Annotated in this window: 55 protein-coding genes (2 of these 55 cut by a window edge); 19 read left to right on the forward strand and 36 right to left on the reverse strand. The window is 72.3% G+C overall.

Features of this window, described 5'->3' with window-relative positions:
* The 3 genes in view from BM236_RS01345 to BM236_RS01355 are tightly spaced (each overlapping or abutting the next) and all read left to right on the forward strand, a layout consistent with a single transcriptional unit that may run on beyond the window.
* Positions 1-273, forward strand: partial view of an oxamate carbamoyltransferase subunit AllH family protein gene (locus BM236_RS01345; protein WP_175507493.1) — the 3' portion only. The gene continues 411 nt to the left of window position 1, outside the view; the window shows 273 of its 684 coding nt (coding positions 412-684); its start codon lies beyond the left edge, outside the window; its stop codon occupies positions 271-273.
* Positions 270-1757 carry an AllF/FdrA family protein gene (locus BM236_RS01350; RefSeq protein ID WP_091119313.1) on the forward strand — a complete coding sequence of 496 codons (1488 nt, stop codon included), beginning with the start codon at positions 270-272 and terminating at the stop codon, positions 1755-1757. Before BM236_RS01345 ends, BM236_RS01350 begins: the two co-directional genes overlap by 4 nt.
* Positions 1757-3154 carry a YlbE family protein gene (locus BM236_RS01355; RefSeq protein WP_091119315.1) on the forward strand — a complete coding sequence of 466 codons (1398 nt, stop codon included), beginning with the start codon at positions 1757-1759 and terminating at the stop codon, positions 3152-3154. Before BM236_RS01350 ends, BM236_RS01355 begins: the two co-directional genes overlap by 1 nt.
* Here the strand turns inward: BM236_RS01355 and BM236_RS01360 are convergent.
* The 3 genes from BM236_RS01360 to moeZ all read right to left on the reverse strand — a co-directional run bounded on the left by BM236_RS01360 (position 3120) and on the right by moeZ (position 5697).
* Positions 3120-3446: an MGMT family protein gene (locus BM236_RS01360; RefSeq protein WP_217645178.1), complete on the reverse strand. Its 327-nt coding sequence runs from the start codon at positions 3444-3446 to the stop codon at positions 3120-3122. The two genes, BM236_RS01355 and BM236_RS01360, sit on opposite strands and share 35 nt — an antisense overlap.
* Positions 3447-3467: 21 nt before the next feature.
* Entirely contained in the window at positions 3468-4349 is an 882-nt protein-coding gene (locus BM236_RS01365) for a hypothetical protein (protein WP_091119317.1), read from the reverse strand.
* Between the two features lie 100 nt (positions 4350-4449).
* Positions 4450-5697, reverse strand: coding sequence for an adenylyltransferase/sulfurtransferase MoeZ (gene moeZ, locus BM236_RS01370; RefSeq protein ID WP_091119319.1), 1248 nt, complete (start codon positions 5695-5697; stop codon positions 4450-4452).
* A gap of 256 nt (positions 5698-5953) precedes the next feature.
* Here moeZ and BM236_RS01375 point away from each other — a divergent pair, with 256 nt between their 5' ends.
* From BM236_RS01375 to BM236_RS01385, 3 genes are all read left to right on the forward strand, one after another.
* Positions 5954-6541, forward strand: a complete 588-nt coding sequence (locus tag BM236_RS01375; RefSeq protein WP_091119321.1) for a TetR/AcrR family transcriptional regulator — start codon at positions 5954-5956, stop codon at positions 6539-6541.
* A gap of 27 nt (positions 6542-6568) precedes the next feature.
* A complete protein-coding gene (locus BM236_RS01380; protein WP_091119323.1) occupies positions 6569-6790 on the forward strand; it encodes a DUF3107 domain-containing protein in 222 nt (73 codons plus the stop codon).
* A gap of 98 nt (positions 6791-6888) precedes the next feature.
* Positions 6889-7194, forward strand: coding sequence for a GlsB/YeaQ/YmgE family stress response membrane protein (locus BM236_RS01385; protein WP_091119326.1), 306 nt, complete (start codon positions 6889-6891; stop codon positions 7192-7194).
* Positions 7195-7266: 72 nt separating this feature from the next.
* Here the strand turns inward: BM236_RS01385 and BM236_RS01390 are convergent, their stop codons facing one another.
* Positions 7267-7959: a ferritin-like fold-containing protein gene (locus tag BM236_RS01390; protein ID WP_091119328.1), complete on the reverse strand. Its 693-nt coding sequence runs from the start codon at positions 7957-7959 to the stop codon at positions 7267-7269.
* A gap of 190 nt (positions 7960-8149) precedes the next feature.
* Between BM236_RS01390 and BM236_RS01395 the strand changes: the two genes are divergently transcribed.
* The gene (locus BM236_RS01395) at positions 8150-9667 is read left to right on the forward strand and encodes a DEAD/DEAH box helicase (protein WP_091119330.1); all 1518 of its coding nucleotides are present in this window, start codon (positions 8150-8152) and stop codon (positions 9665-9667) included.
* An 87-nt stretch (positions 9668-9754) separates the two neighbouring features.
* On the opposite strand, the gene BM236_RS01400 is transcribed toward BM236_RS01395, so the two are convergent.
* Positions 9755-10459: a L,D-transpeptidase gene (locus BM236_RS01400; RefSeq protein ID WP_091119332.1), complete on the reverse strand. Its 705-nt coding sequence runs from the start codon at positions 10457-10459 to the stop codon at positions 9755-9757.
* Positions 10456-11265: a ParA family protein gene (locus BM236_RS01405; RefSeq protein ID WP_091119335.1), complete on the reverse strand. Its 810-nt coding sequence runs from the start codon at positions 11263-11265 to the stop codon at positions 10456-10458. The genes BM236_RS01400 and BM236_RS01405 overlap by 4 nt, the downstream gene beginning before the upstream one ends.
* Positions 11266-11314: 49 nt before the next feature.
* On the opposite strand from BM236_RS01405, the gene BM236_RS01410 reads away from it, so the two are divergent.
* On the forward strand, positions 11315-12085 hold the full coding sequence (locus BM236_RS01410; protein WP_091119936.1) for an SDR family NAD(P)-dependent oxidoreductase: 771 nt from the start codon (positions 11315-11317) through the stop codon (positions 12083-12085).
* 206 nt (positions 12086-12291) lie between these two features.
* On the opposite strand, the gene BM236_RS01415 is transcribed toward BM236_RS01410, so the two are convergent.
* The 4 genes from BM236_RS01415 to BM236_RS01430 all read right to left on the reverse strand — a co-directional run bounded on the left by BM236_RS01415 (position 12292) and on the right by BM236_RS01430 (position 15044).
* Positions 12292-12891, reverse strand: a complete 600-nt coding sequence (locus BM236_RS01415; protein ID WP_245750067.1) for a MarC family protein — start codon at positions 12889-12891, stop codon at positions 12292-12294.
* A complete protein-coding gene (locus tag BM236_RS01420; RefSeq protein WP_342714113.1) occupies positions 12888-13808 on the reverse strand; it encodes a PHP domain-containing protein in 921 nt (306 codons plus the stop codon). Before BM236_RS01420 ends, BM236_RS01415 begins: the two co-directional genes overlap by 4 nt.
* Positions 13789-14424, reverse strand: a complete 636-nt coding sequence (locus BM236_RS01425) for a DUF6758 family protein (RefSeq protein ID WP_245750068.1) — start codon at positions 14422-14424, stop codon at positions 13789-13791. The genes BM236_RS01420 and BM236_RS01425 overlap by 20 nt, the downstream gene beginning before the upstream one ends.
* 62 nt (positions 14425-14486) lie before the next feature.
* Positions 14487-15044: a histidine phosphatase family protein gene (locus BM236_RS01430; protein WP_091119340.1), complete on the reverse strand. Its 558-nt coding sequence runs from the start codon at positions 15042-15044 to the stop codon at positions 14487-14489.
* A 25-nt stretch (positions 15045-15069) separates the two neighbouring features.
* On the opposite strand from BM236_RS01430, the gene BM236_RS01435 reads away from it, so the two are divergent.
* Positions 15070-16248, forward strand: coding sequence for an MFS transporter (locus BM236_RS01435; protein WP_091119342.1), 1179 nt, complete (start codon positions 15070-15072; stop codon positions 16246-16248).
* Here BM236_RS01435 and BM236_RS01440 read toward each other — a convergent pair.
* The 5 genes from BM236_RS01440 to BM236_RS01460 form a co-directional block, all read right to left on the reverse strand.
* Positions 16223-17032: an SDR family oxidoreductase gene (locus tag BM236_RS01440; protein WP_091119343.1), complete on the reverse strand. Its 810-nt coding sequence runs from the start codon at positions 17030-17032 to the stop codon at positions 16223-16225. The genes BM236_RS01435 and BM236_RS01440 overlap by 26 nt on opposite strands.
* Positions 17029-18075: a MaoC family dehydratase gene (locus tag BM236_RS01445; RefSeq protein WP_091119345.1), complete on the reverse strand. Its 1047-nt coding sequence runs from the start codon at positions 18073-18075 to the stop codon at positions 17029-17031. Before BM236_RS01445 ends, BM236_RS01440 begins: the two co-directional genes overlap by 4 nt.
* Before the next feature lie 88 nt (positions 18076-18163).
* The gene (locus BM236_RS01450) at positions 18164-19303 is read right to left on the reverse strand and encodes a hypothetical protein (RefSeq protein ID WP_091119347.1); all 1140 of its coding nucleotides are present in this window, start codon (positions 19301-19303) and stop codon (positions 18164-18166) included.
* The gene (locus BM236_RS01455; RefSeq protein WP_091119349.1) at positions 19300-20340 is read right to left on the reverse strand and encodes a CoA transferase family protein; all 1041 of its coding nucleotides are present in this window, start codon (positions 20338-20340) and stop codon (positions 19300-19302) included. Before BM236_RS01455 ends, BM236_RS01450 begins: the two co-directional genes overlap by 4 nt.
* Positions 20341-20400: 60 nt before the next feature.
* Positions 20401-21594: an acyl-CoA dehydrogenase family protein gene (locus BM236_RS01460; RefSeq protein WP_091119352.1), complete on the reverse strand. Its 1194-nt coding sequence runs from the start codon at positions 21592-21594 to the stop codon at positions 20401-20403.
* A gap of 158 nt (positions 21595-21752) precedes the next feature.
* On the opposite strand from BM236_RS01460, the gene BM236_RS01465 reads away from it, so the two are divergent.
* Positions 21753-22865, forward strand: coding sequence for an endonuclease/exonuclease/phosphatase family protein (locus tag BM236_RS01465; RefSeq protein WP_091119354.1), 1113 nt, complete (start codon positions 21753-21755; stop codon positions 22863-22865).
* Positions 22866-22868: 3 nt separating this feature from the next.
* Here BM236_RS01465 and BM236_RS18605 read toward each other — a convergent pair whose 3' ends face one another.
* Positions 22869-23939, reverse strand: a complete 1071-nt coding sequence (locus BM236_RS18605) for an endonuclease/exonuclease/phosphatase family protein (protein ID WP_175507494.1) — start codon at positions 23937-23939, stop codon at positions 22869-22871.
* Between the two features lie 97 nt (positions 23940-24036).
* On the opposite strand from BM236_RS18605, the gene BM236_RS01475 reads away from it, so the two are divergent.
* The 5 genes from BM236_RS01475 to BM236_RS01495 are packed head-to-tail and all read left to right on the forward strand — an operon-like array spanning position 24037 to position 29312.
* The gene (locus tag BM236_RS01475) at positions 24037-25974 is read left to right on the forward strand and encodes an alkaline phosphatase family protein (protein ID WP_175507495.1); all 1938 of its coding nucleotides are present in this window, start codon (positions 24037-24039) and stop codon (positions 25972-25974) included.
* A gap of 35 nt (positions 25975-26009) precedes the next feature.
* Positions 26010-27269 (forward strand): magnesium transporter MgtE N-terminal domain-containing protein, encoded by a 1260-nt coding sequence (locus BM236_RS01480; RefSeq protein WP_091119360.1) that lies wholly within the window; start codon positions 26010-26012, stop codon positions 27267-27269.
* Entirely contained in the window at positions 27262-27801 is a 540-nt protein-coding gene (locus tag BM236_RS01485) for a DUF1003 domain-containing protein (RefSeq protein WP_091119363.1), read from the forward strand. The genes BM236_RS01480 and BM236_RS01485 overlap by 8 nt, the downstream gene beginning before the upstream one ends.
* A gap of 11 nt (positions 27802-27812) precedes the next feature.
* Entirely contained in the window at positions 27813-28967 is a 1155-nt protein-coding gene (locus tag BM236_RS01490; RefSeq protein ID WP_091119365.1) for an Mrp/NBP35 family ATP-binding protein, read from the forward strand.
* A gap of 3 nt (positions 28968-28970) precedes the next feature.
* On the forward strand, positions 28971-29312 hold the full coding sequence (locus BM236_RS01495) for a sec-independent translocase (RefSeq protein WP_091119367.1): 342 nt from the start codon (positions 28971-28973) through the stop codon (positions 29310-29312).
* A gap of 36 nt (positions 29313-29348) precedes the next feature.
* On the opposite strand, the gene BM236_RS01500 is transcribed toward BM236_RS01495, so the two are convergent.
* Positions 29349-29885: a hypothetical protein gene (locus BM236_RS01500; protein WP_091119370.1), complete on the reverse strand. Its 537-nt coding sequence runs from the start codon at positions 29883-29885 to the stop codon at positions 29349-29351.
* A complete protein-coding gene (locus BM236_RS01505; protein WP_091119371.1) occupies positions 29882-31372 on the reverse strand; it encodes a hypothetical protein in 1491 nt (496 codons plus the stop codon). The genes BM236_RS01500 and BM236_RS01505 overlap by 4 nt, the downstream gene beginning before the upstream one ends.
* A 162-nt stretch (positions 31373-31534) precedes the next feature.
* Here BM236_RS01505 and BM236_RS01510 point away from each other — a divergent pair, with 162 nt between their 5' ends.
* Complete coding sequence (locus BM236_RS01510) at positions 31535-32164, forward strand: LysM peptidoglycan-binding domain-containing protein (RefSeq protein ID WP_091119372.1); 630 nt, start codon at positions 31535-31537, stop codon at positions 32162-32164.
* Positions 32161-32673 carry an Rv3235 family protein gene (locus BM236_RS01515; protein ID WP_091119375.1) on the forward strand — a complete coding sequence of 171 codons (513 nt, stop codon included), beginning with the start codon at positions 32161-32163 and terminating at the stop codon, positions 32671-32673. Before BM236_RS01510 ends, BM236_RS01515 begins: the two co-directional genes overlap by 4 nt.
* A gap of 39 nt (positions 32674-32712) precedes the next feature.
* Here BM236_RS01515 and secA read toward each other — a convergent pair whose 3' ends face one another.
* From secA to BM236_RS01590, 15 genes are all read right to left on the reverse strand, one after another.
* Positions 32713-35586, reverse strand: coding sequence for a preprotein translocase subunit SecA (secA, locus tag BM236_RS01520; RefSeq protein ID WP_091119376.1), 2874 nt, complete (start codon positions 35584-35586; stop codon positions 32713-32715).
* Positions 35587-35652: 66 nt separating this feature from the next.
* Positions 35653-36876 carry a winged helix-turn-helix domain-containing protein gene (locus BM236_RS01525; RefSeq protein ID WP_091119942.1) on the reverse strand — a complete coding sequence of 408 codons (1224 nt, stop codon included), beginning with the start codon at positions 36874-36876 and terminating at the stop codon, positions 35653-35655.
* Between the two features lie 32 nt (positions 36877-36908).
* Positions 36909-37592, reverse strand: coding sequence for a response regulator (locus BM236_RS01530; RefSeq protein WP_245750069.1), 684 nt, complete (start codon positions 37590-37592; stop codon positions 36909-36911).
* A 123-nt stretch (positions 37593-37715) separates the two neighbouring features.
* Complete coding sequence (gene hpf / locus BM236_RS01535) at positions 37716-38345, reverse strand: ribosome hibernation-promoting factor, HPF/YfiA family (protein WP_091119381.1); 630 nt, start codon at positions 38343-38345, stop codon at positions 37716-37718.
* 455 nt (positions 38346-38800) lie between these two features.
* Positions 38801-39511 carry a phosphoribosyltransferase family protein gene (locus BM236_RS01540; RefSeq protein WP_091119384.1) on the reverse strand — a complete coding sequence of 237 codons (711 nt, stop codon included), beginning with the start codon at positions 39509-39511 and terminating at the stop codon, positions 38801-38803.
* 62 nt (positions 39512-39573) lie between these two features.
* Positions 39574-41319, reverse strand: coding sequence for an LpqB family beta-propeller domain-containing protein (locus tag BM236_RS01545; protein ID WP_091119386.1), 1746 nt, complete (start codon positions 41317-41319; stop codon positions 39574-39576).
* Positions 41316-42923 (reverse strand): MtrAB system histidine kinase MtrB, encoded by a 1608-nt coding sequence (mtrB, locus tag BM236_RS01550; RefSeq protein WP_245750070.1) that lies wholly within the window; start codon positions 42921-42923, stop codon positions 41316-41318. Before mtrB ends, BM236_RS01545 begins: the two co-directional genes overlap by 4 nt.
* 21 nt (positions 42924-42944) lie before the next feature.
* A complete protein-coding gene (gene mtrA, locus BM236_RS01555) occupies positions 42945-43643 on the reverse strand; it encodes an MtrAB system response regulator MtrA (RefSeq protein WP_091119388.1) in 699 nt (232 codons plus the stop codon).
* A gap of 90 nt (positions 43644-43733) precedes the next feature.
* On the reverse strand, positions 43734-45188 hold the full coding sequence (ahcY, locus tag BM236_RS01560) for an adenosylhomocysteinase (RefSeq protein WP_091119391.1): 1455 nt from the start codon (positions 45186-45188) through the stop codon (positions 43734-43736).
* A 123-nt stretch (positions 45189-45311) separates the two neighbouring features.
* Positions 45312-46265 carry a DUF808 domain-containing protein gene (locus tag BM236_RS01565; protein ID WP_091119392.1) on the reverse strand — a complete coding sequence of 318 codons (954 nt, stop codon included), beginning with the start codon at positions 46263-46265 and terminating at the stop codon, positions 45312-45314.
* A 74-nt stretch (positions 46266-46339) separates the two neighbouring features.
* On the reverse strand, positions 46340-47434 hold the full coding sequence (locus BM236_RS01570; RefSeq protein ID WP_091119395.1) for an acyltransferase family protein: 1095 nt from the start codon (positions 47432-47434) through the stop codon (positions 46340-46342).
* A gap of 80 nt (positions 47435-47514) precedes the next feature.
* Positions 47515-48546, reverse strand: a complete 1032-nt coding sequence (locus BM236_RS01575; protein WP_091119396.1) for an SIS domain-containing protein — start codon at positions 48544-48546, stop codon at positions 47515-47517.
* 18 nt (positions 48547-48564) lie between these two features.
* The gene (locus BM236_RS01580) at positions 48565-48762 is read right to left on the reverse strand and encodes a Trm112 family protein (protein ID WP_245750071.1); all 198 of its coding nucleotides are present in this window, start codon (positions 48760-48762) and stop codon (positions 48565-48567) included.
* 1 nt (position 48763) lies between these two features.
* A complete protein-coding gene (locus BM236_RS01585; protein WP_091119399.1) occupies positions 48764-50149 on the reverse strand; it encodes a phosphomannomutase/phosphoglucomutase in 1386 nt (461 codons plus the stop codon).
* 28 nt (positions 50150-50177) lie between these two features.
* Positions 50178-50537, reverse strand: a complete 360-nt coding sequence (locus BM236_RS01590; protein WP_091119401.1) for a DUF3499 domain-containing protein — start codon at positions 50535-50537, stop codon at positions 50178-50180.
* A 50-nt stretch (positions 50538-50587) separates the two neighbouring features.
* Between BM236_RS01590 and BM236_RS01595 the strand changes: the two genes are divergently transcribed.
* Complete coding sequence (locus BM236_RS01595) at positions 50588-51073, forward strand: metallopeptidase family protein (RefSeq protein WP_245750073.1); 486 nt, start codon at positions 50588-50590, stop codon at positions 51071-51073.
* Here BM236_RS01595 and BM236_RS01600 read toward each other — a convergent pair.
* The 3 genes from BM236_RS01600 to BM236_RS01610 all read right to left on the reverse strand — a co-directional run bounded on the left by BM236_RS01600 (position 51070) and on the right by BM236_RS01610 (position 55652).
* A complete protein-coding gene (locus BM236_RS01600; RefSeq protein WP_139229991.1) occupies positions 51070-52434 on the reverse strand; it encodes a DUF5719 family protein in 1365 nt (454 codons plus the stop codon). The genes BM236_RS01595 and BM236_RS01600 overlap by 4 nt on opposite strands.
* Positions 52431-55310, reverse strand: coding sequence for a glycosyltransferase family 2 protein (locus BM236_RS01605; protein WP_139229992.1), 2880 nt, complete (start codon positions 55308-55310; stop codon positions 52431-52433). Before BM236_RS01605 ends, BM236_RS01600 begins: the two co-directional genes overlap by 4 nt.
* Positions 55311-55397: 87 nt before the next feature.
* Positions 55398-55652, reverse strand: a complete 255-nt coding sequence (locus tag BM236_RS01610; RefSeq protein WP_091119953.1) for a WhiB family transcriptional regulator — start codon at positions 55650-55652, stop codon at positions 55398-55400.
* 217 nt (positions 55653-55869) lie between these two features.
* On the opposite strand from BM236_RS01610, the gene cofD reads away from it, so the two are divergent.
* Positions 55870-56343, forward strand: the 5' end (the start) of a protein-coding gene (gene cofD / locus BM236_RS01615; protein ID WP_091119407.1) for a 2-phospho-L-lactate transferase. It continues 543 nt past the right edge of the window; only the first 474 of its 1017 coding nucleotides appear in the window; it begins with the start codon at positions 55870-55872; its stop codon lies beyond the right edge, outside the window.

Raw genomic sequence — 56343 nt, forward strand, 5'->3', positions numbered from 1 at the left:
ATGCACCGCGCGGCCGGTGTCCAGACCCCCGCCGTCGACGCTGCCGTGCGGTCCCTGCTCCACCGGACCACGCTGCTGTCCGCGACCCTGCTCGACTGCGCCCTGCACGGCGAGGTGCTGCCGGAGTTCGCCGACTGGGTCCGGGCGCTCGGGACGTCCGATGAGGCAGCGGCCACCGCCGCCCTGGAGGGGATCGGCCACACCTCGGGCCGAGGCCTGTTGACCGGAGCGCGGCGCGCGCTCGCCACGCTGAGAGTGCCGGTGCCCGCATGACGACCACGAGCCATACCCACGTCGAGCTCCGCCCGGGCGCGTACGCCGACTCGGTCACCCTGCTGCAGGTCTCCCGCCAGGTCCAGGGACTCGCCGGCGTCCAGGCCGCGCAGGTCGCGATGGCCACGGCCCTCAATCTCGACGTCCTCACCGAGATGGGCTTCCAGGTCCCCGGTGAGGCGACGGCCAACGACCTCGTGGTCGCGGTCCGGCTCGACGGCGAGGAGCACCTCGCCGACGTGCTGGACGGTGTCGCGCAGGCGCTCGTCGACGCCGCCCGGGTGCCCTCCGGGGCAGGGGGCGCTGGAGATGCCGTCGCACCGCCGCGCACGACCGGGGCCGCGCTGCGTCGCGAGCCGGACTCGATGGCGCTGGTCTCCGTCCCCGGCGACCTGGCCGTCCTCGAGGCGATGGACGCGGTCGAGGCCGGCCGTGACGTGATGGTCTTCAGCGACAACATGCCGGTCGAGCAGGAGGTCGCGCTCAAGCGAGCCGCCGCGGGGACGGGGTCGCTGGTGATGGGCCCCGACTGCGGGACGGCGGTCGTGGGAGGCATCGGGCTCGGGTTCGCCAACGTTGTCGAGCCCGGCCCGGTCGGGATCGTCGCCGCCTCCGGCACCGGCACGCAGCAGCTCCTCGCCCTGCTCGCCCACGCCGGCGTCGGCGTCTTCTCCGCGCTCGGCGTCGGGGGCCGTGACCTGTCCTCGGCGGTCGGCGGCGCCTCGACCCGGGAGGCGCTGCGCCGCCTCGACGAGGACCCGTCGGTCGAGCTCATCGTGCTGCTCTCCAAGCCGCCCGCGCCCGAGGTGGCCGCCGCGATCAGGTCGTACGCCGACACGCTGGCCACCCCCGTCACGATCGCTCTGCTCGGTCCCGACGCGCCCGACATCACGGCGTCGGCGGAGGCGGTGCTGACCCGGCTCGGCGTGGCGGTGCCCGAGTGGCCGGTCCACGGCGCCGCCCACCCGGCCGCGGTCGGCCGGTGGCTCCGCGGGCTCTTCGTCGGCGGCACGCTCTGCGACGAGGCGATGCTCATCGCGTCGCGGCGGCTGGGACCGCTCCGCTCCAACATCCCGCTCGCGCCCGACCAGGCGCTGCCCTCCTCGCTGACCGCCGACGCGCACACGTTCGTCGACTTCGGCGACGACGCGCTGACCGTCGGCCGGGCCCACCCGATGATCGACCCGACCCTGCGGCTCGACCACCTCGCGAGGGCGGCCGCCGATCCGCAGACCGCCGTGATCCTGCTCGACGTCGTGCTCGGCCACGGCGCCGACGACGATCCGGCCGCCTCCCTGGCCCCCGCCCTGGAGCCGATCCGGACGCCGGTGATCGTCTCGCTCGTCGGCACCGCCGGCGACCCGCAGGGCCTCGACCGGCAGGCCCGGGCGCTCGCCGCCGCCGGCGCCGAGGTGCACCTGTCCAACGCCAGTGCGACCCGACGCGCCGTCGAGCTCGTCCCGACCTACCACGGAGAGCGCTGATGACCCACGTCGTCTCCTCGGGCATCGACCTGCTCGCGACCGCCGTCGAGGACCAGGCGGTCACCGTGACCCGCGTCGACTGGCGCCCGCCGATGCCCGGGACGGCCGCCGACCTGGCCACCGTCGCCACCGACCCGCTCCGCGCCGCCGCCAACCAGCAGGCCCTCGCGGCCTTCCTCGGCGTCACCGCCCGGCTCGTCGACGTCGCGCCTGCCAGCGAGGTGCTCGGCCTCGAGCGGGGGCACTTCCTCCACGCCGGCCCGCCGATCGGCTGGGACCGCGCGTCCGGACCGCTGCGCGGCGGCCTGATGGCGGCTGCCGCGTTCGAGGGGCTGGTCGACGACCCGGAGGACGCCGCCGCGCTCTTCGAGAGCGGGTCGTTCACGCTGGAGCCTTGCCACCACCACCACGCGGTCGGACCGATGGCGGGGGTGGTCTCGCCGTCGATGTGGATGTTCGTGCTCGCCGACGACACAGCCGGTGGCCGGCGTACCTTCTGCTCGCTCAACGAGGGCCTCGGCAAGGTCCTGCGCTACGGCGCGTACGACGACACCGTGCTCACCCGCCTGCGCTGGATGCGCGACGTGCTCGGCCCGGCCCTGCAGCGTGCGGTCCGCGGCACCGAGAGCGTCGACGTCACCGGCATCCTCACCCAGATGCTCCAGATGGGCGACGAGGCCCACAACCGCAACCGGGCCGGCACCCTCATGCTGCTGCGCGACCTCTCCCCCGCGCTGGTCGGCAGCGGCGTGGACACGGCCGACCTGGCGCAGGTGTTCCGGTTCATCGGCGGCAACGATCACTTCTTCCTCAACCTCGCGATGCCCGCCTGCAAGCTGGCGCTCGACGCCGCCCGCGACATCCCGGGCTCCACGATGGTCGTCGCGATGGCCCGCAACGGCACGGACTTCGGCATCCAGGTCTCCGGGACCGGCGACGATTGGTTCACCGGGCCCGCGCAGGTGCCCGAGGGGCTCTTCCTCGGCGACTACGGCCCCGAGGACGCCAACCCGGACATCGGCGACTCGGCGATCACCGAGACCGCGGGGATCGGCGGCTTCGCCATGGCGACCGCGCCCGCCATCGTCCGGCTCGTCGGCGGCTCGGTGCCCGACGCGCTGGCCGCGACCCGCCGGATGCACGAGATCTGCCTCGGGGAGAACCCGCGCTGGAGCATCCCCGTGCTCGAGTTCCAGGGGGTCCCGTCGGGCATCGACGTCACCCGGGTGTGCCGGACCACGATCCTGCCGCAGATCAACACCGGCATGGCCGGCCGCGTCGCCGGGACCGGCCAGGTCGGCGCCGGCCTGGTCACCCCGCCGGCCGAGGTCTTCCCCGCGGCACTGGCCCGGCTCGCCGAGCTCAGCCGGCAGAGGGCAGCCACAACGCCTTCCTGACGTCGACAGCACCGGTCGGCCGCAGCGGCGTCCCCTCCTCCAGCCACGCCTGCCGGGCCTCGTCGAGCAGCCGGTCCGGCAAAGTCCCGTCGGAGCGGACGCAGCGCCACCACGTCACGGTGGCGCCGTGCCGCGACATGACCCGTGCGGCGAAGCGCGGGCCGTAGCCGTAGGCGTCGAAGAGCGCGTCGGCGATGGCGCCGTACGTCGTCACCCGGCCGCGCGGCACCTGCTCGACCAGGGACAGCACCGCGTCGTCGTACTCGGTCAGCTCCGGAGGGCCGTCGTCCACCCCGCCGAGGCTAGCGACCCCTCAGAGCACCGCGTGGAACGGCTCGGTCCCGTTCACCAGGCCGAGCCCCGCGATGCCGGAGTGCTGCTGGGCGAAGGCGAGCTCCCTGCCGAGGTCCCCGATGTTGTTCGACAGCGGCAGCGGCGCCAGACCGAGGGTCGAGAGCACGCCGACCGCCTTGCCGCCGGCCGACATGAAGCCGGAGCCGGAGTCGCCGGGGATCCCGGGCGTCAGCGTGTACGCCGGGTGCGACCACCCCTCGTCGGCGGCGGCGTCGCCGAGGCTGGCGCCGAGCTTCGGCGACAGGACGCTCAGCCCACCGCGCAGCGAGGAGTTCCCATAGCTGTAGAGGCGGTCGCCCGCCGCGGTGCCGTCGGTGTCGATCCCGGTCGGGCCGCCGAAGAACGGGACCGACGGATTGACCTTGCCGACGTCGGCGGCGTCGACCCGGACCAGGGCCAGGTCGTTGTAGGCGCAGGTCTCGGCGTCCGACGTGCCGAGCTCGTGCATGCGGATCCACGACGAGTAGGCGAGGGTGCCGTGGCCGACCACCGTGCCCTCGTCGACGAGGCTGCCGCCCGTGTTGAAGGTGACCGGCGTCCCGAGCGGCAGTGACCCGGCCTGGCAGCCGTCGGTGTCGGTCGCCTCGCCGAGGCCGGCGCAGTGGGCCGCGTAGCCGACGTACACGTCGCCCGCCGCGTCGGTGTAGACGAAGTTGGCCGTGCACTGCGCACCCGCGGTGTACATCTGCACCCCTGGCGTGATCGCCGCCGATCCCGCCGGCGCCCAGCCCGGGGACGCCGACGACGACCGTGGCGCGACCAGCACGAGCGCGGTGATCGCGGCGAGCATCAGCGTGATCGTGAGCGTGGCCGCCTTGGTGGCGGTGCGCGAGAGCTTCATGCCGTACCTCCCGAGAGATGGGCCCGCGTAGACCCGTCAAACGACGAACGCCCGTCCGGGTTATCCCCGGACGGGCGCTCGATCCCTCAGAGGCGGGAGGTCAGTACGTCGGCTGCGACGGGTCGATCTGGTTGACCCAGGCCACGACGCCACCGCCGACGTGGACGGCGTCGGAGTAGCCCGCCCCCTTCGCGACGGCGAGCGCCTCGGCGGAGCGGACGCCGGACTTGCAGTGCAGGACGACCTGCTTGGCGCCGTCGCCGGTCAGCTCCTGGAGCTGCGCGATCGCGTTGCCGTTGAGGAACTCGCCCTTCGGGATCAGCACCGAGCCGGGGATCTTGTTGATCTCGTACTCGTTGGGCTCGCGCACGTCGACGAGGACGAAGTCGCGGCCGCCCTCCTCGCGCTCCTTGAGCATGTGCTCGAGCTGCACGACGGAGATCGTCGAGCCGGCGGCCGCGTCGGCCGCCTCCTCCGACACGGCGCCGCAGAAGGCGTCGTAGTCGATGAGCGAGTCCACGGTGGGGTGCTCACCGCAGAGCGCGCAGTCGGGGTCCCTGCGGACCTTGAGCTTGCGGTAGGACATCTCCAGGGCGTCGTAGATCATCAGCTCGCCGACCAGCGGGTCGCCCACGCCGGTGAGCAGCTTGATGCCCTCGGTGACCTGGATCGCGCCGATGCTCGCGCAGAGCACGCCCAGGACGCCGCCCTCGGCGCAGGAGGGGACCATGCCGGGCGGCGGGGGCTCCGGGTAGAGGCAGCGGTAGCACGGCGCGTCGGCCGCGGCCTCGGCCAGCACCGGGTCCTTGCCGTTGCGCAGGCCGGCCGCGAAGACGGAGGCCTGGCCGTCGAAGCGGTAGATCGAACCCCAGACGTAGGGGATGCCGAGGAAGTAGGCCGCGTCGTTGACCATGTAGCGGGTCGCGAAGTTGTCGGTCCCGTCGATGATCAGGTCGTAGCCCTCGAAGACCCTGAAGACGTTGTCGTTGTCGAGCCGCTCCTCGTGGAGGACGACATCGACGTAGGGGTTCGCCTCGGCGATCGACTCCTTGGCAGAGAGCGCCTTGGACTTCCCGATATCGGACTGGCCGTGGATGATCTGGCGCTGCAGGTTCGACTCGTCCACCTCGTCGAACTCGGCGATCCCGATCGTGCCCACGCCGGCCGCGGCGAGGTAGAGCAGCGCCGGGCTCCCGAGGCCACCGGCGCCGATGACCAGCACCTTGGCGTTCTTGAGCCGCTTCTGGCCCGACATCCCGACGTCCGGGATGATCAGGTGGCGGCTGTAGCGACGCACCTCGTCGATCGTGAGCTCCTCGGCGGGCTCCACGAGCGGGGGGAAGGACACGGCGGTCTCCCTTTCGTCTAGATCTCAGCGGTGTTCGAGTCCAACACCTGCCACGACCTCCATGTTCCCCCGCCGCCCGCGGCACGCCCGACGGCGTCCCGTCATCCGGACGCCCGCGGACGGTGGGTCGCGGGCGGCGTACGACTCCGCTCGCCACAGCGTGAGCCGGTGCGGTGCCGGGCGGCTACCACGGAGTAGTCTCGCCCGCGTGACGACGGACTACGACCTCGATACGACGCGGCCACGGGGCGGCCGCATGCCGCGGCGCGAGCGCCGGGCCCAGCTCCTCGAGTCCGCCCTCGAGGTCTTCGTCGCCCAGGGCTACCACTCCGCGGCGATGGACGACATCGCCGAGAAGGCCGGCGTGTCCAAGCCGGTGCTCTACCAGCACTTCCCCGGCAAGCTCGAGCTCTACCTCGCGCTGCTCGAGCAGTCCTGCGACACCATGATCGCCAAGGTGCGCGAGGCGCTGGAGTCCACCCAGGACAACCGCGACCGCGTCGAGCGGACCGTGCACGCCTTCTACGACTACGTCGCCAGCGAGTCCGGCGCCTACCGCCTCGTCTTCGAGTCCGACCTGACCAACGAGCCGGCGGTGCGCGAGCAGGTCGACCGGGTCACCAACGAGTGCTCCGAGGCGATCGCCGCCGTCATCGCCGCCGACACCAACCTGCCCGAGCCCGCGGCCCTGCTGCTCGCGGTCAGCCTGGTGGGAATGGCGCAGGTCTCCTCGCGGTTCTGGCTGGACAGCCAGCGCCGCATGAACCAGGAAGAGGCGGCTACCTTCGTGGGCGGGCTGGCCTGGCGCGGGATCCGCGGCTACCCCAAGACCGACGAGCACTGAGCAGTTCACAAGACGAAGGAGTTCCCCGTGGAGGTCAAGATCGGCGTCCAGCACGCCCAGCGCGAGCTGGTCCTGGAGACCGACGAGACGGCTGAGGCCGTCGAGAAGCTGGTCGGCGACGCGATCGCCGGCGGCGGACTGCTCAGCCTGGCCGACACGAAGGGCCGCAAGGTCTTCGTCCCGGCCGAGAAGATCGCCTACGTCGAGCTCGGCACGGGCAGCGTGGGGCACGTCGGCTTCCGGAGCTGATCGTCGGGGGCCGGTCGCCGGCCCATGTGCTGATCGTGCCTTCGGCGGGGTACCAACGCCGTGAGGGGGCATAGGGCCCCCTGGACGGGAGTACTCACATGATCGGCACGATCATCGCCTCACTGGTGGGCGGCCTCATCATCGGCCTGCTCGGCAAGTTCATCGCACCGGGCGACCGGGACAACATCCCGCTGTGGCTGACCATCGTCTGCGGCATCGCGGGCATGTTCATCGGCAGCTATCTCTATGCCGCGCTCTACGACTGCTCCGACATGAACAACTGCACCAACGGCGTCGACTGGTGGCGTCACGTGTGGCAGATCGTCGTGGCGGCCATCCTGGTCGTCATCGCTTCCGGTCTGACCGGTCGCTCCACGCACACCGGGCACTCCCGGCGCGCCTGAAGGCGCTGACGCCTCACGGCGTCCGTCCTGCCGAGCCGTCGCGGCCCGCCCTCCGGGGCGGGGCGCGGCGGCTCAGTGCGCCAGGCCGAGCCCGGTCATCCGCTCGACGTGGCGCTCGGTGAGCCGGGCGAACATCCGCCCGATCGCGGCCAGGTCGAGGCCGGGCATGTCCACGCCGCCGGCGAGCAGGGCCGACAGGGCGTCGCGGTTCGCCGCCACCCGCTGGGCCTCGGTCAGCGCCTCGCCCATCAGCCGCCTCCCCCACAGCGCGAGCCGGCCGGCCAGCTTGGGGTCGGCGGCGATGCCGGCCCGGACCCGGTCGACGGCGAACTCGGCGTGGCCGGTGTCCTCCAGCGAGGTGAGGACGAGATCGCGGGTCTGCGGGTCGAGGAACGCGGCGATCTCGCGGTAGAAGTCGTTGGCCAGCCCGTCGCCGACGTACGCCTTGACCAGGCCCTCCCACCAGTCGCTCGGCGCCGTGTGGGCGTGGAAGGACTCGAAGCCGTCGCGGAACGAGTCCATCGCGGTGAACGGGTCGGCGCCGAGCTCGGTGAGCCGGGCGCAGATCGACGCGACCTTCTCGATCTGCTGGGAGGCGAACAGCCCCAGCGCGACCTTGTCCTCGAGGGTCGGCGCCAGCGTGGCGTCCTCGGCGAGCCGCTCGAAGGCGCTGACCTCGCCGTAGCCGACCGCAGCGAGCAGGTCGACGACCGCCTCACGGTAGACGGGGTCCGAGAACGCCACAGAGTCCGCCGATGCAGTCACGCGCTCACCCTACCGATAGAATGCGAGGCGATTGATGGGCTGTGCCGCCCTGCTGCACCACCACGAGGAGCGCTGGCGCGGCCCGGTATGTGCGCGGCGTAGCGCTGATCGCTTCGAAGCTGTGAGTGCCTCCGCCGCAACGGGCTACATCACAGACCCCGGCGAGGCGCCGGGCACACGAAAGCGAAACATGACGACATTCCGAGAGCTCGGGGTGCACCCCGAGATTTGCGACGCGCTCGAGCGCAAGGGCATCACCACCCCGTTCGCCATCCAGGAGATGACCCTCTCCGTCGCCCTGATGGGCACCGACCTGATCGGCCAGGCGCGCACCGGCACCGGCAAGACCCTCGCCTTCGGCATCCCGGTGATCCAGCGCAGCGTGTCCCCCAAGGACGCCGACTACGTCGAGCTGCCGCAGGGCAAGCCGCAGGCACTCATCGTCGCCCCGACCCGGGAGCTCGCGCTCCAGGTCTCCAGCGACATCACCCTCGCCTCGGCGGACCGCGGCCTCCGCGTCCTCACCGTCTACGGCGGCGTCGGCTACGAGCCGCAGACCGACGCCCTCGCGTCCGGCGTGGACATCGTCGTCGGTACGCCGGGCCGCCTGATCGACCTCGCCAACCGGCGGGTCCTCGACCTCTCCCACGTGCACGCGCTCGTCCTCGACGAGGCCGACGAGATGCTCGACCTGGGCTTCCTGGAGGACATCCAGCGGCTCATCAAGATGACACCCGAGACCCGGCAGACGATGCTGTTCTCGGCGACCATGCCGGGCCCGATCGTCGCGCTGGCGCGCATGTACATGCGCACGCCGATGAACATCCGCGCGGAGTCGTCCTACGAGAACGCGACCGTGCCGGCGACGGCGCAGTACGTCTACCAGGCGCACGACCTCGACAAGCCCGAGATGATCGGCCGCATCCTGGTCGGCTCCCCCGACGTCGACAAGGTCGTCGTCTTCGCCCGCACCAAGCGCCAGGCCCAGCGCGTCGCCGACGACCTGACCGACCGCGGCTTCAACGCCGGCGCCCTGCACGGCGACATGGCGCAGGTCGCCCGCGAGAAGACCATGCAGCGCTTCCGCGAGGGCAAGGTCCAGATCCTCGTCTGCACCGACGTCGCCGCCCGCGGCATCGACGTCACCGGCGTCTCCCACGTCATCAACTACACGACGCCGGACGACGAGAAGACCTACGTCCACCGGATCGGCCGCACCGGCCGGGCCGGCGCCTCCGGCATCGCCGTGACGCTGGTCGACTGGGCCGACCTCCACAAGTGGAAGATGATCAACAAGGCCCTCGACCTGCCCTTCGACGACCTGACCGAGACCTACTCGTCCTCGGAGAACTTCCTCCACGACATGGGCATCCCGAAGGGGACCAAGGGCCGGATCAAGGCCGCCGCGCCCGTCGAGCGCAAGCCGCGCGAGCGGTCCGAGCGGTCCGAGCGGTCTGAGCGGTCCGAGCGGTCTGAGGGTGAGCGGTCCGAGCGCGCTCCGCGCAACCGCGACCGCAGCCGCACCCGCTCGCGCAGCGGCCGGCCCGTCGAGGGCGGCGACGAGTCCGTCGCCGCGCCGCAGGGCGCCTCGGCCACGGTCGTGGACGGCGTACCCGCCGACGGCGACGCGAAGCCTTCCCGCAACCGCCGCCGGCGTCGCCGGCCGTCGGGCTCGCGCCCGGCCGCTGAGGCCCCCGCCGCCGAGTAGGGCGCGGGCGCACAGCTTCCGAAGGGTCATCGTGACGGTTCGCGAACCGTCACGGTGACCTCTCGGCCGGGCCCGACGGCGGCGACCTCAGGCGACGACGACGACCTTCGTGCCCTCCGGCGCGAAGTCCCACAGGGCGATCGCGTCCTTGGTGCGCTGCCGGATGCAGCCGTGCGACTGCGGCGTGCCGAGCTGGGAGATCCGCTGGAGCGGGGCGCCGTCCTTCGTCGGGATCGTGTGGAAGCCGATCGCGGCCCCCGACGGGCCCTTGGTGAACCGCACGAAGTACTGCATCACCCCGGAGTCGTCGACGCCGACCGCCCAGCGGGAGCGGGAGTAGACGGCGTAGGTGCCGGGATGCAGGTTGTCGATGAGGCTGCCCGACCCCAGGTAGGTCCGCTCGACGTCGTCGGCATGGTCGACCAGCCACACCCGCTGTGCGCTCTGGTCGAAGACGATCCGCCGGCCGGACCCGCTGGCCGGCGGCAGGGCCGTGGGGTCGGGTGGTGTCACGGCCTTCGTGGACGGTACGTCGGCCTGCTCGGCCGCGACGCTGTCCGCGGCGTCGTCCGACGGCCCGGCCGACCCGGCAGCCGAGCCGGCCGGGTCCGGCGACGTCGACGGAGCAGCTCCCAGCGTCGACGACACGCGCTGGCGCACCGACGCGTCCGGGGACGAGCCGTCCCATCCGCCGGCGGAGCTCAGCAGTGCCACGGCGACGACAGCGACCGAGGCGGCCACGGCAGCCAGCCGTCCGTAGCGCGGCTGCACGGCCCGATGCTTGGGCGTCATGACGGACGGGTCCTCAGGCGCCGGCTCTTCGGCCGGCCGGCCTCCGCGCGGGCGATGAGGTTGGCGGCGACCTCGCGGTAGGCCTGCGCCCCCTTGCTGGTGCGCGACGTGGCGAGGATCGAGCGTCCGGCGGCGGGCGCCTCGGCGAACTTGATCGTCTTCGGGATCGGCGGCTCGATGACCGCCAGGTCGTAGGTCTGCGAGATCGTGTCGAGCACGGTGCGCGCGTGCGTCGTGCGGCCGTCGTAGAGCGTGGGCAGGACGCCCCAGACCTCGAGGCCCTTGTTGGTGAAGCGGCGCACGTCGTGCACGGTGTCGAGCAGCTGGCCGACGCCCCGGTGCGACAACGTCTCGCACTGCAGCGGGACGAGCACGCCGTCGGCCGCCGTCAGCGCGGCGACCGTCAGCACGCCCAGCGACGGCGGGCAGTCGAGCAGGATCCAGTCGTAGCCGTCGGCACCGACGAGATCGGCCAACGACGCCTTGAGGACGTGCTCGCGACCGGTGCGGGTCAGCAGGTCGGCCTCCGCGCGCGCCAGGTCGATGGTCGCGGGCAGCAGGTCGACGCCGTCCTCGGTCTCGAGGACCACCTCGGTCGGGTCCAGACCCTTGGTGAGCACCTGGTGCACCGAGAGGTCGAGGTCCTCGGGGTCGACGCCGAGCGAGAACGTCAGGCACGCCTGGGGATCGAGGTCGACCAGGAGCACCCTCTGGCCGAGCTCGGCCAGCGCGGCACCGATCGAGGCGACGGAAGTCGTCTTGGCGACGCCACCCTTCTGGTTGGCGACGGCGAGCGTGATGGTCATCGGGGCCATCATGCCCGATGGCGACGCCCCGGCGGGCAGACTGTGGCCCATGTCTGCACCCCGAAGCACCGCTCTCGTCACCGGCGCCACCGCCGGCATCGGCCACGCCTTCGCCCGCCAGCTCGCCGCCCGCGGCCACGACCTCGTCCTCGTCGCCCGCGACGCCGAGCGGCTCGAGCAGGTCGCGGAGGAGCTCCGCACCACCTACGGCGTCCAGGCCGAGGTCCTCCCGGCCGACCTCGTCGACCGCCAGCAGCTCGGGCGCGTCGAGGAGCGTCTGGCCGACGAGGCGCGGCCGGTCGACCTGCTGGTCAACAACGCCGGCTTCGGCTTGAAGAAGCGCTTCCTCGACAACTCCGCCGACGACGAGACGGCCATGCTCGAGGTGCTGGTGACCGCTCCCCTGCGGCTCAGCCACGCCGCCCTGGGCGCCCAGGCCCGGCGTGGCCACGGTGGCGTCATCAACGTCGGCAGCGTGGCGTCGCTGCTCCCCCGCGGGACCTACAGCGCCGCGAAGGCGTGGATCAACGCCTTCACCGAGTGGGCGCACCACGAGTACGAGCCGCAGGGCGTCGCCGTGATGGCGCTCCTGCCCGGCTTCACCAAGACCGAGTTCCACGAGCGGATGGGCGTGAGCCGCGGCTCGGCGCCGGACTGGATGTGGCTCGACGTCGACGACCTGGTACGGGAGGCGCTGGCCGACTACGACAAGGGGAAGGTCTTCTCGGTCCCGTCGGTGCAGTACAAGGTCATCGTGGCCGGCGCCCGCGCCGTACCGACCCGGGTGCTGCAGCGCTTCCAGAGCCTCGGGCGCCGCTGACCCTCAACCCTGGCCCGCCGAGCTGATCGAGGGCGACGACTCCCCCGTCGTCGAGCGTCGCCTCAACGACGGGCGTGCCTTCCGGGTGATCAAGGACCCGCACCAGCCGGCCGACCTCGAGCGCCGGGTGCGCGAGCTCGGCTGGGACGTCACCGTCGGGAGTGCCGGCCCGTTCTACTGCGGTACGGCTACGACGGCGTAGCCGCCTACTGCTCGACGAACGCGCGCACCGCGTCGGCGACCATCTGCACCGCGATGGCGGAGAGCAGCAGGCCCGCGATGCGGGTGACGAGCATGACGCCGCTCTCCCGGATCAGCTTGAGGATCGGCAGCGAGAACCGCATCGCGAGCCACAGCACCAGGTGGACGCCGACGATGCCCAGCGCCACCGCGTCCAGGTCGCCGAAGGTGTCGACGCGCCGGGCGAAGACCATCGTCGCGACGATCGCGCCCGGGCCGGCGAGCAGCGGGGTGCCGAGCGGCACGAGCGCGACGTTGCCGCCGTTCGCCGCGAGCGGCTGGTCGTCCTTGCCGGTCAACAGCTCCAGCGCCACGAGGAGCAGCAGCAGACCGCCGGCGCACTGCAGCGCGGGCAGCGAGATCGACAGATAGTCGAGGATCCCCTGGCCGAAGACGGCGAAGACCACGATCACGAAGAACGACACGGTCACCGCCTGCCAGGCGGCCCGGCGGGCGTGGTCCACGGACCGGCCGGACGTGAGCGACAGGAAGATCGGCACGGTGCCGACGGGGTCCATGATGACGAAGAGGGTCACGAAGACCTCCACCATCAAGGTGACGTTCACCGGATGACCTGCGGCGTCGGACGCCCGCTCGCCGCCGACGCGGTGGCCGCCGCGTCGATCAGCCGTGCGTACTCCTCGGGCGCCGTGGTGTTGACGCCGAGGTCGTGCATCGTCTTGCCGGTGCCGTGATAGTCGCTCGAGCCGGTGACGACCAGCCCGAGGTTGCGCGCGATCGCCCGCAGCCGGTCGCGACGGGTCGCGTCGTGGTCCTGGTGGTCGACCTCCAGGCCGGTCAGGCCGAGCTCCTGCAGGCTGGCCAGCTCGGCCTCGCCGGGTCGCTCGGAGGTGCTGCGACCCCAGACGTGCGCGATCACCGAGGCGCCGCCCGCCTCGGCGACCAGGGCGATCGCCTGGTCGAGCGAGGTGGCGTAGCGGCCGACATATCCGGGCCGACCGGCGGCGAGCAGCGTGTCGAAGGCCTCGTCGCGGTCGGCGACCACCCCGAGCCGCACCAGCGCGTCCGCGACGTGCGGCCGGCCCGACGCGGCGGCGTCGGGCGAGACGGCGAGGACGTCGTCCACGGTGATCTCGACGCCCAGGCCGCGCAGCCGCTCCACCATCATCGGCAGCCGGTGCCGGCGCCCCTCGAGGACGTGCTGCAGCTCGGTGACCAGCGGTGGGTACGTCGGGTCGGGGAGGTAGCCCAGGAGGTGGACGCTCCTCCCCTGGTGCAGGGTGCTGATCTCCATGCCGCGGACCAGCTCGATGCCGATCTCCGCGGCGGTCGCCGCCGCCTCGGCCCAGCCGTCGGCGGTGTCGTGGTCGGTCAGCGCCACGACGTCGAGACCGGCCGCCTGCGCGGCGCGCACGAGCTCCTCCGGGGAGTCGGTCCCGTCACTCACGCGTGAGTGCGTGTGGAGGTCGATGCGCACCCGCGAAGGATAGTGGCAGCCCCGCTCACCAGGGTGGAGCGGCACCGCCGAACGGCAGCTCGACGAGCGCCGGGCCGAGCGTCGAGACGTCGCGCAGCAGCCAGGGGTCACGCAGCAGGAGCAGCGCCGACGCCGGCCGGATGACGAGCCACAGCCAGCGCCCCGCGCCCTCGCCCGCGAGCACCGACCGGTCCCACTCCGACGCCGCCTCACCGACGCCGTCGCAGGTCGACACCAGCCAGAGCGGAACGGGCTGCCCGTCGAGGCGCACCTTCGACGCGGGCGGGCCGTCGCCGATCTCGGCGCCCGGGTCGTCGTGGAGCGTGCCGGCGCAGCGCGATCCCAGGCCGGTGGACGGCTCCTCGGACACGATGAACAGGTCGACGGGACCGTCGAGCTCGCTGGGGCCGGACACGCAGGTGTAGGTCGCCTTCCGCTCGACGACCCCGAAGTCGGTCACCCGCCAGCCGGGGCTCAGCGGCCACGGGACGTAGGTCGGGAGGGCGTCGGCCAGCTCCAGGTGCGCCGCGAACTCGTCGTACGACGACTCCGCCGGGCGCCACAGGGGCGCGACCAGCCCGTGCTCCGGGCACGACCACGAGGCGTCGGTCTCCTTGATCGGCGCGACCGGGGTCGGGCAGCGGGGGCAGCCGGGTGTCACCCGCCAACGGTGTCGGGCCCGAGCGGGAGCGTCAAGGGTCGCGGGGTCGCCGCGCTGGTGGGTCAGGAGTTCCAGTGCAACACGACGGGCTGCTCGCGCTCGGAGCCCAGCACCGAGAGCGTGGCGGTGTCGAGGCGGAGCAGCCGCCCCTCCGAGACCGGAAGGCCGAGCCAGCGTGCGGCCAGGGCCCGCAGGGCGTGACCGTGGCCGAAGACCAGCGCCTGGCCCTCCACCGCGCGCACCCGGCCGATCACCCGGTCCAGCCGGGCACTGACCTGCTCGGCGCTCTCCCCGCCGGGCACCACGCCCCGCCAGACCGTCCACCCCGGGTCGCGCTCGCGGATCTCGTCGGTGGTGATGCCCTCGTAGTCGCCGTAGTCCCACTCGGCGAGGTCGCCGTCGACCTCGGCGTCGGGGAAGCCCGCCAGCTCGGCGGTACGCCGGGCCCGCTGGCGCGGCGAGGTGAGGACGAGCTCGAAGTCGACGTCGGACAGCCGAGCCGCGAGCGTGCGCGCGGTCTGCTCGCCCTCGGGCAGCAGCGGCAGGTCGGTCGTGCCCGTGTGCCGGCCGGAGACGCTCCACTCGGTGGCACCGTGGCGGGCGAGATAGAGCTCGGTCATGGCGTCAGTCTGGCAGTCTCTGCGCATGACTCCTGGCCTGGGCCGTCACCGCGGCGCCGCCGCTGCGGCGTTCGCGACCCAAGGGCTGGTGTTCGTGAGCCTGACGACGCGCCTGCCGCGGTTCCGTGAGCACTGGGACCTCGGTGAGATCGGCCTCTCCCTGCTCCTGCTGATGATCGTGCTGCTCGCCGGGGTCGGGTCGGTGGTCGCCGAGCAGCTCGCCCGGTACAGCTCGAGCGCGGCACTGCTGCGCACCGGCCTGGTCACCATCGCCGTCGCGGTGCCGGTCGCGGCGGCAGCGCCGGCGTTCGGGGTGTTCATCGGCGGGCTGGCGGTCTACGGCGTCGGCCTCGGCGTCGTCGACGCCACGACCAACATGCAGGCCGTCGCTCTCGAGCACCGCTACGAGCGCCCGATCCTGCCGTCGCTGCACGGCGCCTGGACGACGGGCGGCGTCGTCGGGGCCGGGCTCGCGCTCGCCGCGGGCGACACCCCGCTCGCCCTGACCGGGCTGGTCGCGCTCGTCCCGGCCGCGGTGGCGCTGGCGCCGTACCTCCCGCGCGACCACGGTGCGACCGGGATCGGCGACGTCGCGGCGGGCGGCGAGGGCGCGGAGGTGCCCTGGCGGCCGATCCTGCTCGTCGGCCTCGGGATGGTGCTCTTCTACATGGTGGACACCGCGGCGCAGACCTGGGGACCGACCTACCTCGACGACGTCTTCGACACGCCGCACCGCCTGGTCGCCCTGGCGACCTTCCCCTACCTGCTGGCGAGCCTCGCGACGCGGGTGGCCGGCGACCGCCTGGTGACGCGGTACGGCGCCGTGCCGGTGCTGCGGGTCGGTGCGCTGGTCGGCTGCGCGGCGCTCGCCGTCGTGGTCCTCGCCCCGACCTGGCCGGTGGCGGTCCTGGGCTTCGCCGTGCTCGGTGCCGGTGTCGCCGTCATCGCGCCGCTGAGCTTCTCGGCCGCCGCCCGGATCGCCGGCGGCGATCGCTCGCGCGTCGACGCGGTGATCGCCCGGTTCAACCAGTTCAACTACCTCGGCGCGCTGCTGGGGTCGGTCCTCACCGGCCTGGTCGGCGCGGGCAGCCTGCGGGTCGGCTTCGCGGTGCCGATGGTGCTGCTGCTGGCGATGCTGCCGCTGGCACGGGCCTTCGCACCGGCCACCCTGACGCCGGTCAGGGCCGAGCGATCCGCCGGTTGACCGCCCGCGACACGAGCGACGGCGCCACGTCCGCGACCACGGCCATCACCTTGCCCGGCAGGCCCACCGCGGTGTGCACGCGCGGCGACAGCACCCGACGGAGGCCGCGCCGCGGCTGCGCCATCGCGAAGACCTCCTCGGCGACGTCGCCCGGCGTCAGGTGCACGCCCAGCGCGTCGGTGCTGGCGATGTGCAGGTCCTCCGTCATCGCGGTAGCCACGAAGAGCGGCCACACCGCCTGCACGCGGATCCCCTCGTCGCGCCACTCGATCTCGAGCGCCTCGGTCAGCCCGCGCACGGCGAACTTGCTGGCCGAGTACGACGCCAGCTCGGCCTGGCCGTAGATCGCGCTGGCCGAGCACACGTTGATGACGCCCGACCCGGCGGTCGCCCGGAGCGCGGCGTGCGCCGCGTGGCAGCCGCTGAGCACGCCCTTGACGTTGACGTCGACCGTGCGCAGGTGTGCGTCGAGCGGCACGTCGGCGAAGCGGCCGCCGAAGAGGATCCCGGCGTTGTTGACCAGCAGGTCGAGACGGCCGCCCGAGCCCTCGGTGAAGTCGGCGATCACGGCGTCCCACTGCTCGGGCACGGTCACGTCCAGGACACCCCCGACGGCGGCAGCTGCTCCGTGCTCCGCGACCAGCTCGCGCACCGCCCGCTCGGCGCCGACGGCGTCGATGTCGTAGACGCCGACGAGCCAGCCGGCCCGCGCGAACCGCCCGACGATGGCACGCCCGATGCCCGTCGCCGAGCCGGAGACGAGGACCGCGGGTCGGGTGCTCATCGCGGGATGAGTGCCCAGTAGTCGAGGTCGAGCAGCACGCCGTCGGCGTACTTCCCGTCGTTGTCGCCACCCACCTGGCGCAGCGTCATGGACTCGTCGTGGCCCTTCGTCGCGACCAGCCGCAGCCGCAGCGCCCCGACTCCCGGGGCCTCGAGCTCGACCCGGTCGAGCACCTCGCTCCACGCGTGCACGGTGTCGCCGGCGAAGGCAGGGGACACGTGGGAGCCGGCGTTGATGGCGGCGATCAGCTGGGCGTTGGCCAGGCCGTTGAACGACAGCGCGCGGGCCAGCGAGATGATGTGGCCACCGTAGACCAGGCGCCTGCCGTCGGGGCGGGCGTCGGTGTTGAAGTGCACCTTCGCGGTGTTCTGCCACAGCCGCGTCGCCAGCATGTGCTCGGCGTCGGTGAGCGTGACGCCGTCGACGTGGTCGATCCGCTCCCCCACCTCGTAGTCGCCGAGGCGGTGCGGCTCCCCTGCGGCGCCGAAGTCGTACGCCGCGAAGGAGATACCGTGCGGGACGACCAGGTCCTCGGGTGCGACGACGGCGGCGAGGTCGGGGACGACGATCTCGGGGGCCGGGGCGTCCACGTCGCGCTTGTGGACCATCACCCAGCGCGCCCAGTCGAGGACGACGGCGCCACGGTGGTTGGTGGCGGTGGAGCGGACCCAGACCACACCGCTGCGGCCGTTGGAGTTCTCCTTCAGGCCGATGACCTCGGAGCGGGTCGAGATGGTGTCCCCCGGACGGACCGGGTGCTGGAAGCGGCACTCGGCGTAGCCGAGGTTGGCCACGGCGTTGAGCGAGATGTCGGGGACCGTCTTGCCGAAGGCGATGTGGAAGCCGACCAGCTCCTCGACCGGGTGTCGGTCGAAGCCGAGGGAGGCGGCGAACTGTGCCGAGGACGGCACGGCGAACCGGGTCGGGTAGATCGCCCCGTAGAGGGCGCGGTCGCCCTCGGTCACGGTGCGCGGAGTGGCGTGCTCGATGACCTGGCCGAGGACGAAGTCCTCGAAGAAGTTGCCAGCGTTCGTCTTCGACATCTGCCGTCCCTCTCTTACTGGCCAGTAGGCCGGCCCATCATGGCGAACCCCGTGGCGGCGGCGGTACCCGCTCAGCGGGTGGGAAACGTCATACCGGCGCGAGCGCGGCCTCGAGCAGGCGCGCCAGCACCTCGACGGCCTCGCGCTGCCCGACGGCGCGGCTGGCCGGCCACTCCGGCAGCCCCGGCCGGTCCGACGGCTCCGGCCGGCGCTCGGCGAGCAGCGCGCGCAACCCGTCGAACCCGTCGTGCGCCGCGGCGACCACCTCGGTCTCGGCGACCTTCGTCGGGTCCGTGCCGGGCACCTCCACCGGCGTCAGGTCGGACCACTCCCCCTCGAGGCGGAGATCGTCGGCACGGAGCTGCTCGACCATCCCGGCGGCGTAGGACCGGACCCACCGCGCGACGGGGAGACCGATCTTCGGCTCGCTCCGCGCACGCCCGCCCAGCACCCGTTTGGCGAGGAGCTCCTTGCGGACCGGCTTGCCGTCGGACGTGGCGATGCCGAGCTCGACCAGCCGGGCGTTGACCAGCTGGAGCAGCTGGGCCGACGCCGCCCCGACGGAGGCGTTGCTGACCGGGCCGGGCGCCAGCCCCGTCGGGTCGAAGCCGACGACGCGGCCGAACCGCGCGGTGAGCTCGGCGTGCGGCGCACCGGGCGGAGGTACGGCGACCAGGGTGACCGCACCGTCGCCGACCGCCTCCGCCCAGCGACGCGTGATGCGGACCAGGTCCTGCTGCCGCCAGAAGGTGCGGCCCGCCTCGGTCAGGTGCCGGTCTCGTCGACCCGGCCGCGGTCGGGCGCGGTGGGCGCTGCGCAGGTAGTCCTCCCAGCCCCAGGCGCGACCGTTCTGGACCGTCTCCTGCCACATCGAGGCCAGCTGCCGGTTGAGGTCGCGGGCGGTGACGACGACCTCGACCCGACGGTCGGGGAAGCTGCCGACGACGGCGGCGACCTGCCGCTTGGAGAAGGTGCCGAGGTACTCCATCGAGAGGACCGCGGTGCCGCTCCACGCCGAGACCTGGTCGGCCAGCGCCGACCAGGCCGGGCCGTCGGCGGCGCCTGTCCGGATCACCTCCCGGACCGCGGCGACCTGGTCGCGCCACGCCTGCCCGGGGACGAGCACCCCCTGCTCGGCGAGCACCTGCCGGTTGGCGAACAGCAGCGCCTGGAGGCTGGTCGTGCCGGACTTCATCGTGCCCACGTGGAGCACGACCCGCTGGGTCATCGGGTCCCTTCCTGGGACTCGCGCCGCTGGACGCTCTGGGGGTCCTCGGCGACGCTGCGCCGCACCAGCTCCTCGAGTGCGTGGAGGGCCGCGTCCAGCTGGGCCTCGACGCCGACCTTCTCGGGGCTGACGCCGGCGGAGGCGACGGGCTCGAGGTCGGCCAGGTCTCCGACGACACGGACGCCGCTCGCGGCAAGGCCGGCCCGCTGCGCCTCGGCGAGGCGGCGCACCCACCGGGTGACCTTGAAGCCGAGGGCCGGCTCCGCGCGACGGTGCCGCGGAAGGATCGTCTTGGCGATGCCGAACTTCACGTGCCGGGAGTAGTCGGGCCAGGCCAGGTCCGCGACCCGGTGGTTGATCCGCTCCATCAGCTGGGCGGAGGCGGCCCCGAGCGACTCGTTGCCGCTCTCCGGCGGGGCGGCCGCCTCCGTGGGCAGTCCGACGGCTTCGCAGAAGCGCCGCCAGAGCAGCTCCGGGTCGGCTGCGGAGCGAGGCAGGGTGACGACGGTGACCGCGTCGGGGCCGACCAGCTCAGCCCACTTGCGGGTCACCGCGACCGCGTCCTGCTCGTTCCAGAAGACCTCACCGGGGCCGCGCCGATGACGGACGCCGTCGACGTACTCCCGCCACGGCCAGGTGCGGGCGTTCTTGAGGGTCTCCTGCCACATCGAGGGGATCGTCCGGCCGAGGTCGCGGACGGTGACGACGGCCTCGACCCGCGTGGACGGGAAGGACTCCACAACGGTGCGCAGCTTGTCGGCCGATGCCGAGCCCAGGAACTCCATCGAGATGATCGCGGTGCCGGGGAAGGCGTCGATCTCGGCGACCATGGTCTCCCAGGCGCCGCCGAACTCGCCGTGGGCGCGCTGGCGCCGGCCCAGCGCGTCGCTCACCGCGTTCACCTGGTCGCGCCACTTCGCGCCGGGGAAGAGGAACCCGGCGTCGGCCAGGCCCTCGCGCGCGGCGCCGAGCCGCGCCTGGAGGTGGCTGGTGCCGGACTTCATCAGCCCGACATGGAGGACGACGCGCTCAGCCATGATGGGTCAGGCTAGCGAACCGGGGGCCGACGACCGCCGTCAGCCCGATGCCGGTGCCCGTCAGAGCTTGTAGTCCTTGAGCAGGCTGCGGCCGATGATCATCTTCTGGATGTCGGAGGTGCCCTCGCCGATGAGCATGAACTTGACCTCGCGCATGAGCCGCTCGATCTCGTACTCCTTGGAGTAGCCGTAGCCGCCGTGGATGCGGAAGGAGTCCTCCACGACCTCGTTGGCGTACTCCGAGGCCAGCATCTTCGCCATCCCGGCCTCCACGTCCATCCGCCGCCCGGTGTCCTTGAGGCGGGCGGCGCGCACCATCATCGTGTGGATGGTCTCGACCTTGGTGGCCATCTCCGCGATCCGGAACAGGATCGCCTGGTGGTCGGCGATCACCTTGCCGAAGGTCTTGCGCTGCTGGGCATAGGCCACCCCGAGCTCGAAGCCGCGGATCGCCAGGCCGCAGGCGCGGGCGGCCACGTTGACGCGGCCCACCTCGACGCCGTCCATCATCTGGAAGAAGCCCTTGCCCGGCTCGCCACCCAGGATCTGCTCGGCGGCGATCTTGTGGTCCTCGAGGATCAGCTCGGTCGTCTCGACGCCCTTGTAGCCCATCTTCTCGAGCTTGCCGGGGACGGTGACGCCCTGTGCGGTCTCGCCGAACCCGGCCTCCTTCTCGACCAGGAACGTCGTCATGTTCTGGTAGACCGACTCCGCCCCCTCGTCGGTCTTGGTGAGCAGCGCGACCAGCGTCGAGGAGGCGCCGTTGGTCAGCCACATCTTCTGGCCGGTGATCGAGTAGGAGCCGTCCTCCAGCCTCGTCGCCTTGGTCGACACTGCGGAGACGTCCGAGCCCAGCGCCGGCTCCGACATCGAGAACGCGCCCCGGACCTCGCCGGTCGCCATCCGCGGCAGGTACCTCTGCTTCTGCTCGTCGGTGCCGTGCTGCATCAGCAGGTAGGCCACGATGAAGTGCGTGTTGATCACGCCCGACACCGACATCCAGCCGCGGGCGATCTCCTCGACCACCAGCGCGTAGGTGAGCAGCGACTCGCCCAGGCCGCCGTACTCCTCGGGGATCGTCAGCCCGAAGACGCCCAGCTCCTTGAGCCCGTCGATGATCTCCTGCGGGTAGGTGTCGGAGTGCTCCAGCTCCTGGGCGGCGGGGATGATCTTGTCCTCGACGAACTGGTGGATCGTCTTCAGGATCTCGTCCTGGATCTCGGTCAGACCCTCGGTCTGGGCAAGGCGACCCATCTGGTGCTCCTCGAAGTTCGGCGCTGCGTCTCGGTCGGACCCGCCCGAGGCTACCGGGCAGTAGCGTGCGTCGTCCTGTGTCGTCCTTCACACCGGTCGCGCTGGGTTAGGATCGCGGTCCGAGCCCGGAGGGGTGGATCCGGGGCGGGGAGGTCAGGATGGAACGCCGAGGCGGGGCGCGACGCCGCACGCTCTCGACCACCGAGGCCTTCCACCGACGCTTCCGCACGGCCGGCATCGCCGTCGCCGTCGTCGCGGTGCTAGCCATCGTCGGCGTGACGGTCGGCCTCCAGCGCGACTCCGACCCGACGAGCACCAGCGCCCGGCCCCGGCACACGCCGTCCGCCTCCGCCGCGCCCCTGGTCGTCGTACCCGCCGTGCACTTCGACCGGCGGATCCTGACCCTCCCGGAGATGAAGGAGAAGTTCGGCAAGCAGGGTCTCCACCTCGTGGAGTCCGACCCGACCCAGCCGACCACCTTCACCATCTCGTCCTTCAACGTCCTGGGCTCGAGCCACACCGGCAAGAAGGGCTCGGCCGCCGGGCCGGCCCGCGCGGCCCGGGCGGGCTCGCTGGTGCGGCGCAAGGGCGTGAGCGTCGTGGGGCTCCAGGAGTTCCAGTCCAACCAGCGCGGCGCCTTCCTCGGCAACGCCGGGATGGTCGCCTACCCGTCCGCGGGCGGCCTGGACGGCGAGAACTCCATCGCGTGGGACCCCGACGACTGGTCGCTGGTCGAGGGTCACCTGGTCGACATCCCCTACTTCTTCGGCCAGCCGCGCAAGATGCCGAACGTCCTGCTCCGCAACCTGCACACCGACCGGATGGCCTGGTTCTCGAACTACCACAACCCGGCCGACGTGTTCGGCTGCAAGTGCGGCGGGCACCGCGCCGCGGCGACCGACCGCGAGATCTCGATCGTCAGGGACCTGACCTCGAGCGGGACGCCGATGTTCACGACCGGCGACATGAACGACCGGGCCAGCTATGCCTGCAGGTACGCCGCCTCGGGGCTGCACTCCGCCGACGGTGTCAGCCGGGCCGGCGGCTCCTGCCACCTTCCGGGCAACGAGTGGATCGACTGGATCTGGGGCTCGTCGCAGGTGTCGTTCTCGCGCTACAGCCGCGACTACTCGACCCGCAACGGGCCGAAGATCTCCGACCACCCGATCATCACCGCCACGGCCACGATCGCGCCGGCCGCCGAGGCCTGCAAGAGCTACACGCGGCACGGGGACAAGTACTGGTTCTGCCCCGACCCCACCGCCGACTGAGCCCTACGGCAGCATCGCGGTGACCGAGTTGACCGGGTGGTCCGTCGCGGCGTCGACCAGCGGCCCGTCATCGCTGAGGTAGCCCGAGAACGACACCCCGGCGGTCGCCAGGATCCAGTCGATCGGCGTCGGCTGCGGCGGCCGGCAGCCACCGGCGCCGTACGACCCTCCGGCGGCGAAGACCACGGGCAGCGCGGCCGCCATCTCGCAGAAGAACGTGCGCTTGGAGTTCATGTCGCCGACCAGGAACACGGGCGTGCCGTCGGCGGAGAGCGCCCGGATCGCCTCGACCTCGCGCTGGACGGCGGCGCTGCGGTAGCGGTCGTTGTTGCCGCCGCACACGGCGCAGTTGGTGGCGGGGTTGTGCACGCTGATCACCCAGAAGGTGTCCTCGGTCGCGCGCATCCGCAGCTGCACCGCCGGCGTGTGGATGGTCTGCCCGCCGAAGTAGGGGTAGGTCACGGTGCGGGCCGAGAGGAGCTCCATCGCCGACTCGCGCCAGGCGATGGTCTGCCGGCCGTCCGCCTGGTCGCTGCCGGGGCGCGGGAACATGCCCCAGCCGGCTCCCATCTGGCGCTGGAACGCCTGGGCCTGCGGCGGCTCGAACTCCTGGAAGCCCACCACGTCGACGGCGTGGTTGGCGAGGATCCTGACCGCGTCCGACATCCGCGTGTCGTAGGGCGTCTTGATGAAGGAGTCGCCCCCCTTGCGGGTGTGCGAGGCGCCGAGCACGTTGAAGGTCGCGATGCGGAAGATGGACGGCGAGGCCGCGACCGACTGCGCCGACTGGGCGAGGCTCGACGCCTGCGATCCGGGTTGCGGCGGGACGGGGGCGGTCGTGGACGGTGTCGCGGGCAGCGTCGTCGTGGGCGCCGCGGCCGGCGTGCTCGGCGTCGGGCTGGGACCGAGCGTGGCGTGCTCGACCGGACCGCCGGACTGCTGCGACGAGGGCGTGGCCCGGTCGTCCCCGCGTCCCCCGGCCGTGACCTGGAGGACGACCAGACCGGCGACCACGCCGACGATCGCGATCAGGACGGCCGCGTCCAGCAGCACGGAGCGGGTCGGGCGGAGCACCGCCACATTGTCACCGATGCCCGGTTGCGGGGCCGACCGATCCCCTTCTGTCGCCTTAGTATCAACGGGTCCTTTACCTTCACGTCTCGGAGGAACGATGTCCGCACGGCCACGCCCGACCCGATCCCGAGCCCGCCGCGCGCTCAGGACGGCGGCCTCGCTGGGCGCCGTCGCCGCAGTCGCGACGGCGGCGCTGGTCGCACCCGACGCGCCGGACGCCACTAGGTCGCTGGGCGCGGGACGGATCGCCCTCAGTGCCGACGTGTCGCTCGCGACGCAGCCACCGGGTCCCACCCGCTTCCGGGTGAGCACCTTCAACTTGCTCGGCTACGGGCACACGATGCCCGGCGGCGACCGCAAGGGCTGGCTGGACGGGACCACGCGGCAGCGGATGGCCGACCAGCTGATCCTGGCCAACGGGCTGGAGGTCATCGGCTTCCAGGAGATGGAGTCACCGCAGATCGCACAGTTCAAGGCCGAGCTCGGTGGCAGCTACGACATCTTCCCGGGCCGGACCGATCCGAAGGCCGGCTACAACGTCAACGTCGACGGAAACAGCATCGCCTGGCGCAAGGACCGCTGGACGGCGCTGCAGGAGACGTTCTACGACGCCCCCTACTTCAAGGGCGCGAACGTCCCCAAGCCGATCGTGCTCCTGCAGAACAGGCTGACCGGGCAGCAGGTCTTCGTCACCAACACCCACAACCCGGCCAACACCTTCGGCGACGCGCAGGCCCTGCGCGACCGGTCGGTCGACATCCAGGCCCGGACGTTCGCCGCCCTGCAGGCCCAGCACCCCGGCGTCCCGATCGTCTTCACCGGCGACATGAACGACACCCGCGACTTCTACTGCCGCTTCACCAAGAAGAGCTCGCTGCGCGCCGCCAACGGCGGCACCCGGACCGCCCGGTCCTGCACGCTGCCTCCGTCGCCCCAGATCGACTGGATCATGGGGACGACGAACATCCGGTGGAGCGGATACCAGCAGCTGCGCACGCCCTACATCAAGCAGACCACCGACCATGCGCTCGTCTGGGCCGACGCGACCCTCCAGCCGGTGGCCGCCCAGCGCGCCGGCATCCGCCGTGTCGTCGTGCTCGACGTCGAGGGCCTGCCGGCAGCGGCGCTGACCGGCCGCAACGCTCGCTACGCGCCCCACCTGCGCCGCCTGATGGCCTCCGGCGCCGCGACCCTCAACGCCCGCACCGCCGCCGAGACCAGCGCCTCGCTGCCCAACCTCGTCTCGATGCTGTCGGGCCGACCGGCCGCTCGCGGGTACGGCGGCCACGGGGTCACCTGGCGCAAGGACCAGCCGCACCGCAAGCGCCGGGCCACCACCCGGGCCGCTGCCCGGCGCTACGTGCCCACGCTGTTCGACTCCGTCCACGACTGGGGCGGCCGCACGAGCCTCATGAGCTCGGACCGCAACGCCGGCCTGGTGCGCCGCTCCTACGACAGCCGGCACGGCGCCCGCGACGTCCAGGGTGTCCGCTACAGCCGGTCGAAGCTGTCCGTGTCGACCACGCGCTCGAGCGACACGCAGGTGGCGAAGGCGCTCAAGAAGCAGCTGCGGCACCCGCGGACCGTCTCGGTGGTGCAGCTCAGTGACCTGCGCGTCACGGGCCAGCGGCACGGCTTCCTCGGCCGCGCCTACCGCAAGGCGCTGCGCAGGCTCGACAAGAAGGTCGGGAGCATCTGGGCCTCGATCCGCCACAACCGGCGGACCGCGGGCTCGACGCTGCTCGTCGTCACCGCCGACTCGGGCGGTCACCACCACGCCGCTCAGGGACGCTCGCTCAGCAACATCCAGGTGCCCTTCATCGTGTGGGGTCACGGCGTGCCGGCCCGGACCGACCTCTACAGCCTCAACCCGGCCTACCGCTCCCCTGGAGCGTCGCGACCCGGCTACGGCGGCCCGCAACCGATCCGGACCAGCGACGTCGCCAACCTCGTCACGGGCGTCCTGGGCTACCCCGTGGTGTCGCGGAGCCGGACCCGCACGTCACAGGACATGAACGTCTTCGTCACCAGGTGACGTCGGGTCGGTGGCGGGCCCGATAGCGTTCACCTGTGAGCACCACCCCGTCGCGCGTCTTCCTCGCCCGCCTCGTCGGGCTGCCTATCTTCGACCCCCGCGGCGATCAGGTCGGCAAGGTGCGTGATGCGGTCGTGACCCTCCGATCGGAGCGGAGGCAGCCACGGGTGCTCGGCCTGGTCGCCGAGGTGTTCGGTCGCCGGCGGGTCTTCCTTCCGATGACCCGGGTCACCAACGTCGACGCCGGCCAGGTCTACACGACCGGGCTGCTCAACATGCGCCGCTTCGAGCAGCGCTCGACCGAGACGCTGGTCATCGGCCAGATGATCGACCGGCAGGTCACCATCACCAGCAGCGGCGTCAGCGGCACCGTCTACGACGTGGCCATGGAGCAGGCCCGCAACCGGGACTGGGTGCTCTCCCGCGTGGCCGTCCAGGAGCAGGCGTCGAAGGGTCGAGCGGCGCTGCGCCGGCGCGGGCAGACCCACGTGGTGGAGTGGGACGACGTCGTCGGCCTGGCCCAGCGCTCCGCCACGCAGCCGGCCACCCACCTGCTGCACGCCATCAACGAGATGCGGCCGGCCGACGCGGCCAACATGATCCACGACCTCCCGCCGGAGCGCCGTCGCCAGGTCGTCGCCGGGCTCGACGACGAGCGCCTCGCGGAGGTGCTCGAGGAGCTGCCCGAGGACGACCAGGTCGAGATCCTGGAGCACCTCGACTCCGAGCGCGCGGCCGACGTGCTGGAGGAGATGTCGCCCGAGGACGCCGCCGACCTCATCGCGGACCTCCCGCCCGAGACCGCCGCCACGCTGCTCGAGCTGATGGAGCCCGAGGAGGCCGAGGACGTCAAGCGGCTGATGTCCTACGAGGAGAACACCGCGGGCGCGATGATGACGCCGGAGCCGGTGATTCTCGGCCCCGACGCAACGATCGCCGACGCGCTGGCCTACGTCCGCAACCCGGAGCTCACCCCGGCCGCAGCCGCGCTGGTCTACGTCTGCCGGCCGCCGCTGGAGACCCCCACGGGCAAGTTCCTGGGGGTGGCGCACATCCAGCGGCTGTTGCGCGAGCCGCCCTCCACCCTCGTGGCCGGCGCGCTCGACAGCGAGCTCGACCCGCTCCGCCCGGAGAACAGCCTCGACGAGGTCGCGGCCCACCTGGCGACGTACAACCTGGTGGCGGCGCCCGTGGTGGACGAGGCGGGCCACCTCGTCGGCGCGGTGACCGTCGACGACCTGCTCGACCACCTGCTCCCCGAGAACTGGCGCGACCGGGCGGTGGGTCATGGCTGACCTCCGCGCCGAGCGCGCCCGCCTCGACACCCCCCGGGACGTACGCCGCCACCTGGTCCGGCGCCCGACCATGGGCCCCGACACGTTCGGTCGGTTCGCGGAGCGGTTCGCGCGCTACATGGGCACGGCGCGGTTCCTGCTCTGGATGACCGGCTTCGTGGTGTTCTGGCTGATCTGGAACACGCTGACGCCGTGGAAGTTCGACCCGTACGCCTTCATCTTCCTGACCCTCATGCTGAGCCTGCAGGCGTCGTACGCCGCCCCGCTCATCCTGCTCGCGCAGAACCGCCAGGAGGACCGCGACCGGGTGATCGCCGAGCACGACCGGCAGATCGCCGCCCAGTCGAAGGCCGACATGGAGTTCCTCGCTCGCGAGATGGCCTCGCTGCGGATGGCGCTCGGCGAGGTCGCCACCCGCGACTACGTCCGCTCCGAGCTGCGGGCCCTTCTGGCCGAGCTCGAGGAGCGACGTGACGGACCAGGAGAGGCGGATGTGCCGACTGACTCCGAGGGACCGGGGTCCACCACGTAGGCTGGGGCATCGTGAGCACCACCCTGCTGGACCGTGTCAACGCCGCGCTGGCGACCGTCAACGACCCCGAGATCAAGCGACCGATCACCGAGCTCGGCATGGTCGAGTCCGTGGCGGTCGACGACGCGGGCGTCGCCCACGTGAAGGTCCTCCTCACGGTCGCCGGCTGTCCGCTCAAGGACACCATCAACCGGGACGTGACCGGCGCGGTCGGCACGGTCGAGGGCATCAGCGCCGTCGACCTCGAGCTCGGCGTGATGACCGCCGAGCAGCGCACCGAGATGCGCAACTCGCTCTCCGGCGGCGCCGCGCAGCGGGAGATCCCGTTCGCCAAGCCCGGCTCGCTCACCAAGGTCTTCGCGATCGCGTCCGGCAAGGGCGGCGTCGGCAAGTCCTCGGTCACCGTGAACCTCGCGGTCGCCATGGCCGCCCAGGGTCTCAAGGTCGGCCTCGTCGACGCCGACATCTACGGCCACTCCGTTCCGGCGATGCTCGGCGTGGCCGACGCCCGGCCGACCCAGGTCGACGACCTGATCATGCCCGTCCCGACGCCGTCGGGCGTCTCGGTGATCTCCATCGGCATGCTCAAGCCGCGCCGCGACCAGGTCGTCGCCTGGCGCGGACCGATGCTCGACCGGGCCCTCGTGCAGATGCTCGCCGACGTCTTCTGGGGCGACCTCGACGTGCTGCTGCTCGACCTGCCGCCCGGCACCGGTGACATCGCGATCTCGCTCGGCCAGCACCTGCCCAACGCCGAGATCCTCGTCGTCACCACGCCGCAGGAGGCAGCGGCCGAGGTCGCCGAGCGCGCCGGCACGATGGCCGAGATGATGCACCAGCGGGTCGTCGGCGTCGTCGAGAACATGTCCTACCTCGTCTGCCCGCACTGCGGTCCCGAGCACAAGATCGAGATCTTCGGCTCCGGCGGCGGCGCCCGGGTGGCGTCCACGCTGTCCACCCGCTTCGGCGCCGACGTGCCCCTGCTCGGCCAGATCCCGCTCGAGCCGTCGCTGCGCGAGGGCGGCGACGTCGGCAAGCCCGTGGTCGAGGCCGACCCGACCGTCCCCGCGGCCGTCGCCCTCGTCAACGTCGCGCAGCGCCTGGCCGGCCGCTCCCGGGGTTTGGCAGGTCTGCAGCTAGGGCTCACGCCATCGAGTAAGTTCTAGCCCGTGTTCGGCATCGGCCTTCCCGAGCTGGCGGTCATCGCCATCGTGGCGATCTTCGTGTTCGGGCCGGACCGGCTTCCGGAGCTGGCCCGGCAGGCCGGCCGGTTCGTGCGGCGGGCCAAGGACATCGCCGACGGCGCTCGGGACCAGCTGCGCCAGGAGCTCGGGCCGGAGTACGCCGACCTCGAGCTGCGCGACCTCGACCCGCGCGTCTTCGTCCGCAAGCAGATCGACGCGGCGCTGGCCGAGGCCGACATCGCCGAGGTGGCCGCGGCGCAGGCGGCGGCGAAGTCGCGCCTGCTGCGCGACGGCGAGCGACCGCCGTACGACGCCGACGCGACCTGACCGGATCCGTCGGCCCTCCGGCGGCGTTCCGTCGGGCTAGTCCCGACTCTGCACCGCCGCCAGCGTCGCGAAGGCGATCAGCACGACCTGGGCCGGCTCCCCGACCGCGACCTCCACGAAGTCCGCGCCGACCCGCTGCACGACGCCGTCCCACCGCTGGCCACCCGTGCCGTGGAAGACGCACCGCTCCGCCGCGTCGGCGAGCCGGCGCAGCGCCGACCCGAGACCGAGCTTGGCGGCGACCGGCCACGCGACGTCCGGAACCGCGCGCTCGCTGGCCCCGCGGACGCCGCTGACCGCCGCCTCCCGCACCACCCAGTCCTGGCCCCGCCCTCGCAGGAGCAGCCAGCCCGTCGCGACCCGCTCGAGCACCCCGTCGACGAGGCCGACGCCGTTGATGTCGAGGGTGATCTCGCGGTCCAGCGACGCCATCAGGCGGGCGGCCAGGGTGACCTGCTGGTACTCCGCGCGCCGCCGGTCGGCGAGCTCGGCCTCGCGCTCGAGCGTGAAGGACGCCGAGGCCTGGCTCTCGAGGTCGTCGAAGAGCCCGAACAGCTCGTCCTCCCAGGTCACCCGGTCAGCGTGCCATGCGTCCCCACCGCGCGGAAGAAGTGCCACTCGCCCTGGGCCGCCACGAGGCGGTAGCGGCGGTCCAGCTCCTCCTGGGCGGTGCCCGCGTCGATGGCCCAGCTGTCGAGGCTCGTCCCCTGCACCACCACCCAGGTCGGTCGGTGGCTGCTGCGCAGCACGGCGGTGAGCCCGGCCAGGTGGGGGTCCCGCACCCGCACGGGCAGGCTCCACAGGTAGCGGTACGGGCTGGACACCCCGGCCCGCCGCAGGATGGACGCGGTTCCGAAGGCGACCACGGCCGTGTCGCCGGGACGGGTGAGCTCGGCGAACCGGCCGGCGGCCGTGTCGATCTCCCGCTGACCCCGCGTCAGCCCCGGATAGGCATCGGTGACCTGTGCGCCCACCACCGCGGCGTAGGCCACCACGACGGCCGCGACGACCTGCAGTCCGGGCCGGTGCCGGGCGAGGGCGACGACGAGCAGGACGAGCCCGGGGACGGTCCCGATCAGGTAGTGCCACCAGTAGCTCCCGCCTCCGACGATCCCGACCGTCTCCCAGAGCAGGACCACCGCCGCCACCAGGGGCAATGGGCCGCGCTGACGGGCCCGGGCGACCGGGAGCAGGGGCACGAGGACGAGGACCGGGGCGGCACTGGCCACCAGCGCGTCCACCATGCTGTGCATCCGGCGGTCGGTCGCGGCGGGGTCGTCACCGGAGATCACCTCGGCGGCCTTGAACCGGAAGGAGACCACCGCCTCCCACAACGCCCCCGGGTCGGTGCCGCGGGCGGCGGCCCACCCGACCAGGACCAGCGTCGTCAGCACCGCGCCGCCCGCCAGCCCCAGTGCGTCGTACGCCGACCGGCGGATGCCGACCGTCCGCACCTGCCAGAGCAGCGCCGCGACGCTGGCGACGGCGACGTCCGCCATGCTCTGCTTGACCGCCACGGCGGCGGTCGCGAGCGCCCCTGCGGCCACCCACCAGACCACGGCGCGGCGGCCCCGGCGCAGCGCGACGAGGAGCGCGACCAGACCGCCGAGGACGAGTGGTGCTGCCAGCAGCTCGCCGTTGACCTGTCGGGTGCCGAACAGCGGCGTGGAGAGGAACACCGCCGCGGTGGCAGCCGCCAGCGTCGGCGCCCAGCGCCGGTCCGGCGCTCCGACCCGGCCGACCGCTGCGGCCAGGCACACGGCGATCACGACCGCGACGACCCCGACCAGCCGCAGGGCCGTCGCGCCGCCCAGGTGATCGGCGAGGCCGAAGATGCCGATGATCAACGGCGGCCGGTCGACCCAGTAGTCGCCGTAGAGCGACGACCCCGGCGACCACTGGCCGCCCACCATCAGGAAGCCGGCCTCGTCGGGTGAGAGCGGCTGGCCGAGGAAGGGCAGCCGCGCGACCGCCGTCAGCAGGGCCAGGACGACGGTGGTGGCGGCAGGCAGGGGCGCGGTCCGGATGCCGAGGAGGTACCCGGGCACCTCCGTCCGCACCCGCCCCTCCGGACGAGATCGCGGAGCGAGGTGCGCCCCTGGCGCGCATTCCACTTCGCGTTGCAGCAGTTCTCCACAGGCACACTCCGGGTGATTGACGCGCGACAAAGCGCGCCTTTCAATGTCAAACAGACGCAAACTCACGTATCTCGGAGATCTGACATGCGACTGCTGCGCTGCTGCCTCCTCCTGCTGGCCGCCACCACCGCCGCCGCGGGCGCGCTCCGGGTGCTCGCGACGAGCGTCGTCGAGCCCGGTGAGGGCTTCGAAGGAGCCCTCGTCCGCGGCTGCGCGGTCGTCGCGTCCGGCTGCGTCGCTTGGGGCTGGTTGAGCGTGGTCGCCGTCATTGTCGAGGCGCTGCGCGCCACCGGCACCGCCGGGCGGCGCCCGGCGGCCACGCCCGGAGTTCCCCCGGCGCTGCGTCGGCTCGTCCTGGCCGGCTGCGGCGTGGCGTTCACGGCAGCCGCGGCACCCGCCCTGGCCAGCACCGGGGCCGGCACGAGCACCAGCTCCGACGCACAGCGGGCGATGCCTGCCGCGGTCGCCGGGCTGCCCTTCCCGGCGCGGGCGATGGACCTGCCCGCCGAGGCTCGCCACGTGGTCGTCGTACGACCCGGGGACTCGCTGTGGGCGATCACCGCACGTCACGCCCCGCAGGCCGACGACGCCGAGGTCGGCTCGGGGTGGCGGCGGCTCTACGCACGCAACCGGGCCGTCGTCGGCGACGACCCCTCCCTCATCCACCCCGGACAGCACCTCGTGCTGCCCGACGATCTCGAGGAGCCCCGATGACCCGACCTACCGACCGCACGGTCGTGGCGCTCGCCCCGTCCGCGCCGGTCACCAGCGTGCAGGGGACGCTCGCGCTCGCCCTGCAGCCGCGCCAGGAGCCACCCGTGGTGCGCACGGCGCACACCGGTGAGGGCGCCGACATCGTGAGCATCGACGTCCGCGCCCGCCGCGAGCTGGAGACCTGGTCGTGCCGCTTCGCGCAGGCCGCCGTGGAGATCGTCGGCGGCGACCGGCCCGCCGGGCAGCTGCTGCGATGGACGACACGCGAGGTCTACGCCGACCTCAACCGCCGCGCCCTGCTCGTCGCTCGCGCCGGCGGACACCAGCCCGGCCAGGGCCGGGTGCAACCGGTCCGGCCGCGGGTCGTCGGCGTGCACACGTGCTTCGTCGACACCGGGATCGCCGAGGTCGGCCTGCACGTGCGCTACGGGCGGCGCTCCCGGGCCGTCGCCGCGCGCTTCGAGCGCAGCGACGGCCGCTGGGTGTGCACGGCTCTCGAGTTCGCCTGAGCAGCCGCGAGTCGAGACCCGGTCGCGTCAGCGAAACGCCTAGCCGTTGACGCGCGTCGTGAGCCCGGTGGGCCCGCCCGGCCGGCCGTGGCACTGCTTGAACTTCTTGCCCGACCCGCACGGGCACTGCTCGTTGCGCCCGACGCTGGCGTAGGGGTCGTCGACGTTGCTGGTCGGCTCGGCCTTGACCGCCTCGCCGCCCTGCTCGTCGGGAGCCGTGTAGGCGAGGTGCTGCGGACGCTTCGGGGCGTCCAGGCCCTTGGCCCTGATCTGCGGGGAGGCGGCCTTGAGCGCCTCGCCGATCGCTTCGAGGCTGACGCCGTCGGTGCCGACCGCGACCGGCGGCTCGGCGAGCGCGCCCTCGTGCATCGGACCGGCGTGGCGGGTGCCGTCGGGGTGGTAGTGGAACTCCTCCTCCTCTTCCACCTGGACCTCCAGGTTGAAGAGGAACCCGACGGCCTCCTCCTTGATGGAGTCCATCATCGCGCCGAACATCTCGAAGCCCTCGCGCTGGTACTCCACGAGCGGGTCGCGCTGGCTGTAGGCACGCAGGTAGATGCCCTCGCGCAGGTAGTCCATCTCGTAGAGGTGCTCGCGCCACTTGCGATCGAGCACGGAGAGCAGCACGCGGCGCTCCAGCTCACGCATGACCTCCTCGCCGATCTCGGCCTCGCGGGCGTCGTACGCCGCCTGGGCGTCGGCCCGCAGGCTGGCGATGAGCTCGTCGCGGTCCAGGTGGGCCTTGCCGCCGGCCTCCTCGACGAGGTGCTCGTAGCTGACCGTGACCGGCCACAGCTGCGACAGGTCGGTCCAGATCTGGTCGAGGTCCCACTCCTCGGCGAACTCCTGGGTGCGGGCGCTGACGACACCGGCGACCACGTCGTCGATGAAGCCGCGGACCTGCTCCTCGATGTCGGCGCCCTCGAGCACCTCGCGCCGCTCGGCATAGACCACCTTGCGCTGGCGGTCCATGACGTCGTCGTACTTGAGGATGTTCTTGCGGGACTCGAAGTTCTGCGACTCGACCTGGCCCTGCGCGTTGGCGATCGCGTTGGTGACGTTCTTCGCCTCGATCGGCACGTCGTCCGGGACGCGCAGGACGCGCAGCACCCGGTCGACCCAGTCGGACTTGAACAGCCGCATGAGCTCGTCCTGCAGCGACAGGTAGAACCGCGACTCGCCCGGGTCTCCCTGACGGCCGGAGCGACCGCGCAGCTGGTTGTCGATGCGGCGCGACTCGTGGCGCTCGGTGCCGACGACGTAGAGACCGCCGAGGTCCTTCACCTCGTCGTGCTCGGAGGCGACGCGGGCCTTGAGGGTCTCCACCATGCCGGGCCAGGCGGCCTCGTAGGCCTCGGCGGTCTCACCGGACGGCTCCAGGCCCTGCTTGCGCAGCTCCTGGTCGGCCAGGAACTCGACCGAGCCGCCGAGCATGATGTCGGTGCCTCGGCCGGCCATGTTGGTGGCGACCGTGACCGCACCCTTGTGACCGGCCTGCGCGACGATCTTCGCCTCGTCGGCGTGGACCTTGGCGTTGAGGACGGTGTGCGGGATCCCCTTGCGCTTCATCAGGTTCGAGAGGTATTCCGACTTCTCGACGGAGACCGTGCCGACGAGGACGGGCTGCCCCTTGGCGTGGCGCTCGGCGATGTCGGCGACGACGGCCTCGTACTTCGCCTCCTCGGTGCGGTAGACGAGGTCGGGCTGGTCCTGGCGGATCATCGGCTTGTTGGTCGGGATCGGGACCACGCCGAGCTTGTAGATCTTGTCGAACTCGGAGGCCTCGGTCATGGCCGTACCGGTCATGCCGGACAGCTTCTCGTAGAGCCGGAAGTAGTTCTGCAGCGTGATGGTCGCGAGGGTCTGGTACTCCTCCTTGACCTCCACGCCCTCCTTCGCCTCGATCGCCTGGTGCAGGCCGTCGTTGTAGCGGCGACCGGAGAGGATGCGGCCGGTGTGCTCGTCGACGATGAGCACCTCGCCGTTCATGACGACGTACTCCTTGTCGTTGTGGAACAGCTCCTTGGCCTTGATCGCGTTGTTCATGAACGAGATCAGCGGAGTGTTGACGGAGTCGTAGAGGTTGTCGATGCCGAGGTGGTCCTCGACCTTCGTGATGCCGCCCTCGAGCACGGAGATCGTGCGCTTCTTCTCGTCGACCTCGTAGTCGACGTCGCGCTCCATCTTGGTGATGATCTTGGCGAACTCGTCGTACCACTTGACGTCGTCGTCGGTGGGACCGCTGATGATCAGCGGTGTGCGCGCCTCGTCGATGAGGATCGAGTCGACCTCGTCCACGATCGCGAAGTAGTGGCCGCGCTGGACGCAGTCGTCGATCGAGGAGGCCATGTTGTCGCGCAGGTAGTCGAAGCCCAGCTCGTTGTTGGTCGAGTAGGTGATGTCGGCGTTGTAGGCCGCGCGGCGCTCCTCCGGGGTCATCTCCGGGGAGACGACGCCGACGGTCAGCCCGAGGAAGTGGTGGATGCGGCCCATCATCTCGGACTGGAACTGGGCGAGGTAGTCATTGACGGTGACGACGTGGACGCCCTTGCCGGCCAGGGCGTTGAGGTAGGCGGGCAGGGTCGAGACGAGGGTCTTGCCCTCGCCGGTCTTCATCTCGGCGATGTTGCCGAGGTGGAGCGCCGCGCCGCCCATGATCTGCACGTCGTAGTGGCGCTGGCCGATGACACGCTTGGCGGCCTCGCGGACCGTCGCGAACGCCTCGGGCATCAGGTCGTCGAGGCTCTCGCCTCCTGCGAAGCGCTCTTTGAGCTCGGCCGTCATGCCCTGCAGCTCGGCGTCGCTCATCTTGACGAAGTCGTCCTCGATGGCGTTGACCGCCTTGGCGATCCCTTCGAGCTGGCGGACGATCTTGCCCTCGCCGGCGCGGAGAAGCTTGTCGAGAATGGCCACGGTGGTTCGACTCCTAGCAGAGGTTCCCGGGCGATCCGGGCGAAAGATGTTGCAGGCGGTGAAACTCTACCTGCGGACCGTGATCGATACCTCAGCAGCCAGTGATCCGCTGAGGTCGCCGCGCGGCTCGACCACGATCTCGTCGAGCCGGAGCCAGCCCGCGAGCCGGCCCAGCTCGGCGGCGAGCTCGGCCGCCGTCTCCGGCGGCGCGCCCGGCTCGGCGTACGCCGCCTTGGCGACCAGCCTGCCCGCGCGCCGGTCGGCCTTGAGGTCGACGCGCGCGACGATCCGGTCGCCGAGGAGGAACGGCAGGACGTAGTAGCCGTGCACCCGTTTCTCGGCCGGGACGTAGATCTCGATGCGGTAGTGGAAGTCGAAGAGCGCCTCCGTCCGCGCCCGTTCCCACACCACCGGGTCGAACGGGCTGAGCAGTGCCCGGGCGTCGATCCTCCGCGGACGGCGCGCGTCACGGTGGAGGTACGCCGGCCGGCCCCATCCCTCGACCGAGACCTGCTCGACCTCGCCGGAGTCCACGAGCGTCGCCACGGCGCGCGCCGTGTCGGCGACGGACATCCGGTAGTAGTCGGCGAGGTCCCTGACCGTCGCGACGCCGTGGCTGCGAGCGGCCCGGCGGACCAGCTCGACGTGCGCCTCCTCGGGAGTCGGCGTCGGCAGGGCGAGCACGGGGGCCGGGATGACCCGCTCCGGCACGTCGTAGCGGATCTCGAACTGGCCGTTGCGGCCCGCGATCGCGAGGTCGCCGGTGGTGTAGAGCCAGTCCAGGACGCGGCGGGCGTTGGACCAGTTCCAGCCCCAGTGCTCCTTCTTGCGCGGCAGCCCGGCGTCGAGCTCGCGGGCGGTCGACGCGCCCCGCTCGCGGATCTCGGCGATCAGGCTCTCCTCCAGGCCGGGCTCGGCCTCGACGATCGACCACTTGCCGCGCCGCTCACGGTGGTGCGCCATGCGGTGCTGCATGACCGGCCACAGCTCGACGGGCATGAAGGCCTGGACGTGGGCCCAGTACTCCACCATCCGGCGCGGCCGCGTCTCGCTGGCGCGCCGCAGCAGGTCGACGTCGTAGGGGCCCATCCGCGAGTAGAGCGGCATGTAGTGCGCCCGTTGCAAGACGTTGACGCTGTCGACCTGCAGCACGCCCGTCCGCTCCAGCGTCCGCTGGAAGGTGCGCATCGTCGGCGTCCGCCCGCTGGTCGAGCTCTGGTCGAGACCGTCTGCGAACCCCTGCGCGGCGAGCGCCACCCGGCGCGCCTGGACCAAGGACAACGACTGCACGGGCGTCACCCTAGGCGGCGGCGCCGACAGCCCTACGGCAGGTCGAGGAGCTTCTCGCGGACGGCGTACATGACCGCCTCCATCCGGGAGTGCAGCTGCAGCTTCTCCAGGATGTTGCGGACGTGGTTCTTGACCGTGTTCTCGGAGATGAACAGGTGCTTGGCGATCTCACGGTTGTTGAGGCCCTTGGCCACGAACCGGAGCACCTCGAGCTCGCGCTCGGTCAGCCGGAGTCCGGGCACGTGGTCACGCTCGGGCCGCGACATCTGCTTGAACTCGTCGATCAGCTTGACCGCCATCGACGGGCTGATCAGCGACTGGCCGTCGGCCACGACGCGGACGGCCTGGGCGACCTCCTCGATCGAGGAGTCCTTGAGCAGGTAGCCCGAGGCGCCCGACTTGACCGCCTCGTAGAGGTCGGCCTCCTCGTCGGAGACGGTCAGCATGATGATCTTCGCCGACGGGACGGCCTGCTTGATCGCCGCGCAGGCCTCGATCCCGGTGCGCTTCGGCATCCGGATGTCGAGCAGGACGACGTCGGGTGCGACGGCGGAGGCGAGGGCGCTGCCCTCGTCACCGTCCCCGGCCTCGCCGGCGACCTCGATGCCGGGCTCCGCGGTCAGCAGCATCGTCAGGCCGCGACGGAACAGCTCCTGGTCGTCGACGACGAGCACACGGATGGGCTCGGAGTCGGCGGGACTCTTGGCAGAAGGCACGGGTAGATCATGGCACGTCAGGGCCACGTTCGCCCCCTGGCCGGGTGACAAGGAACGGGCCGGGATAGTCCGGATGGACCATCCCGGCCCGCGGCTTCAGGTCACGGGGCCGTGCTGGGCGCCTCAGTCCTCGCCGAGATCGAGCCCGATCACGCCGTAGTCGTAGCCGCGGCGCCGATAGACGACCGACGGCCGCTGGGTGTCCTTGTCGACGAAGAGGAAGAAGTCGTGTCCTACCAGCTCCATCTCGTAGAGCGCCTGGTCGAGCGTCATCGGAGTCGCCGAGTGGACCTTCTCCCGGACCACGAGCGGCCCGTCACCGGTGACGGTGATCGGCCCGACCTGGCGCTCGACCGCGGTGCGGTCGGACGCGTCGGTCTCCGACGTCGGATCCTCCAGCGGTACGTCGGCCAGCGCCTGCCCGACGGAGACGGGCGTGCGGCGGCCGCGGTGGACGCGGCGCCGGTCGGCGGCGCGTCGCATCTGCGAGGCCATCTTGTCGAGCGCCAGGTCGAGGGCGGCCATCTTGTCCTCGGCGGCACCTTCGGCGCGTATCACCGGACCTTTCGAGAACGCGGTCAGCTGCACGTGTGTCGAGCCCTTGTGCTGTCTGGGGTTGGGCTCGCAGTCCACCTCGACATGCACCCGCATGATCCGGTGGTCGTGCTTCTCGAGCCTGGCCAGCTTGTCGGTCGCGTGGGCGCGGTATCGATCAGAGATCTCGCAGTTGCGTCCGGTGACGACGACTTCCATGGGTTACCTCCCGTGCATTTGAGGGGCATTTCGGAGGGAGCGATCCTGGGGTCTAGTACTCCAGGTCCCCGGTTCCCCAGTGCACGCCCAGCAAGCCGGTGCGCGCTGGTGAGCCGGAGGAGGAGTCCGCCCGGCCGACCTGGTCTTCTTCCCCACAGCCGCCTGCTGGGGTGTTGCGGCTTGGTGCCACGCGACCCTCTCCCGGTGACCCGCCGCATCTGACGGCTGGTCCGGGGCAGGACTTATCTCTAAGCCGCACCGTGATCCCCGTGCCCCGGCGAGGGGACTCGGGTTACGTGGGCCGCTTCGCCTGCGACTGGCATCGGCTAGCCGTCCAGGCACCCGGCGTCCGGGCGCCTGAGCGACGCAACCACGGACCCGGGCGGACTCCATACACAGACGTTAGACCCCGGCCGAAGGCGGACCAAGGGCAGGGTGTCCGCAGTTCCGCAAAATCAGCGCCGTCCGGCGGGACCGCGTCTCTGGGTCGCGGCGACGGCGGCGATCGCGACGACCTCGAGGCCGACCGACTCCAGCGCACGCTGCGCCTCGCGTGCCGTCGCGCCGGTCGTGACGACGTCGTCGCACACCACGACCCGCGCCCTCGGCAGTCGTCGGCCGAGCCGGGCGAGGGCGGTCGCGGGGCAGGTCATCGACCCGGCCAGGTTGGCCGCCCGGCCGGTGGCCGAGAGTCCCGCCTGGTCGCGCAGCCCGGGCCGGGTCCGCAGCAGGCGGACGGCCGTCACGTCGTGCCCGCAGGCGCGCAGCGTCCGGGCGGCGGCCACCGTGACGTCGTACGTCGAGTCGAGCGCGCGCTGGCGCACGCTGCTGGGTCGCGACGGCACCGGGACGAGCGCCACCGGACCGTCCACGCTGGCGAGAGCGGTCGCCACCGAGCCGGCGAGGAGGCGGCCGAGGGGACGGCGCAGCGCCAGCAGCCGGCGTTCCTTGAGACCCACGACGAGCTCCTTGAGCGTGCCGTCGTAGGGCCCGGCCGCGAACGGCGCAACGAGCCCGGCCGGCGGCGGCGAGGGCCACGCGAGTCGTGCACCGCGCGGCAGCTCCGCCTCGCAGGAGCGGCAGAGCAGTCGTCCGGCCACGCCACAGCCGACACACGTCGCGCCCAGCACCAGATCGGCCCAGGCGTCGCGGAGGGTGGTCGGCACCCACCGATCAGACCGGCCCGACGGCACCGCCGCAACGGCGCGGCCCGTCTTGTGGAGAACCGTCAGCCGACGAAGCCCAGGGCCGTCACCGGGCCGTCGAGCGTCGCGTCGCGGGTGTCGCCGGTGAGGCCTCGCAACTGGGTGCCGATGACGCCGTACGCGCCCTGGTCGGCGACCGGTGAGCTCAGCAGCGCCTCGACGTCGTCGGCCACGATGATCGGCTGGGCGGGGAAGGCGGCGCTCGAGCCGTCGACGGCGACGGCGCGCACCTGCGTGGCACCGGTGAGGTGGTGCAGCAGCCACACGGTCGTGGGTGACGACCAGGCGATGTCCTGGATCCGCATCGGAGCCTTCTCGTCCGGCGAGATCGGCGTGGTCGCGGTGGCCGCGACCATGCGGCCGTCCTCGTCGCTGCGCATCCGGCTGACGACGAGTCGGTCACCGGCGACGTCGCGGCGTACGGCGACGAGGCGGGTGCCGTCGCGCGAGACCAGGAACCGCCCGATGTCCCTGCCGCTGACGCCCGGGAGGTCGATCGGGTGCTGCTGCCCCTCGCCGTCGACGTAGGACACCTCGGCGCCGCTCCGCGACCGGTCGACCAGCCAGAGCCGGCCGGCGACGTCCCACGCCGGCCGCAGGAAGTCGCGGCCCCGCGCCACGGTCCGGCTCTCACCGTCAGCGTGCACGGCTGCCAGCTGGACGGCGGAGCCGCCGGTCGTGACCCCGGCGGCGTGCTCGCCGGTCAGGTCGACGGCGACGGATCTCAGGCCGGCACTGCGGGCGCCGAACGGACCGGAGACGGCGGTGAGCCGAGGGGCGCGGCCGGAGACCAGCCGGCCCCGGTCGTCCAGCCCGAACATCTCCGAGCTGGCTCGATAGCCCGCCGGGTCGTACTCCGGCCCGTCGGAGACGCTGAACTGCGCGCGGCCGCCGGGGAGCTGGACCGCCCGGCCGGCGATGGAGAGCTTGATCGAGCTCACCGTGGGGTCCTGGCGCAGCGTCCAGGCGAGCTGCGCCGTCAGCAGGGTCAGCGCCTGCGGGGTCGGCTGGGTCAGCTGGTCAGGCCCGGCGGTCAGCGCGATGTCGGCGGTGCCGTCCTCGTCGACGGGGACCGAGAGGCCCTCGCCGACCCCGGGCGGCAGGAAGCTGCGCACGATGCCGGCCAGCTCCGGCGAGGGGCCGGCGACCAGGTCGCGGACCAGCGTGGTGGCGAGCTGGTTGCCCCGCGGCACGAACACGGGCTCGGGCACCAGCACACGGCCGGTCGGGTCGAAGAAGTAGAGGGAGAGCTGGGTGAACCGGGCCTCGAACCACGAGATCGGCACGATGAGCGCGTTCGGGGCGCTCGCGATCCGCCACTCGCCGTCCTCCTGGCGGAGCCCGAACGACAGGTGCCGGCCCGCGGCGGGCACGGCGCCCTGCCAGGCGCCCCGGGCGTCGAGCCGGTAGGCGCCGGTCAGGTCGACGGCGATGTCGGCCGGCTCACCGCGTGCGACGCCCTTCTCGGTGTAGAGGATGGTCGCCTGGCCCGGGTTCCACGACGTGCGCGCGTCCTGGGTGAGGAACTGCTGGGCCGCGCGGGTCTGTGCCGGGGTCGCCAGCATGGCGTCGAGGAAGCCCTGCACGATCTCGGTCGGCGATGCGCCACGCTGCGGCGGACGCGGGTCGATCGAGATGCCGGGCACGCGGGTCGTCTGGGGGCCGGGGCCGGCCTCCACGACACCGCCGCTGGTCGGCATGCGGACGCCACAGGCGACCAGCGCCGGCAGCAGCGCGACGCCCACCGCCAGGAGGAGACGACGGGTCATGAGGCACGCTCCCCTGCGTCCTGCGGCACCAGCGGCAGCGGGCTGTGGTGCAGGGGCGCGCCGACCCGGCGCGGCAGCGTCAGCCGGAACTGCGCGCCGCCACCCGGGCGCCCCCAGGCCTGCAGCCAGCCCCCGTGCAGGTGGGTGTCCTCGACGGCGATCGCCAGCCCCAGTCCGGTGCCGCCGCTCGAGCGGTCGCGGGCCGGGTCGGCCCGCCAGAACCTGTTGAACACCATCGCCGACTCCCCCGGCGCCAGGCCGACGCCGTAGTCGCGGACGGCCACTGCGGCCGCCTGGTCGTCGGCCTCCACGCTCACCACCACGCCCGGCGCGCCGGACGCAGCGGCCGGCCCGGCGTGGTCGATCGCGTTGCTGACCAGGTTGCGCAGGATGCGCTCCACCCGGCGGACGTCGGCCTCGGCCAGGCAGGGTCGGTCCGGCGCGCGTACGACGACCTCGACCCCTCGCTTGCGGGCGACCGGCTGGGCCGCCTCGACGACGCGGTGGGCCACGTCGACGAGGTCGACGTCGTCGGTCTCCAGGACCGCGGCGCCCGCGTCGAACCTGCTGATCTCCAGCAGGTCGACGAGCAGCCGCTCGAACCGGTCCAGCTCGGTCTGGAGCAGCTCGGCGGCGCGCGCCGTGCCGGGGTCGAACTCGTTGCGGGCGTCGTAGAGCACGTCCCCTGCCATCCGGACCGTCGTGAGCGGCGTCCGCAGCTCGTGGGAGACGTCGGCGGTGAAGCGACGCTGGACCCGGCTGAGCTCCTCGAGCTGCCGGATCTGCCGTTGGAGATTGCTGGCCATCTGGTTGAACGACACCGCGAGCCGGGCCAGGTCGTCCTCGCCGTGGACGCGGAGCCGCTCCTGCAGCTGGCCCGCCGCGAGCCGCTCGGCGACCTGTCGGGCCAGCCGGATGGGGGCGACGACCTGCCGGGCCACCAGCCAGCTGACCCCGGCGACCAGGACCAGCAGCAGCGCGCCGGCGACGAGGAGCGCCCGGGTGACCAGCCCGAGGGTCTCCTGCTCCTCGTCGAGGGGGTAGAGGAAGTAGAGGACGTAGGTCAGCCCGTCGGCGGGGAGCTCGACCTCCGACCCGACGACGATCCCGGGCACCCGCGTGGTCACGTCACCGCTGGTGGTGCGGACCGTGGTGTAGGTCCACGCGGTGCCGCTGTGACCGGCGAAGTGGTCCTCCAGCTTCACCGGGACGCTGGTGGTGTCCAGCCCCGGGGAGAACTCGGCGCCGCCGTCGGCGATCCTCCCGCCCGGGTCGTGTGCGCTGCGGTCGATCGGGCCCGCCATCACGACCCCGAACCCGCGGGTCGCGCCGCGCTGGATGATCGGCTCGACCAGGTCGCGCTGCTGTCCCGACGCGTCGACGTCCACGGCGGAGGCGGCCGAGAGCCGGTCCCGCGCGTCGGAGACCTCGGTGGCGGTCTCGGCCAGGACCGCGTCGGCGCGGTGCTCCAGCAGGCCGTCACGGACCTGCTGCAGGAGCAGCCAGCCGACGGCGGAGACGGCGAGCGCGGAGAGCAGCATCGTGCTCACCACGACCCGGGCCTGGAGGGACCGGCGCCAGACCGTCAGGACCCGTCTGAGCACCTCATGCCTCGATGACGCGCACTAGCGGCCGGCCTTGTAGCCCACGCCGCGGACGGTGAGCACGATCTCGGGGTTCTCCGGGTCGTGCTCGACCTTCGACCTCAGCCGCTGGACGTGGACGTTGACCAGGCGGGTGTCGGCGGCGTGGCGGTAGCCCCAGACCTGCTCGAGGAGGACCTCGCGGGAGAAGACCTGGTGGGGCTTGCGCGCCAGGCAGACCAGCAGGTCGAACTCGAGCGGGGTGAGCGCGATCGGCTTGCCGTCGCGGGAGACGGTGTGGCCGGCGACGTCGATGGCCAGGTCGCCGATCGTCAGCGCGTCGCCGTCGACGTCGTCGAAGCGCCGCATCCGGGCCCTGATCCGCGCGATCAGCTCCTTGGGCTTGAACGGCTTGACGACGTAGTCGTCCGCGCCGGACTCCAGGCCCACCACCACGTCGACCGTGTCGCCCTTCGCCGTGAGCATGACGATCGGCACGCCGGACTCGAGGCGGATCTGCTTGCAGACCTCGAAGCCGTCCAGCCCCGGGAGCATCAGGTCGAGCAGGACGAGGTCCGGCCGGTAGGCCCGGAAGGCCGCCAGCGCGTCGTCGCCCCGGCCACACAGCTGGGAGTCGAAGCCCTCCTGGCGCAGCACGATCGAGAGCATCTCGGCGAGTGAGGCGTCGTCGTCGACGACGAGGATGCGCCCCTTCGTGCCCAGGTCGACCACGTTGCTCATGGTGTTGATTCTGCCCTAGCGGGAAATGCAGTGGACGTCATGCGGGGCGGTCGGCGTGGCCGCCGCCCCGTATGACGTCCTCAGGGTCGGTCAGTACCGGTAGTGGTCGGCCTTATAGGGCCCCTCGACCGGCACGCCGAGGTAGTCGGCCTGGGCCCGGGAGAGCTCGGTCAGCTCGACGCCGATCGCGTCGAGGTGGAGCCGGGCGACCTCCTCGTCGAGGTGCTTGGGCAGCACGTAGACGCCGACCGGGTACTCGTCGGTCTTGGTGAAGAGCTCGATCTGGGCCAGGACCTGGTTGGTGAACGAGTTCGACATGACGAACGACGGGTGGCCGGTCGCGTTGCCGAGGTTGAGCAGACGACCCTCGGACAGCACGATGATCTTCTTCCCCTGCGCGCCGTCGTCGCCGGGGAAGATCCACTGGTGGACCTGCGGCTTGATCTCGTCCTTGACGATCCCCGGGATCTTGGCCAGGCCGGCCATGTCGATCTCGTTGTCGAAGTGACCGATGTTGCCGACGATGGCCTGGTTCTTCATCCGCTGGAAGTGCTCGACCCGGATGATGTCGAAGTTGCCGGTGGTGGTGATGAAGATGTCGGCGTAGTCGACGACCGTCTCCAGGCGCTTGACCTCGTAGCCGTCCATCGCGGCCTGCAGCGCGCAGATCGGGTCGATCTCGGTGACGATGACGCGGGCGCCCTGGCCGCGCAGCGACTCCGCGCAGCCCTTGCCGACGTCGCCGTAGCCGCAGACGACGGCGACCTTGCCGCCGATCATGACGTCGGTGGCGCGGTTGAGGCCGTCGATGAGCGAGTGGCGGCAGCCGTACTTGTTGTCGAACTTCGACTTGGTCACCGAGTCGTTGACGTTGATCGCAGGGAAGAGCAGCGAGCCCTCCTTGAAGCGGTCGTAGAGACGCAGCACGCCGGTGGTGGTCTCCTCGGTGACGCCCTTGATCCCGTTGGCGATGGTGGTCCAGCGCTGCGGGTCGTTGGCCAGCGAGCGCTCGAGGACCCGGAGGACCTCCTTGAACTCCTCGTTGTCGGTGGAGTCCTGGCCGGGCACGGCGCCGGCCTTCTCGAACTCGACACCCTTGTGCACGAGCAGCGTGATGTCGCCGCCGTCGTCGAGGAGCATGTTGGGGCCGACCCTGTTGCCCTCGGCGTCGGTGAAGTCGAAGACCTTCTCGGCCTCGTCCCAGTACTCCGCCAGCGTCTCGCCCTTCCAGGCGAAGACCGGGGTGCCCTGGGGGTCCTCGGGCGTGCCGTTGCCGACGACGATCGCGGCGGCAGCGTGGTCCTGGGTGGAGAAGATGTTGCAGGTGGCCCAGCGGACGTCGGCGCCCAGGGCGACGAGGGTCTCGATGAGGACACCGGTCTGGATGGTCATGTGCAGCGAGCCGGCGACGCGGGCGCCCTTGAGCGGCTGCGAGTCGGCGTACCGACGACGCATCTCCATGAGGCCGGGCATCTCGTGCTCGGCGAGGGTGAGCTCCTTGCGGCCGAACTCCGCGAGGCTCAGGTCAGCAACGTTGTAGTCCATGACAACTTCCTTGTGCTGGAGGTTCTCGTCCTGCGGCGCATCTGCGCTCTGTCGGGATCTCCCGCGCATGACGTTGCCCAGCAGACTACAAGCGCGTACGCCGCCCGGCTGAATCTGCGCGGGTCAGTGCTCGGGGTCCGCGCGACGGCGTCGGTGGGTCGCCACATGCACCGCCGCGACGACCACCGCTCCGACGAGCACACCCACGACGAACGACACCACCGTGTTGAACAGCCAGCCCAGGATGCCGCCCACTCCGTCCACGCTGTCGTGGACGTCCTCCTCGGCGTGGTGGAGGGTGTCGTAGGGCCAGTGCCAGCCGACCTCGGCGGCGTTGCTCAGCAGGATGTGGCCGCCGACCCACAGCATCGCGATCACGCCCACGACCGAGATGACGGCCAGCAGCCGCGGCATCGCGGCCACCAGGCCGCGTCCCACGGCGCGGGTCGGTCGGGACCTGCGCTGCGCGAGGCTGAGGCCGACGTCGTCCATCTTCACGATCAGGCCGACCACACCGTAGACGCCGATCGTGATCGCGATCGCCACCACGACGAGGATCGACAGCCGGGCCCAGAACGACTCGTCGGCGACCTCCTTGAGCGCGATCACCATGATCTCGGTCGAGAGGATGAGGTCGGTCCGCACGGCGCTGCTGACCAGCAGCTTCTCGTCGTGGCCGTCGGCGCTCGGGCCGGGCAGGTCACCCACGTGGTCGTCGTGGTGCCGGATCCGCTCCCAGATCTTCTCGGCGCCCTCGAAGGCGAGGTAGGCGCCGCCGACCATGAGGATCGGCGCGATCAGCCACTCCATCCACTGGCTCAGCACCAGGGCGACGGGGAGGATGATGAGGAGCTTGTTGCGCAGCGAGCCGATCGCGATCTTCTTGATGATCGGGAGCTCGCGCTCGGCGGCGATGCCCTGGACGTACTGCGGCGTGACCGCCGTGTCGTCGACGACCACCCCGGCCGCCTTCGCGGTGGCCTTCCCCGCGGCCGCGCCGACGTCGTCGACCGAGGCGGCGGCGAGCTTGGCGATCGCGGCGACGTCGTCGAGCAGGCCGAACAGGCCCGCGCTCATCGGAGGTCCCCGCCGGGTCGCGTGCGGCACAGCGGGCCGAGCCCGGGGCTCGGTGGGGTGGTCATGCCCGAAGGCTAGTGGGCGGCGCTCAGGCTCTCACGTTCGGTGGCCTGGTCCATCGGGAGCCGATCCACCACGTCGTCGACCCGGGTCGAGACGACCGCCAGCTCCGTGGCGTAGTTCAGGTGCTTCTCGGCGTGGCCCAGCGGGTCGATGACGTGCAGCAGCACGGTGGCCACCGGCTTCCAGGCGAGGAGGAGCGCGATGCCGACCGAGAGCGCGGTCGTGGCAAGCAGGGCGACGACGCCGTGGGCGTTCGCCCAGTCGGCGTACCCGGTGTAGCCGAGGGCCTTGATGAAGAAGCCGTGGCAGAGGTAGACGACGAGCGTCATCGAGCCCATCCGGGTGAACCAGCCGGTACGGCTGGTCATCAGCGCGATCAGGGCGAGCGCCCCGACGACGCCGGCCGCCAGCACCAGGAGGCGGGTGAGGTAGCCCTCGGTCGGGCTGGCGCCCATCGCGGTGTAGCTGTCGTTGTAGTAGAGCCACTCCCCCGTGCCCGCCCAGCTGCGGAGCTGCCCGCTGAGGAACCAGATGCCGACCATGGCGGCCAGGGCGCCGAGGCGCACCGGCACGCCGCGCAGCCGGTTCAGGCGCTCGGGGGTGGCGTGCAGGCCGAGCACGAAGAACGGCAGGAAGCCCAACACCCGCGCCAGGTCGAGGGTGGCGCCGGTGACGAGCCCGCCGAGCAGGCTGGCCGCGACGGCGACGGGGATCGCGACCCACGGCGAGCGCAGCAGGGGGGTCGCCATCCGCCAGATGAAGAGGGCGGGCAGGTACCACAGCGGCCAGTGCGGGTTGATCCACAGCTCGTGCAGGTGCTCGCCGCCGGCCCAGAGCCGGAAGACGGCCAGGGCGGCCTCGACGATGACGTAGGGGATCGCCACCGACCGCACCAGCGCCCAGATCCGCGGCCCGGTCCACTCGAACCCGCGCGAGAGGTAGCCGGTGATGAGCACGAAGGCCGGCATGTGCCAGGTGTAGAGGAAGTCGTAGAGGTGGTTGTTGCCTGCGTTCGACGCGAGCATCGTCCAGGAGTGGCCGACGACGACGAGGGTGACCAGCGTCATCTTGGCGTTGTCGAGGCGGGCGTCGCGCAGAGAACTCACCCGTCCTGAGTACCCAAACAGCCTGAGAGGGATACTCAGGTGGGCTGTGGGACGGCCCTCAGCGGGGGGCGCGCCGGCCTTCAGTCCTCGACCAGTCCGATGCGCAGGTACTCGGCGGCGTAGGTGCCGGACAGCAGCAGCTCGGCGTACCTCGCGACCTCGCTCGAGGCCTCCGCCGCGATCACCTCGACGCGTACGCCGCGCTCGTCGGCCGCCCGGGTGAGGGTGCTGCGCTGCTCGTGCCGGACCGGGTCGTCGGCCCCGTCGTCGAGGACGACGAGGACCGGGCGCGGCCCCGCGCCGTCGCCACCGTCGAAGGGGTCGTCGAAGACGGTGTGCTGGCGGGCCGCCTCGATGACGGGCAGCAGGTGCTCGGCGTCACCGGCGAGCGCGCCTCGCCCGCTCGCGCGGCGGATCGACTCCGCGACCCGGCGACCCGCCCGGGCCGCGAGCACGGATCCGCCCCACACCAGCGGCAGCGAGTCGGCCAGGGTCAGCGCGAGCACCTTGCCCGGGTTGACGGAGATGTCGCGGTGCGGCGAGCAGGCGATCGCGACGGCGTCGAGGGCGGCCGCGACCTCCTCCGGCTCGGCGCTCGGGCCCAGCCCGACCCGGTCGAGGAAGGAGAGCACGAGGACGGCGACGGCCAGCTGGTCGCCGGTCATGACCGGGAGCACGGTCGCGTCGCGGCCGGCGGCGTGCTCGGCGACGAGGGACCGCTCGGGGCCGGCGACGACGACCTGGCTGCCGCGCCGGACCGCCTCCGCGACGGCGCTCGCGGTGGCCGGGTCGCCGCCGTCGGGGGCGAGCACGACGACGAGGTCGAGGCTCCCGACCCACCCGGGCAGGTTGGGCGAGGGCCAGGCGACGAAGGGCACGGGGCAGGATGGCTCCAGAACCGCCCGGACGAGGCGGGAGTCGGGTCCGGCGGCGACCACCGCACGTGGCCGCCCGGACGCCGCCCGCTCGACGGCGAGTCCCAGCGCCTCGGAGGACTCGGCCGCCTCACGGCGTACGCGCGCTCCCGACTCCGCGAGCCAGCGCAGTCGCAGGTCGGCGCCAGCCAGTGCCAGCTCGTCCTCGAGCCGGCTCTCGTCGAACCACGTCGCCATCGCCGCTCCTCCGAACGCTCAGGCCGGCTTACGGGCCTCGTCCACGAGCAGGACGGGGATCGAGTCACGGACCGGGTAGGCGTATCCGCACGTGCCCTCGCAGACGAGCTCGCCACCCTCATCGGTCTGCACCGGCTTCAGCGACCCGTGGCAGTTGGGGCAGACGATGATCTCGAGCAGCGTCTCGTCGAGCCCCAGATTGGTCGGGTTGGTCATGTCAGGCGTCCTTCCGGATGATGGCGAGCACCTCGTCGCGCAGGTGCTCCATGGTGGCGGTGTCCTTGCCCTCGACGTTGAGCCGCAGCAGCGGCTCGGTGTTGGAGGCGCGGACGTTGAAGCTCCAGTCGTCGGTGCTGACGGTGAGGCCGTCGAGCCGGTCCAGGGCGGCCCCGTCGCGGCCGCCGTAGGTCGCCTCGATCTCGGCGACCACCGCCTGCTGGTCGGCGACCGTCGAGTTGATCTCGCCCGACAGCGGATAGCGCTCGTACGGCGCCAGCAGCTCGCTGAGCGGCACGTCCGCCTCGGCGAGCGCCGCGAGGGCGTGCAGCGCGGCGAGCATGCCCGAGTCGGCGCGCCAGAAGTCGCGGAAGTAGAAGTGGCCGGAGTGCTCGCCGCCGAAGACGGCGTCGGTCTCGGCCATCCTCGCCTTGATGAAGGAGTGCCCGACCCGCGTGCGCACCGGCCTGCCACCGAGCTCGCTGACGATCTGCGGCACGGCACGGCTGGTGATCAGGTTGTGGATGACAGCACTGCCCGGCGCCTTGGCCAGCTCGCGGGCAGCGATGAGGGCGGTCAGGGTGGACGGCGAGACGAGCTGGCCGCGCTCGTCGACGAGGAAGCAGCGGTCGGCGTCGCCGTCGAAGGCGAGCCCCACGTCCGCCCCGGTCTCGCGCACCTTCGCCTGCAGGTCGACGAGGTTCTCCGGCTCGATCGGGTTGGCCTCGTGGTGGGGGAAGGTGCCGTCGAGCTCGAAGTACATCGGCACCAGCTCGATCCCGGGCAGCCTCGCGAAGACGGCGGGTGCGGTGTGGCCGGCCATGCCGTTGCCCGCATCGGCGACGACGGTGAGCGGACGGCCGGAGACCGGCGCCAGGGACAGCAGGTGGTCGGCGTACGCCTCGAGGACGTCCTGCTCCTCGACGGTGCCGCTGTGCTCCTGCTCGAGCGGCGAGCCCTGCAGGACCAGGTCGCGGATCTCGGCGAGGCCCGACTCCATCCCGACCGGTGCGGCGAACGGTCGGCACTGCTTGATCCCGTTGTACTGCGCCGGGTTGTGGCTGGCGGTGAACATCACGCCGGGCAGGCCGAGGTGACCGGAGGCGAAGTAGAGCTGGTCGGTCGAGGCGAGCCCGATCATCACCACGTCGGCACCGGCCTGGTTGGCTCCCTCGGCGTAGGCCCGGGCGAGCGACGGCGAGCTCGGCCGCATGTCGTGGCCGATCACGATCCGCCGTACCGGGTCCTCGGGGGTGTCGAGGACCCGCACGAACGCGCGGCCGGTGGCGCGGGCGAGGTCCTCGTCGACCTGGTCGGGGACCGTGCCGCGGACGTCGTAGGCCTTGAAGACGGCGCCGACGTTCGCGGGGTCGAGGGACGAGGCCATGGAGCCGACCCTAGCGGGGCCGGGCCGCTCAGTCGCTGGTCAGGACCCTCAGGTGACCCTTGCGGCGGGTCTCGTGGGTGCCCTCCTCGGCCGCGGGCCGAGCCGTGGTCGGCACCGGGCGGGCCGCCTCGCGGACGGCGTCGGCGAGGGCGAGCAGGTCGTCGTTGGACGGACCGGGGTCGATGCGGCCCGTGGCGAGCCGGAGCACCTCCCACCCGCGGGGCGCGGAGAGTCGTTCGCTGTGCTCGAGGCAGAGGTCGTAGGCGTGCGGCTCGGCGTAGGTGGCCAGTGGGCCGAGGACGGCCGTCTGGTCGGCGTACACGTAGGTGAGCGTCATGACCGCGGGACGGGTGCATGCCGTACGCGAACAACGACGAGCGGGAGTCACGTCGCAGACCGTACCGCTCGCCGGCGACCGCGCGGACTAGGCTCGCGGACGTGCCGGCTGAACTGGGACGTGAACGGGGAGCTGACGTGGTCATCGACGTCGGCCGGAGCCGCACCGGGCCGCGCTCGCGCCGTGACCGGCGCGGACGCGGGATGCGCGGACCGGGTGTCATGCCCCAGGTGCCCGGCGTGCCGGAGCTCCGCACGGCGCGGGAGAGGTTCGACGACCTGGCGCTCGGGATCATCAGCGAGGTCGACGCCGCCTGGGCCGACCGCCTCGGGCTGGTGGAGTACGCCGTCGAGGACGCCCCTCAGGTGCCCGACGACTGGTCGGTCGACACCGTGCCGCTGTCGTCGCTGGTGCGCGGCTCGGGGACGAGGCCGACCCGGCTGGTGCTCTTCCGCCGCCCGATCGAGCACCGCTGCGAGACCCGCTCCGACCTCGAGGCGATGATCCTGACCGTCGTGGTGGAGCAGGTCGCCGAGCTGCTCAACGTGGAGCCGTCGGTGATCGATCCGCGCTACGAGCGGGACTAGCGGGTCCCTGGCGCGACGGCGGGCACGGCGCCGGCCCGCACCAGCTCCCGCAGCCGTACGACGGCCGAGCCGCCGTCCTGCAGCTGCACCACGCCGCGCACCGCGGTGCGCTGGGGCGAGACCTCGATCGATGTGGCCTTGTCAGGCAGGTCGAGTGTGGCGCCCTGGTCGAGGGCGAGCGAGACGCGCTGGTTGAGCAGCTCGGCGCCGTCGGCGGCGCGGGCGATCACCGTGGCGACACCGACCGCGTCGGCCCCGGCCAGCACCAGCCGCTTCGCTCCCTCCGGCATGACAGCAGTCGTCGGCGTGAACACCCGCGGACCGGGCGCGAGCAGGGAGAGGTCCCCGCCGGCGACCGAGCGGAGCGAGGCGGCCAGGCGGTGGTCGGAGACCACCTCGATGCCGATCGCGTCCTTGGCGGTGTCCCCGCCGAGCAGGTCGTCGAGGACGGTGCCGACGGCTGCGTGGGGCGGGACCGTGATCGGCGTGGCGCCGGCCGGGGCGAAGACCGAGCCGGCCGTCACCAGCCGCACCGTCGCGGTGGCCTGGTCGTCGGTGTCGTTGGCGAGGGTCAGCGTGTGCCGTCCGGCTCCGGGGGTCACGCCGAGCAGCAGGTTACGCCGCGCCGGCCGCAGCTGCGGCTGGAGCCAGTCCTCGGTCGACGTACCACCGGTGAGGCGCTCGCCGCGGTCGCGGACGGCGACGCCGAGCTGGCCGCGCTGGACGACCACGTGCAAGGCGAGGTCGCCGGTCTGCGGCACCACGGAGCCGAGGTCGATCTGGACGTGCGACCCGCCCTCGACCGCGACACCGCGCAGGGCGGGGACGTCGAGCGGGCCGTCGTCGCCGAGCACCCCGACCTCGGCCACCGCCTGTCCGGCGTTGGGGTTGGTCAGCACGAGGACCGAGGCGTGGGTCGGGCCGGCGCCGACGCCGGTGAACCACTGGCTCGCGGCGACCGGGGTGCAGTCGAGGGCGGTGAGCGGCTGCGACGACGACAACCCGGCGACGATGCCCGGTGCGAGGTTGTCCTGGCCGCCGACCACGACGGGAGCATCCGGGGCGGGCTGCTCGACCACCCGGCCGGGCGCGACCTGGGCGCTGCTCGTCCCTGCCTCGGAGGTCAGCGTGAGCGCGCCGGTCGCACCGGAGGCGCTCGCCACCCGGAGTGTCGACTCGTTGCCCGAGCGGCCGTCCAGCGAGCTCGGGCAGACGACCGAGCTGGTGGTGAGGGCACTGGTGGCGGGTGCCTGCCGGTGCGTCGCCGGCGCGTCCGGGCGCACGAGGACGAGCAGGAGCGCCACCACGACCGGGAGCGCGATCGCGAGGCCGGTCGTCACGTCGATGCGGCGTCGGGTCATGCTCGCCTCCTCCGCTCGACGGTCGGTGCGCACTGGACCACGACCGCGACGAGTCCGGCGAGCTGCACGACGACGAGGGCCAGGTGCAGCCACGAGGTCCCGCCGTGCAGCGACTCGGCGGACGGCGCCGTGTCGAGCTGCCAGGCGCGGGTGCTGCGGGCCTGCGCGCTCGCCTGCGAGACGCCGCTGGCGGCATCGATGGCCGCCGACACCGCCGGGTCGCTGGGCGCCGGCTGGACGACGTACTGGATCCCCGCGGCGGCGAGGCCGTCGACGGTCTCGTCGTCGGGTCGCGACACGAAGTCCCTGACCAGCGCGGCGAAGTGGGAGTCCTCGGGGGTCAGCGCGAGGATCTCGTCCTCGCCGAGCGTGACGCCGGCGCCGCGCACGACGCTGTAGCGGACGCCTCCCGCGACCCCGCCGTGCAGCACGAGGATGCCGTGCTCGCGGCCCGAGGCGGCCTCCTGCAGCATGTAGGCCGGGACGTCGTCGCGCACCTCGTCGCCCAGGGCGCCGTGACCGCCCACGACCGCCCACACCAGGCCACCGACGGCGCCGATGACGGCGAGCGCCGCGAGCGCGCCGGCCAGCAGGCGACGCCAGCCGGCCAGCGAGGTCAGCGCACCCTGGACACCGATCACGGCGGCGGTGACGGCAGCAGCCTGGACCAGGAGGAGCAGGAACGTGGTGCCGGCCGGTGCGGAGGTGGCACCGAGTCGGATGCTGACGAGCGAGAGGACGAGCGCGACGAGTGCCGCCACGACGCCCACGACCCAGCAGACGAGCACCGGCACCCGGGTCCGCCCCGGGACGAGGGCCAGGACGGCCAGCACCGGCAGGACCAGGCCGAGCCACTGCGGCGCCCCTAGGTCGGGCAGCCGGCCGAGGGTCAGGTCCAGGCCGGACAGCGCCGGGCCGGGAGGGATGCCGGCGTCGAGCAGCAGGCCGCTGCCGGCGCCGTGCTGGAGGGCGGGAAGCCACCAGGCCGCGAGCAGCACGAGCGGGACGCCGAGCGCCACCGCAGGCGGACCCCAGACCGACCGGTCGCCGAAGACCGGAGCGCTGCCGCGCAGCAGCAGCCGGGCGACGAGGAGGACGACGACGGCGAGGAGCAGGCAGACTACCCAGGCGACCGGCGTGAAGGCAGCGATCAGGGCGAGCAGCCCGCCGCTGCGCCAGCCCGCTCGCCAGCGGCGGTCCGGCTCCGGGTCGGCGAAGCCGAGCGCGGCATGCACGGCCCACGGCAGCGTCGCTCCGGCCACCACCGGGCCGAGCCGGCCGTCGCTCCAAGCGCCCGAGACGAGCGGGACGAGCGCGTAGGAGGCCGCGCCCCACAGCACCAGCCAGCGCGGGGCGCCCTTGATCGAGAGCAGCCGGCCGACGACGCGGAGCAGGCGCCACGCTCCCCAGAGCGCAAGGGGCGGAGCCACGACGAGGGCGGCGGTCACGGCGGCGGACGGCGAGCCGAGCAGGGTCGCGAGCAGCGTGAGCGGCAGGAGGTACGCCGGCGCCGGGACCGCCGTGCCCTGGCCGATGGGATGCCACGACTCCACGACGAGCCGCCACCAGTGCCCGACGGCGTCAGGAGCGGGTGAGAGCCCGCCGCCGGCCACCGTGCCGAAGGCGGTCCTCGTCGCGACCACGAGGGCGATCACCACGACCGACAGCAGCACCGCGACCGGGTTGGTGAGGAAGCGGGCGACCAGTCCGGTGTCGCGCAGGATCGCCTCTCCGTCGTACGCGTCGCCGGCCTCGATCTCGGCCTGCCGTCGGGCGGCGAACGAGGCGGGGTCGCGCTCGGCCGCCGCCGCCCGGCGTCGCTCGGCGACGTCGGAGGCCTGGTTGGTGAGTGCGCCCGCGAGGTCGCCGACGAAGTCCAGGCCGTGCCGGTAGGGCAGCCAGGGCGGCGCGAGCAGCCGGCGCACCTCACGGGGGTCGGCGACGTCCAGAGCGCGTCGCTCCCGGCGCGCGGCACGCACCTGGCGAGGGCGGGCGTAGACGTTGAGCAGAGCGGCCAGCTCGTCCAGGGCCTCCCCGGGTGAGCGGACGAGCAGGAAGCCGAGCATCCGGAGCAGGGTGCCGAGGAAGAGCCGCACCAGCTGGAAGGGCAGCGCGCGGGCGCGGACGTTGACGAGCAACGTCCACAGCGCCGCGCGGCGCTCCTGGTAGTGGGTGTGCCGGCCGGTGAGCGGGGTGGTACGGATCCCGCGGTGGGCGGCCTCGGCGTGGAAGACGACGGCGTCGGGCACGACGATCGTGCGCATGCCGGCCCGTGCCGCGCGCCAGCCGAGGTCGATGTCGTTGCCGAAGATCGGGAGCTGGGGGTCGAAGCCGCCCAGCCGCTCGAGCGCCTCCCGCCGGATCAGCATGCCCGCGGTGTTGACGGCGAGCACGGTGCGGACGTCGTTGTGCTGGCCCTGGTCGTACTCGCCGCGCTCCAGACCCGTCTCGCGACGGCCGGTCCCGGAGATCGTGACGCCGAGCTCGAGCAGGCGGCGCAGCGAGGGCCACTCGCGCAGCTTCGGCCCGAGGATGTCCAGCCCCGCCTCGGCCTCGACCGCGGTCAGCAGCCACTCCAGGGCGGTCGGGTCCGGCGTCGAGTCGTCGTGCAGGATCCACACCCACTCGGCCGGGTCGTCGCTCAGCGCGTCGAGGCCGAGCGCCACCGCCTCGGGGAACGTTGTCGAGCCCTTGACGACGCGCACCTCGCCGAACGCGTCCCGCAGCATCTGCGGGCTGTCGTCCTTGCTGCCGGTGTCGATCGCCACCACCCGGTCCGGGGCGACGGTCTGCGAGCGGATGCCGTCGATGACCGTCGGCAGCCAGCGCGCGCCGTCATGGCTGACGACGAGGAGGGCGACCGACGGGTGAGACACGATCGGCAACCCTAACCGGGGATCCCTGGGCGGCCGAAAAAGCAGAAGCCCCGGGGGTGTGGTCCCGGGGCTTCTCTGCTCGTGTGCTCAGACTGCGCGCTTCTTCAGCTTGCGGCGCTCCCTCTCGGAGAGACCGCCCCAGATGCCGAAGCGCTCGTCGTTCATCAACGCGGACTCGAGGCAGTCGTCACGCACCTCGCAGGTCTGGCAGACCTTCTTCGCCTCGCGAGTCGAACCGCCCTTCTCGGGGAAGAACGCCTCGGGGTCGGTCTGAGCGCACAGTGCCCGCTCCTGCCATCCCCCCTCATCGGCGTCCGGTTCGAGGAGAAAGAGCTCTCTCATCTTCATTCGCCCCCTAGTCGACCCTGTGTTGGACCTTCAAGCCCCGATCCGTCGGTTCCCCACTCTTCGGTGAGCGACACGCCGAATCAAGGAAAAACAACACTGTGGGAATTACATGCCTGTCGTACCCACAAGTCAAGCCCGACGTCTGCTACAGGGACCAAGGTCGCAGCCCGGCTGCACCCCTGGTACAAGCGATAGGGAACGATGAGGCGCCATGCGCAACATCACCGTCCTGTCCGGTGGCGTCGGCGGCGCGCGGTTCCTGCAGGGGCTGCTCCGCGGCATCGCCGACGGCAGTCTGCCCGGAGTCTCCCCCGATGCCGAGGTCACCGTGGTGGCCAACACCGCCGACGACCTGTGGATCCACGGCCTCAAGGTGTGCCCCGACCTCGACACGGTGATGTACACCCTGGGCGACGGCATCGACGTCGAGCGCGGCTGGGGCCACGCCGACGAGACCTGGAGCGTGATGGAGGAGCTGCGTGCGTACGACGTCGAGCCGACCTGGTTCAACCTCGGCGACCGCGACGTGGCGACCCACCTGGTCCGCACCCAGATGCTCGACGCGGGCTACCCGCTCTCGGAGGTGACCGAGGCGCTCTGCCGGCGCTGGCTGCTCCCTCGCTACGGGCACGGCGTCCGGCTGGTGCCGATGACCGACGACCGCGTCGAGACCCACGTGGCGATC

The sequence above is a fragment of the Nocardioides terrae genome (genome assembly GCF_900112345.1).
In the GTDB taxonomy this organism is placed as follows: domain Bacteria; phylum Actinomycetota; class Actinomycetes; order Propionibacteriales; family Nocardioidaceae; genus Nocardioides; species Nocardioides terrae.

Bases quoted from the DNA above. Each gene is read 5' to 3' on its own strand.
- BM236_RS01350 (WP_091119313.1), top strand. From the start codon at position 270: ATGACGACCACGAGCCATACCCACGTCGAGCTCCGCCCGGGCGCGTAC.
- BM236_RS01355 (WP_091119315.1), top strand. From the start codon at position 1,757: ATGACCCACGTCGTCTCCTCGGGCATCGACCTGCTCGCGACCGCCGTC.
- BM236_RS01365 (WP_091119317.1), bottom strand. From the start codon at position 4,349: ATGAAGCTCTCGCGCACCGCCACCAAGGCGGCCACGCTCACGATCACG.
- BM236_RS01375 (WP_091119321.1), top strand. From the start codon at position 5,954: ATGCCGCGGCGCGAGCGCCGGGCCCAGCTCCTCGAGTCCGCCCTCGAG.
- BM236_RS01385 (WP_091119326.1), top strand. From the start codon at position 6,889: ATGATCGGCACGATCATCGCCTCACTGGTGGGCGGCCTCATCATCGGC.
- BM236_RS01395 (WP_091119330.1), top strand. From the start codon at position 8,150: ATGACGACATTCCGAGAGCTCGGGGTGCACCCCGAGATTTGCGACGCG.
- BM236_RS01400 (WP_091119332.1), bottom strand. From the start codon at position 10,459: ATGACGCCCAAGCATCGGGCCGTGCAGCCGCGCTACGGACGGCTGGCT.
- BM236_RS01405 (WP_091119335.1), bottom strand. From the start codon at position 11,265: ATGACCATCACGCTCGCCGTCGCCAACCAGAAGGGTGGCGTCGCCAAG.
- BM236_RS01410 (WP_091119936.1), top strand. From the start codon at position 11,315: ATGTCTGCACCCCGAAGCACCGCTCTCGTCACCGGCGCCACCGCCGGC.
- BM236_RS01430 (WP_091119340.1), bottom strand. From the start codon at position 15,044: ATGACCGAGCTCTATCTCGCCCGCCACGGTGCCACCGAGTGGAGCGTC.
- BM236_RS01435 (WP_091119342.1), top strand. From the start codon at position 15,070: ATGACTCCTGGCCTGGGCCGTCACCGCGGCGCCGCCGCTGCGGCGTTC.
- BM236_RS01440 (WP_091119343.1), bottom strand. From the start codon at position 17,032: ATGAGCACCCGACCCGCGGTCCTCGTCTCCGGCTCGGCGACGGGCATC.
- BM236_RS01445 (WP_091119345.1), bottom strand. From the start codon at position 18,075: ATGTCGAAGACGAACGCTGGCAACTTCTTCGAGGACTTCGTCCTCGGC.
- BM236_RS01450 (WP_091119347.1), bottom strand. From the start codon at position 19,303: ATGACCCAGCGGGTCGTGCTCCACGTGGGCACGATGAAGTCCGGCACG.
- BM236_RS01455 (WP_091119349.1), bottom strand. From the start codon at position 20,340: ATGGCTGAGCGCGTCGTCCTCCATGTCGGGCTGATGAAGTCCGGCACC.
- BM236_RS01460 (WP_091119352.1), bottom strand. From the start codon at position 21,594: ATGGGTCGCCTTGCCCAGACCGAGGGTCTGACCGAGATCCAGGACGAG.
- BM236_RS01465 (WP_091119354.1), top strand. From the start codon at position 21,753: ATGGAACGCCGAGGCGGGGCGCGACGCCGCACGCTCTCGACCACCGAG.
- BM236_RS01475 (WP_175507495.1), top strand. From the start codon at position 24,037: ATGTCCGCACGGCCACGCCCGACCCGATCCCGAGCCCGCCGCGCGCTC.
- BM236_RS01485 (WP_091119363.1), top strand. From the start codon at position 27,262: ATGGCTGACCTCCGCGCCGAGCGCGCCCGCCTCGACACCCCCCGGGAC.
- BM236_RS01510 (WP_091119372.1), top strand. From the start codon at position 31,535: ATGCGACTGCTGCGCTGCTGCCTCCTCCTGCTGGCCGCCACCACCGCC.
- BM236_RS01515 (WP_091119375.1), top strand. From the start codon at position 32,161: ATGACCCGACCTACCGACCGCACGGTCGTGGCGCTCGCCCCGTCCGCG.
- hpf (WP_091119381.1), bottom strand. From the start codon at position 38,345: ATGGAAGTCGTCGTCACCGGACGCAACTGCGAGATCTCTGATCGATAC.
- BM236_RS01545 (WP_091119386.1), bottom strand. From the start codon at position 41,319: ATGACCCGTCGTCTCCTCCTGGCGGTGGGCGTCGCGCTGCTGCCGGCG.
- mtrA (WP_091119388.1), bottom strand. From the start codon at position 43,643: ATGAGCAACGTGGTCGACCTGGGCACGAAGGGGCGCATCCTCGTCGTC.
- ahcY (WP_091119391.1), bottom strand. From the start codon at position 45,188: ATGGACTACAACGTTGCTGACCTGAGCCTCGCGGAGTTCGGCCGCAAG.
- BM236_RS01565 (WP_091119392.1), bottom strand. From the start codon at position 46,265: ATGAGCGCGGGCCTGTTCGGCCTGCTCGACGACGTCGCCGCGATCGCC.
- BM236_RS01575 (WP_091119396.1), bottom strand. From the start codon at position 48,546: ATGGCGACGTGGTTCGACGAGAGCCGGCTCGAGGACGAGCTGGCACTG.
- BM236_RS01580 (WP_245750071.1), bottom strand. From the start codon at position 48,762: ATGACCAACCCGACCAATCTGGGGCTCGACGAGACGCTGCTCGAGATC.
- BM236_RS01585 (WP_091119399.1), bottom strand. From the start codon at position 50,149: ATGGCCTCGTCCCTCGACCCCGCGAACGTCGGCGCCGTCTTCAAGGCC.
- BM236_RS01600 (WP_139229991.1), bottom strand. From the start codon at position 52,434: ATGACCCGACGCCGCATCGACGTGACGACCGGCCTCGCGATCGCGCTC.
- BM236_RS01610 (WP_091119953.1), bottom strand. From the start codon at position 55,652: ATGAGAGAGCTCTTTCTCCTCGAACCGGACGCCGATGAGGGGGGATGG.